This window comes from Pseudacidovorax sp. 1753, from assembly GCF_040544975.1.
Lineage (GTDB): Bacteria > Pseudomonadota > Gammaproteobacteria > Burkholderiales > Burkholderiaceae_C > Xenophilus.
The window spans coordinates 1-56,821 of record NZ_JBEPKY010000027.1 but is presented as its reverse complement, the minus strand read 5'-3'; the positions used below and the strand labels follow the sequence as shown (position 1 = coordinate 56,821).

The window sequence follows — 56,821 nt, the reverse complement described above, 5'->3', positions numbered from 1 at the left end:
ACCTCCTCCAGCCGGAGCACCGGCAGCGCCAGCACCAGGCCGACCACCGTGGCGATGGCCGCCGCGATGAGCATGGCCAGCAGCATCGGCACGCCGAACTGCTGCGTCAGGATGGCCGTGCCATAGGCACCGATGCCGAAGAACACCGCACCCGCCATGGAGATGAGGTTGGTGTAGCCGGTGAGGATGTTGGTGCCGAAGGAAGCCAGCGTGTAGATCAGCACCAGCGTGGCGATGTAGAGCACATAGCCGCCCGGCACCAGGGGTGCCAGCACCAGCAGGGCCACGAACAGGGCGGGAGCCAGCCAGGGGCGGCCGTCGAGCAGATGGGTCATGCGCGTCGTCGCCTCCTCAGACCTTCTTGACCTGCCGGCGCGCCAGCAGCCCGTGCGGGCGCAGCACCAGGATGGCCAGCATCACGATGAAGGGCACGGCGTCCTTCCAGGCCGAGGACACATAGGCGCCGGTGAGGTTGCTGCTCACGCCGATGATCACGCCGCCCAGCAGCGCGCCCGGCATGCTGCCGATGCCGCCCAGCACCGCCGCCGCGAAAGCGAAGTGCAGGGCGTGCTGCATCATCGAGAAATGCACGAAGGTCAGCGGCGCGATCAGCAGCCCCGCCGCCGCCGCGATGACGTGCGACAGCGCCCAGGCCAGCGCATAGATGCGCTTGATGGGAATGCCCATCAGCCGGGCCGCCACCGGGTTCTCCATGGTGGCCTGCATGGCGATGCCCAGCCGCGTGAAGCGGAAGAAGGCGAACAGCGCCGCGGCCAGCGTGGCGCACACCGCCACGATGCCCAGGTCGATGCCCGATACCACGGCATCGCCCACCTGCAGCGGCGTGCTCGGGAAGATGCTCGGCAGCTCCTGCGTGTCCTTGCCCCAGATCCAGATGGCCATGTCGCCGAACAGCAGGAACAGCCCCAGCGTGCAGATGGCCGAAGACAGCAGGGCCTTGCCGATGAAGCGCCGGATGATGAAGCGCTCGATCAGCATGCCCAGCGCCGCGCCGAACAGCAGCGTGAGCGGCACCACCGCCCACATCGGCAGACCCAGGCGCACCAGCGTGCAGGCGGTGAAGGCCGACAGCATGGCGGCCTCGCCATGCGCGAAGTTGAGGATGCCCGTGGCCTTGAACACCATCACGATGCCCAGGGCGATGAGCCCGTAGATGGCGCCCAGGGCGACGCCGCTGACGATCATCTGCAGCATGCGCGGCGCCCTCAGCCTGCGGCGGCGCCGGTGGTGGCGGCGTCTGCGGCGGCGGCCTTCTGCGCCGCCTCGCGCGCCAGCCGCGCCTTCAGGTAGGGGATGAAGCCGCCGGCCGCCAGCGTGCCGCGCTCCACCGACGACAGCGGCTCGAAGGGCAGCTCGGCGCCGGTGTCGAGGTTGATGACGCGGCCGAGCGCCCAGTCCACGCGCAGCCGCTGCCAGCGCTCGGTGGCGGCGCGGATGCCCGGGCAGGTGACGAGCGGAAAGCCCATGCTGATCTCGCCGCGGAAGAAGCCGGGCGAGAAGGATTCGGCGATCACGCCCGCCACGCCCAGGTGGCGCATGGCACGCATGGCCGGGTAGTGCGGGTGGCCGTAGCCGAAGTTGTGGCCGCCCACCAGCAGGTCTCCCTTTTGCACGCTGGCGGCGAACTGCGGGTCGTAGCTGGTCATGGTGACCGCGGCCAGCTCGTGGATGTCGGTGATCTTGATGTTCTTGATGCCGACGATGAGGTCGATGTCGTAGTCGTCCTCGGTGAAGATCCAGGCCGCGCGGCCTTCCAGGTTGGGCAGTTGGGCGCTCATGCCGCGCTCCCTTCGGCCGCGGCGGCCGCCGCCAGGTAGGGCCGCGGGTCGGCGATGCGCCCCTCCAGGGCCGAGGCGGCGACCACCGCCGCGTTGCACAGGAAGATCTCCGTGTCCGAGCTGCCCATGCGGCCCGGGGTATTGAGCGTGCCGGTGGACACGGCGCGCTGGCCGTCGGCCATGGTGGCGATGCGACCGTAGCAGTAGTCGCAGCTCGACGAGCTGATGAAGGCGCCGGCATCCACCAGGGTGGCGATCAAGCCCTCGCGCGCGGCCTGCGACATGATGGCCTGCGAGGTGGGCACCACATGCAGCTGGAAGCCCGGCTTGATGCGCTTGCCGCGCAGCACGTCGGCCGCGGCGCGCAGGTCCTCCAGCCGGCCGCTGGCGCAGGAACCCAGGTAGCCGGTGTGCACCTCCAGGCCCGCGTAGTCGGCCAGGTCGCGGGTGTTGGCCGGGCTGGGCGGCGCCACGACGATGGGCTCCAGCGCCGAGACGTCGATCTGCACCACACGCTCGTACACGGCGTCGGCGTCGGGATACACCGGCTCCAGCGCGATCTTGGCCCGCTCGCGGGTGTACGCCAGCGTCTTGGCGTCGGGCGCGATCAGCATGGTGGTGGCGCCCAGGAACATGGCCTGGCCGCAGATGGTCTGGCGGCCCTCGATGCTCATGGTGTCGATCACCGGGCCGCTGAGCTCCACCACCTTGAAGCGGCAGGAGGACGGGCCCATCACCCGCACCATGTGGTGGAACACGTCGCGCGCCATCACGCCCGGCTGCAGCGTGCCCGTGAGCTCGACCTTGACGGTGGCGGGCACCGTGAGCGCCATCTTCTCGCTCACGAAGGTCTCGAGCACGCTCTTGCGGGCGCCGAAGGCCAGGGTGCCGAAGGCGCCCAGCTGGCTCACATGGCCGTCGAAATGCACCGCGAAGGCACCCGGCGTGGCATAGCCCAGCTCGGCCGACACCTGGTGGCCGATGCCTTCGCGCTCATGCACCGGCACGCCCTGCTCGGCGCCCCAGGCGCGGGTGACGCGGTGCAGCTCTTCTTCCTTGGGCGCGGCGGCCGGCACCATGTGGTCGATGAACAGAACGAAGCGCTCGGGGCTCGTGACCTTCTCGACGCCGAACTCCTCGCGGGCCTCCTTGAAGAACACGTCGGTGTAGCCGGGGAAGTCGTAGGCGATCACGAAATCCGGCCGGGCCAGGATCTCGTCACCGGCCTTCACGGCGGGCAGCCCGGCCACGCGGGCCAGGATCTTCTCGGTCATCGTCTGGGGCATGGCGCCTCGTCTCCTTATCCACAATGTGGCGCCTTGCTCGGCACCCATGGATGAATTACAGAACGTGCACCCGGTTCACCCTGATGCGGTTAACCCTAGATTGCCCACAATGTGGATGCAAACTACAAAGCTCGCATGAGTGAAGAGAACGAGGAAGCATCCGAAGGCGCAGACGGACCGCCACAAGGTGGACAGCCGCGCACCGGTACACAGAGCATCGAACGGGTGGTGAACATGCTCCGCGTTGTGGCGTCCCGCGGTCGCAACGGCATGCGCATCGGCGAGGTGGCGGCCACCAGCGGCCTGCCGCAGAGCACCTGCTTTCGCATGCTGGCGCGGCTGGAGCTGGAGGGCCTGGTCGACCGCGATGCGCGCACCCGCAAGTACTACCTGGGGCCCTTGCTGCACGAGCTGGGTCTGCTGGCACGTCCGCGTTACCGGCTCAGCGAGATGTGCGACGCCGCCCTGCACCGGCTGGCCGAAACCACGCAGGACACGCTCTACCTGAGCGAGCGCAGCGGCCTGGAGGCGGTGTGCACCAACCGCGCGCTGGGCGACTACCCCATCAAGGCCTTGCCGCTGGACATCGGCATCCGCCGGCCGCTCGGCGTGGGCGCGGGCGGCCTGGCCATGCTGTGCGCCATGCCGGCCGCAGAGGCGGAGTCGATCATCCAGGCCAATGGCCACCGCTACGAGAAGTACGCCTCTTTCTCGGCCGACTTCCTGCGCGAGGTCGTGGCGCAGGGGCGGCAGCAGGGCTACTCGTTTCTGGACAGCGTGGTGACGCCCGGCACGGCGGCCATCGGCGTGGCCTTTCCGCCGGACAACCCGGTGGCGGCGATCAGCGTGGCCGCGATATCGGGCCGGCTGACGGCCGAGCGGCGGGAGGACATCGCGCGCGAGGTGCAGCGGCAGGTGCGGCTGATCTGCGCCGACATGACGGCGCATGCGCTGCTGCCGCCCGAGGCGGGCGGCAGCTAACCGGGCGCGACAGGCGAGCCCGCTGGGGTCAACGGGCCCGCGACACGCGCCACACCGCGCCGCCCACGTCGTCGGCCACCAGCAGGGCGCCCGACTTGTCCAGCGCCACGCCCACCGGTCGGCCCAGCGCCTTGCCGTCGGCCGAGAGGAAGCCGGTGAGGAACTCGCGCGGCGCGCCGCTGGGCTTGCCGCCGATGAAGGGCACGAAGCTCACGCGGTAGCCCGAGGGCGGGTTGCGGTTCCAGGAGCCGTGCTCGCCGATGAAGGCGCCGTTGGCGAATTCCTCCGGCATGCCGCGCGCGCTGGAGAAGGCCAGGCCCAGCGGCGCCACGTGGTTGCCCAGCGCATAGTCGGGACGGATGGCCGTGGCCACCTTTTCGGGCTGCTGCGGCTGCACGCGGGTGTCGACCACGCCGCCCCAATAGCTCCAGGGCCAGCCGTAGAAGCCGCCGTCGCGCACCGAGGTCAGGTAGTCGGGCACCAGGTCGCTGCCGATCTCGTCGCGCTCGTTGACCACCGTCCACAGCACATTCGTGTCGGGCTCCCAGGCCATGCCGTTGGGGTTGCGCAGGCCGCTGGCCATGAGGCGCTTGGCGCCGGTGGCGCGGTCCACCTCCCAGATGGCGGCGCGGCCTTCTTCGTGCTGCATGCCGTAGTCGGCGATGTTGCTGTTGCTGCCCACGGTGACGTAGAGCTTGGCGCCGTCGCGGCTGGCGATGACGTTCTTGGTCCAGTGGTGGTTGAAGGTGGCGGGCAGGTCCGTCACCTTCACGGCCGGGCCGCCGGCCTGGGTCTGGCCTTCGGTGTAGGGCAGCTTGACCAGCGCGTCGGCATTGGCCACGAACAGCTCGTTGCCCACCAGCGCCATGCCGAAGGGCGAGGTCAGGCCGCTGGCAAAGACGGTGCGCGTCTCCGCCACGCCGTCGCCGTCGGCATCGCGCAGCAGGGTGATGCGGTCGGCGCTGGGCGTGCCGGAGCCTGCGCGCTTCATCACCAGGCCGGTGACCTTCTCCTTGATCTTGTCGAAGAAGCCACCCGGCTTGGGGTCGGCATTGCGGGGCCGGTCGCTTTCGGCCACCAGCACGTCGCCATTGGGCAGCACATAGACCCAACGCGGATGGTCCAGGCCACGAGACAGGGCCGTGACCTTGAAGCCGGGCAATGGCGTGGGCGCGGCGGTGTCCTGCCAGCCCGTGGCGGACGCCACCTTCATCGTGGGCAGCAGCGTCTTGTTGGGCGCGGGCAGCTGCGGGTTGGGGCCGGTGCCGGCCTCGAAGGGCAGCTTGGCGGTGTCGCCGCAGCCGGCCAGGGCCAGCACCGCGGCAGCGGCAAGGGTGAGGGTGGCGGTGCGCATCATGGGTGCGGATGATCGGGGCCGGGCGTCCCGGGCTGTGTAGTCGCACGCCGCGCGTGACCCGCTGGCAGACGGTGCGTACGCACACCGACGGGCTGCGGCCCCAGGGCTACCATCGCAGGATGACCGCCGATGCCCCTGCGGCTGCGCCCTCGCCGGCCGCGCCCGCCATCCCGCCCACGACCACGACCACCGACGACCTGTTCCGCGCCGACGCCTATCTGCGCGACTGCCCCGCCCGCGTGCTTCGCGTGGAGGCCGCGACCGGCACCGTGGTGCTGGACCGCACCGTCTTCTATCCGCTGGGCGGCGGCCAGGCCGGCGACAGCGGCGTGCTGCGGCTGGCCGACGGTGCCGAACTGGCCATCGCCGACACCCGCAAGGGCAAGGACGCGGAAGGCAAGCCCACCGCCGAGATCTGGCACCTGGCCGCACCGGGTCAGGACGCGCTTCTTGCGCGGATCGCGCCCGGCGACACCGTCACGGCCGCCATCGACTGGGACCGCCGGCACCGCATGATGCGGCTGCACACCGCCAGTCATCTGCTCTGCCACCTGGTGGCACAGCCGGTCAACGGCTGTTCCATCACCCCCGAGGCGGTGCGCGTCGATTTCCACATGAGCGAGGCGCTGGACGCCGCGGCCCTGGCCGAAGGGCTGGCCGCCCTGGTGGCCCAGGCCCTGCCGGTGACCGTGGGCAGCGTCACCGACGCCGAACTGGACGCCAACCCCGGCCTGGTCAAGAGCATGAGCGTGCAGCCGCCGCGCGGCAGCGGCACGGTGCGCACCATCCGCGTCGGCAGCGTCGAGTCGCCCATCGACCTGCAACCCTGCGGCGGCACGCATGTGGCCAACATCGCCGAGATCGGCGCGCTGCGCGTGGCCAAGGTCGAGAAGAAGGGCGCGCAGGCCCGGCGCGTGGTGCTGGCCTTCGGCGAGGCAACCTGATGGCGGCCTGGCGGCACGCGGCGGCCTACGCCGTGGACGGATGCGCCGTGGCCGGCGGCAAGAACAGATCGACAACCCTGGCGGCCGGAACTTCAGGCCCGGGCCCCGCTCCGACCCCGCGCATGCGCACCGCCCACTCCCTTCTTCCTGCCCGCTGGCTGCTGCCGTTCTTCGCGGCCTTCCTGCTGGCCACGGGCCTGCTGCCCCGCGCATCCGCCCAGCTCACGCCCGGCAGCAACGGCGGCGGCAGCGCCGTCGTCACCACGCCGCACGTGCGGGCCGAGCTGGTCGCGCAGGCGCCGCAGGGCGTGGGCCCCGGCGCCACCGTCTGGCTGGGCCTGAAGATCAGCCACCAGCCCGAGTGGCACACCTACTGGAAGAACGCCGGCGATTCCGGCCTGCCCACCGAGCTGCGCTGGCAACTGCCCCCGGGCCTGGACGCGGGCGAGGTCGACTGGCCGGTGCCGCACAAGCTCTTCATCGGCAGCCTGGCCAACTACGGCTACGAGAACGAGGTGCTGCTGCCGGTGCCCGTGACGGTGGCGCCGGACTTCCGCCCACCCACCGCGCTGACCGGCACCGCCACGCTGCCGATCCGCCTGTCGGCCACTTGGCTGGTGTGCCGCAAGGAATGCATCCCCGAGGACGGCGAGTTCCGCCTCGACCTGCCCGTGCGCAGCTCCACCGCGGGCCATGGGGCCGAATTCGACGCCGCTTGGGCCGCGCGGCCGGTGGCCGCCGAAGCGCCCGCCACCGCCAGGCTCGCCGCCGACGCCCGCAGTCTGGCATTGCGCGTCGAGGGCCTGCCCGCCGCTGCCCAGGGCCGCACGCTGGAGCTGATGCCCGAGACGGCCGAGGTGCTGCGCAACGGTGCCGTCGCCGGCACCGACTGGCAGCAGCGCTGGGAGGGGGGCGTGTGGACGGCGCAGTTCCCGGTGGCCGACCAGCGCTCGGCCAGCCCGGCGCGCATGCCGCTGGTGCTGGCCCTCACCGGCGAGGACCGGCAAAAGGCCGAGGCCGCCGGCCAGCCGGTGGGCTGGCGGGTGGACGCCGCGGTCGATGGCCGCTGGCCCGCCGTGGGCGCGCCCGCCACCGTCTCGCCCGCGCTGCAGGCGGCGCTCGATGCCAATGCCCGCCCGGCCGCGCCCGTGGCGCCGGCCCCGGTGGCACCGGCCGGCCTGCTGCTGGCCCTGCTGGGCGCCTTCGCCGGCGGCCTGCTGCTGAACCTGATGCCCTGCGTCTTCCCGGTCTTGGCAATCAAGGTGCTGGGCTTCACCCGCCATGCCGACGACCGGCGCGGCCATCGGCGTGCCGCCCTGGCCTACAGCGCCGGCGTGGTGCTCAGCCTGCTGGCCCTGGGCGGGCTGCTGATCGCGCTGCGTGCGGCGGGCGCCCAGCTGGGCTGGGGCTTCCAGCTGCAGTCGCCCGGCATGGTGGCGGCGCTGGCCGGGCTGTTCACGCTGCTGGGGCTCAACCTGGCGGGCGTCTTCGAGGTGGGCATGCTGGCGCCGGCGCGGCTGGCAGGGACGCAGGTCCGCCATCCGGTGCTCAACGACTTCCTCTCCGGCGTGCTGGCGGTGCTGGTGGCCTCGCCCTGCACGGCGCCGTTCATGGGCGCCTCGCTGGGCCTGGCCATCGGCCTGCCGGCGCTGCAGGCGCTGCTGCTCTTCGCCGCGCTGGGCTTGGGTCTGGCCCTGCCCTACCTGCTGGCCGGCTTCGTGCCGGCGGTGGCGCGGCTGCTGCCCAGGCCCGGACCGTGGATGGACACCCTGCGCCGGCTGCTGGCCTTCCCGATGTTCGCCACCGTCGCCTGGCTGGTGTGGGTGCTGGGCCAGCAGGCCGGCATCGACGGCGCCGGCGCGCTGCTGGCCCTGCTGGTGGCCGGCAGCGCGGTGGCCTGGGCGCTGGGCACCCTGGCCGGCCGCACCCGGCTGCTGCTGGGCGGGGCGCTGGCGCTGGGCTTCGCGGCGCTGGCCGCCAGCTTCGGGCCGCTGCTGCTGCAGATGGCACCCGCGCCACAAGCCACGGCGGGCGGCGCGTCGGCCGAGTCGCGTTGGCAACCCTGGTCGGCCGAGCGCGTGGCGCAACTGCAGGCCGAGGGCAAGCCGGTGTTCATCGACTTCACGGCCGCCTGGTGTGTCACCTGCCAGGTCAACAAGAAGACCACGCTGGGCAATGCCGAGTTGCTGGCCGACTTCGGCGCGCGCGGCGTGCAGCTGCTGCGCGCCGACTGGACCCGGCGCGATCCGGCCATCGCAGCCGCGCTGAACGCGCTGGGCCGCAATGGCGTCCCGGTGTATGTGCTGCAGGCGCCCGGGAAGGCGCCGGTGGTGCTGAGCGAGCTGCTCTCGCCCGCTGAGGTGCGCGAGGCGCTGCGTGCGTTGCCGGGCGGGGCGGGCAAGTCCTGAGAAGCGGATCGCCGGAAGACCGAAGCGCCACGCAGGGCTTCGACACGCTCAGCCCGAACGGTCGTTGACTCACGGGCTGCCAGGGCCTTCAGCCGGCTGCTGCCCGGCAACGGCTGCTCGATCAGCCTGCCACCGCCCGGCCGCCCCGTCCCTCAGGCCGCCAGCGCCGGCCAGCCGCGCACCAGCGCCGGCAACTGATCCATCCGCTCGAACAGGCCCAGCGCGCCGGCCTCGGTGAGCCAGCGACCATGGTCCGCATCCACATGGCTGCCGCCCAGGAAGCCCAGCACCGCCATGCCCGCCGCGCGGGCGGCCAGCACGCCGGTGGCGCTGTCCTCGACCACCAGGCAGGCGGCCGGCGGCACGCCCAGTTGGCGGGCGGCATGCAGGTAGGCATCGGGCGCCGGCTTGGGCCGGCCCACGTCCTCGGCGGCATAGACATGGCGGCCGGCGAGCAGCAACAGGCCCGACGCCTCCACGCTGCGGTGGAGCCGATCGAAGGCGCTGTTGGAGACGATGGCCAGCGGCAGGCCGATCTCGGCATAGGCCTCGTACACGCCGGGCATGGCCGGCGCCAGGCTGGCCACGCGGGCATCGATGTCGCGCTGCAGGGCCGCGCGGTGCTCGTCGGTCAGCGGGCGCTCCAGCCGCTGCTCCACCAGCCGGATGATGTCGATCACCCGCCGGCCGAACAGGCCGGCCAGGGCCGGCTCGACGTCGACGCCGCCGAAGGCGCCGGCCAGCACCTCGCGCATGGCGCGGTCGGCCACCACCTCGCTGTCGACGATGACGCCGTCGCAGTCGCTGAGCAGGGCGCGCAGGGCCGCCGTGCTCACAGCTCCGTCACCCGCTTCTTGGCCGCGAGGATGGAGGCCGGGCTCATGCTCAGCTCGGTCACACCCATGTCGACGAAGCGCGGGATCAGGTCCAGGTTGGCCGCCGCCTCGCCGCACAGGCCCACCCAGATGCCGGCGGCGCGGGCGGCCTCGCAGGTCAGCGCGATGGCGCGCATGACGGCTGGATGCTCGGTGCGGTAGAGCGAGGCGATCTGCGCATTGGCGCGGTCGGTGGCCATCACGTACTGCGTGAGGTCGTTGGTGCCGATGGAGAAGAAGCCCACCTCGGCCGCCAGCGCGTCGGCCTGCAGCACGGCGGCCGGCGTCTCGACCATGATGCCCAGCTCGAAGCGGGCATGGGCCACGCCGGCGGCGGTCAGCTCGGCGCTGCATTCGTCGACCAGCGCGCGCACGCGGCGCACTTCGTCGACGTCGCTGATCATCGGGATCATCACCCGCACATTGCCCACGGAGGCGGCGCGCAGCAGCGCCCGCAGCTGGGGCTTGAAGACCTCGGGCCGGTCCAGGCACATGCGCACGCCGCGCCAGCCCAGGAAAGGGTTCTCTTCCTTGGGGAAGTCGATGCCGGCCACCGGCTTGTCGCCGCCGATGTCCAGCGTGCGGATGATCACCGGCCGCGGGTGGAAGGCCTCGGCCAGGCGCTGGTAGACCTCGGCCTGCTCGTCCTCGGTGGGCAGGCTGCGGCGCTGCATGAACAGCAGCTCGGTGCGGAACAGGCCGACGCCCATGGCGCCGGCGGCCTGCGCCAGCGGGATCTCGTCCAGGCCGCCCAGGTTGGCCACCACCTCGATCTCGCGGCCGTCGCGGGTGCGCGGATGCAGGTCGCGGTAGCGGTCGAGCGCGGCGCGGGCCTCGCGCTCGGCGGCCATGCGGCGTTCGGCATGGCGCTGCTGCGCGGTGTCGGGGTTGACGATGACGCGGCCGCGCGTGCCGTCCACCACCAGCGTGTCGGCGGCCTTGAGCTGGGCCGCGCCCAGCGGCACGCCCAGCACGGCCGGCACGCCATGGGTGCGGGCCATGATGGCCACGTGCGAGGTGGCCGAGCCGCCGGTGCACACCAGGCCGCGCACATGGCGGATGGGCACCTGCGCGAACTCCCAGGCGCTCAGGTCGGCGGCCACCAGCACGCAGGGCGCGTGGATGCCGCGCAGGTCCGGCAGCGACTGGCCCAGCAGCCGCGCCGCCAGGTGGCGCGTGACGCCGCGGATGTCCTCGGCCCGGGCGCGCATGTAATCGTCGGCCATGGCGTTGAAGCTGTCGGCCAGCACCTGGCCGACGCGCAGCGTGACGGCCGCCGCATCGCCGCGGCCCTCGATGCCACGGATGATGGCGCCCACGTATTCCTCGTCCTGCGCCAGGTCGATCAGGGCCTGGAGGATGGCCCGGTCCTGCTCGCTGGCGGCGCCGTTGGGCACGCCGCCGCCGGCCGGCTGCACGAAGTCGGCCAGCGTGCGGCGGAAGCGGTCCAGCTCGGTCGGCACCTCGGCGGCGTCGATCACCTGGCGGCTGGCCACCAGCGGCTGCGGCAGGTAGACATAGGCCGGCGCCAGGGCGGTGCCGCGGCTGCCGGCCACGCCGCAGAAGCAGTTGTCGGCGATGGCCTCGTCGGCATCGTCGGCCCCGCAGTCCTGCGCAGCGGCGTGCGTGGCGGGGGCGATCAGTGCGCCCTCTTCCAGGCCGGCACGCGGGTCCTGCAGGTACTGCACCAGACGCGCGAGCGCATCCTGCTCGTCGCTGCCATCGGCGCGCAGCAGCACCTCCTCGCCCTCCTTCACGCCCAGCAGCATCAGCTTGACCGAGCTCTTGGCGTCCGCCGGGTTGCCCTGGCGGACCAGGTGGATGCTGGACTTGAAGCCCTTGGCCAGCTTGGCCATCTGGGCGGCGGGACGCGTGTGGAGGCCTTCCACCACACGGACAACGGTGGATAACTCGATCATGGGGAGTTCGGGGCGCGGGGAGGTCGGAGGGCGTACCGCCGCGCGCGCTGAAGGCGGCGGCAGGACGGGCCGGGCGCTGCGCCCGACGCCCCGCGGCCGTGCCGGCGCAGGCGGGGAACGCAGGCGAGGGAAGCGTCAGTCGGCGATGGTGATGCGGCTGCCGGCGCCGATCTCGCGGCGCAGGGCGTTGGCGTCCAGGGCCTCGACGCAGATCTCGCCGGGCCGCTCGGCGGCGGTGGCGCCATTGAAGCTGATGACCACGTGACCCATGTCGCGCACCTTGTCCCAGGCCGTGCTGCCGACGGCGGTGACGCGGGTGTCGATGCCGCCCAGCGTGATACGCGCGCCCACCGGCGGGCATTGCAGCGGCACCTCGGCCGCCACGCGGTGCTGCACCGACACCTCGGCCAGGGCCGGCGGGGCGCCGTCGGCGTAGAGGATCAGCACGCCGCCGTCCAGCAGGTCGGGCACCTCCTCGCCGATGGCGGTCACGGTGGTGGAGTAATAGATCATGGGGTCTCCGTACAGGTCTTGGATGCTCAAAGAAGGAAGCTGGCCGCCCAGGCGATCACGACCGAGGTCGGGCCCATGATCTGGCGCGAGATCAGCACCGCCGGGACGCCGACGCGGATCGTATCGGGCTTGGCCTCGCCCAGCGCCAGGCCCACGGGCACGAAGTCGCAGCCGACCTGCGCGTCGTAGGCGAACAGGGCCGGCAGCGCCATGGCCGGCGAGATGGTGCCGTTGGCGATGGCCGGGCCGATGATGGCCGCGCCGATCACCTGCGCGATCACCGCGCCGGGCCCCAGGATGGGCGAGAGGAAGGGCAGCGCACAGATGGCCGACAGCACCAGCAGGCCGATCACGTTGCCGGCCAGCGGCTCCAGCAGGTGGGCCAGCACGCCGCCGATGCCCGTCTCGTTGATCAGGCCGATCAGCATGGTCACGAAGGCCATGAAGGGCAGCACGTTGCGCAGCACCTGGTCGATGGACTTGCGGCCGCTGTTGAACAGCACGCCGATCACGCCGCCCATGCCGCGGCCGATGGAGGTGATCAGGCCCACCACGCCGCCCTGCGGCGGCTGGTTGTCGGCCGCGCGGCTGGAGGCCGCCATGACGGCCGCGCCGCCGAAGGCACCGCCCATGGCCGCCGCGGCCGGGGCGGCCGCAGCCGCCGCGCCGCCGGCGGGCTGCAACTGCTCCACCTTCACGCCTGAGACGTAGATGTCTTCCGCGATGAAGTCGGCCAGCGGGCCCGACTTGCCCACCGGCGTCAGGTTGATGGTGGGGATGCGCTTGCGCGGATAGACGCCGCAGCGGGCCGTGCCGCCGCAGTCGATCACCACGGCCGCGACCTCGCTCTCGGGCGGCGGGGCGCGGAAGCCGTCCACCACCGTGGCGCCGGTCATCTCGGCCAGGCGGCGCGCCACCTCGGGGATGTCGCCGCCGGTGACGGCCATGATCTTGTCGCGCTCGGGTGTCGGCGTGATGGTGAGCGGGCCGCCCCAGCCGCCGGGGCCGGCGGAAACGGTGACGGAACGGAACGCGGAAGTGCTGGACATGGCGCGGGTCTCCTCGGGTCTGGTCTTGTTGTGCTTTTCGGTGGGGGCGGGGCGGTCGGATCGCGGCGGCTTACAGCGCGACGCCGTCGCGCTTGGCGATGAGCATCGTGATCTTCTCGGTGACGATGCCCTTGAGCAGGTTCACCACCAGGCCCACGAGCAGGTAGGCCAGGGCGAGCTTGGGCAACGAGAAGGGCGCATGGCCCTGTTCGGCCAGCTTGGTGATGGCGGTGGCCACGCCCAGCCAGACGAACAGCTCGCCGGGGTTGCAATGCGGGAACAGGCCGGTGATGGGGTGGCACAGCGACACCGCCGAGTCGTAGAAGGCGGGCTTGTGCTTTTCTTCCACGAACATGCCGAAGGTGTAGGCCATCGGGTTGGTCAGGAAGAACATGGCCAGGAAGGGCAGCACCGTGTAGCGGGTGATCGCGTTGCCGGCGGCGAAGCGCGCCAGCCGGTGCACCCGCTGCTCGCCCACCAGGGCGATCACGGTGTAGACCGCGGTGAGCAGCACGATCAGCGTCGGCAGGATGCCCGTGACGAAGCCGACGAAGGTCTTGCCGCCGGCGTTGAACACGCCGATGAACGCCTCCGCTGCGCGGGCGAGGAATTCGAAAGTCTCCATGGAATGTCTCCGTTGTGGTTGTGGAGTGGACGGGGGGGAAATCGGGGGCGGCGCGCGTCGACGGCGCGGCGCGTGAGACGTTGGGGTGTCAGGCGGCCTGGGGCTGGGGCTGCGGTACGGCCTGGCCTTCGGGGGCGGCGGGCCCTGCTGGCGCCTCGGCGGCGCGCTCGGTCTGGCGCCGATGGACGGCCTCGACCTGGGCGATGGCCTGGCGGATGGCCAGGGCCTGGGGCGTGGTGCCCTCGGCCTGGGCGGCCAGTTGCTGCAGCGTCAGGCCTTCGGCGCCTTCCTGCGGCTTGAAGCGGGCGAAGATGCTGATGCCGTCCAGCAGTTGCAGGCGGCGCACGCGCAGGGCCGGATCGACCTCCAGCAGCGCCACGGCGCCGCCGCGCAGGCGGCGGCGGGACTGGCCCACGCCCAGGTAGCCGTCGGACCAGCGGCGCGTGGCCTCGCCCATCGCGCCGCGGTAGTGGCGGTACTGCACCCAGGACGCCGCCACCTGGAGGGCCCAGAACAGGGTCAGCAGAAGCAGCAGTTGTTGCGTTGTGGGCATGGTGTCTCCAGGTTGTTGTCGGCGGCCGGTCATTCGGTTACGGCACGCCCCGCCATCGATCGTTGACGATGGAGAAAATGGTACATTTGTCCATCGACTAGTCAATATGTTCACGCATAAGGGTGTTCACTAGGTGCCAGGCCCGGGCGCCGGTGCCATCGTCCGACCCCCATGCTCGACACCCAACTCGCCCACCTCTGGAGCGTCCAGCCCGACTTCCCTGCGCAACTGCGTCGCTGGCACTGGTGCCGCGACGCCCATGCCGCGTTGCTGCTGGGCCGCGCCCGGGCCCTGGGGTCCGACGGCGTCGATGCCACGGTGGACCGCCCTGCCCTCGCGCAGGCCTTCTGGACCTGGGCGGCGCTGCTGGAGCAGGCCCAGCCGCTCGAAGCACGCGATGCCGTGGACGTGGCCCACTTCGCCAGCGGTGCGCTACTGTGGCAATGGCTGCGCCACCCGCCGCTGGTGCTGCCGCGTGCGACGCACGAGGCTCCGCAGGTGCGTGTGCTGACCGACGCGGCGCTGACGCTGCTGCAAGCCTGGCGTGTGGCGCGCGGCGCGCCGCCGCTGGACGCAGGACTGGAGGCGCGCGTGGCGCAGCACTGGACCAGCTACCTGGAGAACGTGCGCGAAGACGCCGGGCAGGCCATCGCCTTCCTGGACCTGTTCAGTGGCGCCAAGCCAGTCTGGCGCTATCCCACGCATCCGCAACTGCGGCCTGCCTTCGTCGCCGTGCCCGCCTGAATGACGCCGCTTCAGGGGCGGCTGTGCGATGCACGGGGCCCATTGGCGGCTTGCTTGACGACTGGGGTGCCAACCGGCAGGGAGGTCCAACGACTGGACTGCCAGCCGACGGGAAGGCTCGACTGACTCGGGTGCTAACAGGTGAGGAGACTCAACGACTGGGGTGCTAACCGGTGGAGGACGCCGGCATGCGTGCTCCCGGTGCCTTCTGCCGGGTTAGCGCCCACCCGCCCCGCGCCGCCCTCAAGCAGTCGCCTGACGCGACACAACCCAACCTGAAGCCCAAGCCCAAGCCAAGCCAAGACCCAGCCACCAATGTCGAGGCGCTCTGACCAGCGCCTAAGCCTGCGCCGCTGACCCCACCGCACCGCACTGCAGCGCGGCCACCTGCCCCACCCACGCGCCGGCCTCGACCTGCGGCAGATGGCCGACGCCCGGCAGCAGGTGCAGGCCCACCGACGGCGGCAGGGCCTCGACCTGGGCCCAGGGCAGGATGCGGTCCTCGCGGCCCCACAGCACATGCACCGGCACGTCGGCCTGCGCCAGCACCACGTGCAGCGCCGGCGCTGGCCCGGCCGCTGGCAGCAGCCGTTCGGCCAGCGTCCGCAGCGCCTCTCGGCGGCCGGGCCGCTGCAACTGCTGCAAGGCAGTGGCGACGAAGGAGCCGGTGATCCAGCGGGCCTCGTGCACCAGCCGCCCCATCACGGCCTTGAGCATGGATTCGTCCTCGGCCTGCGTGAGCCCGTCGATGAAGGCGGGATCGGCCCCGCCGCCCAGCCCCAGCGGCGCCAGCAGCGTGAGCGAACGCACCCGCACCGCCGCCTGCTGCAGCAGCGCCAGCGCCACGCCGCCACCGAGCGAATGGCCCAGCACATGCGCCGTCTCCACGCCCTCGCGGGTGAGCCGGTCGAGCACCTCGGCCGCCACGCCCGCCAGGTCCACGGCTCCGGACTCGGGCGACTTGCCATGCGACGGCAGGTCCAGCGCCAGCACCGGCAACGTGGCCGGCAGGTGCGCCAGCAGCGGTCGCCAGGAGCCCAGGTCGGCACCGAAGCCATGGATCAGCACCAGCGGCGCGCCCTGCCCCGTGCGCAGCCACTGCAGATGCAGGCCCGGCGCATCCGTCGCCGCACCGGCGCCGCCCAGCAGGTCGGCGGCGAGGATGCGGCCGTCGGGCCCGCTGCCGCGCACGGTGGCGAGGTCGATGCCGCGCTGGCGCGCCAGGCTGCGGGCCAGGGGCGTGGCGCGCAGCAGGCCGCCTTCCGCCGCGAGGGGCGCCGCCGCGGCGGCGGCAGCGATGGCCGCGGGCTGGGCGATCGCCTGCGCCACCGGCTCGTCCGACAGGGCCTCGGCATGGGCGGCGGGGGCGGCAACCGGGCCCGACTCGGCCGGCGGCGCCTCGCCCGCCGCCAGGATCCAGCCCACGATCTCGCCCACCGGCATCGACACGCCGATCTCGCCGCGGATGCCGTGCATCGTGCCGTCGGCCGGCGCGTCGACTTCCATCGTGGCCTTGTCGGTCTCGATCTCGAACAGCACCTGGCCCTTGCGCACCGCGTCGCCGTCCTTGACATACCAATGGGCGATCTTGCCCTCGGCCATGTCCATGTCGACACGCGGGAGGATGACTTCGGTGGCCATGCTCAGCCCCTCGCGCGCACGCTGCGGCGCACCGCGCCCACGATGTCGGGCACCTGCGGCACGGCCGCGCGCTCCAGCTGCGGGTTGTAGGGCAGCGGGCAGTCGGCCCCGCCCAGGCGGATGATGGGGGCGTCCAGCCGGTCGAAGGCGGCGCTTTCGGCGATGGCGGCCGACACCTCGGCGCCGATGCCCAGCTCCTTGGTGCCTTCGTACACGCAGACCAGGCGCGTGGTGCGGCTGACGCTGTCCACCAGTGTGGACAGGTCCAGCGGCCGCAGCGAGCGCAGGTCCACCACCTCGGCCGAGATGCCCTCGGCGGCCAGTTCGATCGCGGCCTCCAGCGCCTTGTGCACCATGATCGAGTTGGCGGCGATGGTCACGTGCTCGCCGGCACGGCGGATGCGCGCCTCGTGCAGCGGCTCGGTGTAGTAGCCCTCGGGCACCGGGCCCTTCATCTTGTAGAGCAGCTTGTGCTCGTAGAACATGACCGGGTCCGGGTCCTCGATGGCGGCCAGCAGCATGCCCTTGGCGTCGTGCGGCGTGGAGGGCTGCACCACCTTCAGGCCGGGCACGTGCGCCAGCCAGGCCTCCAGGCTCTGGCTGTGCTGCGCGGCGGCGCCGGTGCCCGAGCCGCTCGGAAAGCGCATCACCAGCGGCACCGAGGCCTTGCCGCCCAGCATGTAGCGGATCTTCGCGGCCTGGTTGACGATCTGCTCCATGGCCAGCGTGGCGAAGTCCGAGAACTGGAACTCGTACACCGGCCGCTGGCCCATGAGCGCGGCGCCCACGGCCACGCCGGCGCCGGCCAGCTCGGAGATGGGCGTGTCCATCACGCGCGACTCGCCGAAGCGATGCACCAGGTCGCCCGTGACCTGGAAGGCGCCGCCGTAGACGCCGATGTCCTCGCCCATCAGGAACACGCGCGGGTCGCGCTCCATGGCGATGGCCAGCGCCTCCTGGATGGCCTGCGCGTAGCTCAGCTCGCGGCTCTCAACGGACATGGGCGGCCTCCTTGGGCGAGCGCGTGTAGACGAAGTCGGTGACGGATGCGGCGTCGGGGGCCGGGCTGTTCTTGGCGTATTCCACCGCCTCGGCGATCTCGCGCGCCACGTCGTCGACGAGGGCCGACACCTGCTCGGGCGTGATCAGGCCGCAGGACTGCAGCGCCTGCTCGTAGCGCCCGATGGGGTCGCGCGCGATCCAGGACTCGATCTCCTCCTTGGTGCGGTAGCGGTTGCGGTCGCTCTTGGAATGGCCGCGGTGGCGGTAGGTCAGGCACTCCAGCAGCGTGGGGCCCTGGCCGCTGCGGGCACGCTCCACCGCCTCGATGGCGGCCTCGGCGACGGCGGCGAATTCATTGCCGTCCACCGTCACGCCGGGGAAGTCGTAGGCCTGCGCGCGCTGGGCGATGCGGCGCACGGCCGTGGAGCGCTCGGTGGAGGTGGACATGCCGTACTGGTTGTTCTCGCACACGAACACCACCGGCAGCTTCCAAACGGCGGCCATGTTCAGGCTCTCGTGGAAGGCGCCTTCGTTGTTGGCACCGTCGCCGAAGAAGCACACGGCCACGTTGGGCTTGCCCTGCTGGCGCAGCGCCAGGGCCGCGCCCACCGCGATGGGCAGGCCGCCGCCCACGATGCCGTTGGCGCCCAGGTTGCCGCTGGCCACGTCGGCGATGTGCATGGAGCCGCCGCGGCCACGGCAGTAGCCGGTGTCCTTGCCGAAGAACTCGGCGAACATGAACTTCGGGTCCGCGCCCTTGGCGATGCAGTGGCCGTGGCCGCGGTGGGTGGAGGTGATCACGTCACCCTCGCGCAGCGCCGCGCCGACGCCGGTGGCGCTGGCCTCCTGGCCGATGGACAGGTGCATGGTGCCGTGCACCAGGCCGCGCATGTAGGCCTGCTCGGCGCCTTCCTCGAACTGGCGGATCAGGTGCATCTGCCGCAGAAAGCCGTGCAGCTGCTCGACGCTGAAGCGCTCGAACACGCGCGGCACGCCTTCGGCGCCGACGACGCCGCCCTGGACGGAAGGCGTCGTCATGCTGCGAGCTCCAGTTCGCCGTAGACCAGGCGGTCCTGACGGCGGCGGAACTCGACGATGCGCGAACTCTGGTCGACGGCCACGTTGGCCGAGGTCAGCAGCTCGCCCTTGCGGATCGGCTGCGTGACCTTGCCGCGTTCCAGCAGGCCGCAGGGCACGGCGCGCTGGCGGCGGGCATCCTCGGCCGTCATGGCCCAGGCGCGGTAGGTGTACTCGCCGATGGCGTCCAGCGTGTCGCCGGGGCGCAGGTCGCGCTTGGCCACGGCGCACACCTCGGCCGTGGGCCGGGCGATGGGCGCCATGTCGGCGCGGTTGTAGAGCACGGCGCGCACGCAGGTCAGCGGCACTTCCAGGCTGCACAGGTGGTAGGGCCGGTAGAAGGTGTAGTACGGGCCCTTGCCGAGCTTGAGGTAGTCCATGCGCTCGCGCAGGCGCGGGTGCGCCATCTCGGCCACCACGAACACGCCCGGGGCCACGCCCTTGCCGATGGTGTAGTCGACCACGCCCTTGCGGCCGAGCACGCCGCCGTCCTCGCGCGGGACCAGCACCTGGCTCAATTCCTCCAGCGAGCAGGACGGGCCATGCATGCCGGGCACGTCGGGCACCAGGCCGGTGGCGTTGGCGATGGCGGACATCTCCACCGCCGTCTTGGAGCCGTCCACGAACTCCACCAGCATGCGCGGGTTGAGGTTCTTGGAATGCGCCTCGGCCGCGTAGTCGTCGGGCGTGGCGTCGATGTTGAGCGGATTGTTCTTGCCCTTGCCGGCGGCGATGACCGGATAGCCCAGGGCCGAGACGAACTGGATCAGCTCGATGGTGGAGCTGGGCTCGTCGCCCGCCCCCAGCGAATAGATCACGCCCAGGCGGTCGGCCTCGTGCTTGAGGTAGGCGCCGATGGTGACGTCGGCCTCGACGTTCATCATGACCAGGTGCTTGCCGTGCTCCATGGCGGTCAGGCCGATCTCGGCACCCACCGCGGGCTTGCCGGTGGCGTCCACCACCACGTCGATCAGGCCGCTGCGGCAGACCAGCTGCGCATCGGGCGTCACGGCCACGCGGCCGGCCTCGACGGCGCGGTCGAAGTCACTCTGCGTCTCCACCACGCGATGGGCGTCGCCGCCGTGGCCGGCCTCCTGCAGCGCGCGCAGGGCAGCGGGCACGTGGATGTCGGCAATGGCCGCCACCACCACGCCGCGCATCTGCAGCACCTGCGTGACGATGTCCCCGCCCATCATTCCCGAGCCGATCAGGCCGATGCGGATGGGCTTGCCCGTCAGGGCACGGGTTTCGAGATCGGCCGCCAGGCCGCTGGGAATGAATCCGCTCAAGGGAGTCTCCTGAAAGTGTGGGGGAAGGAGGACCGGCTCGGCCCATGACTGAACATTTGATTTTTATTTTGTCATTATGTTCATCGCACAGCAAGGCCGGGCGGCGCGGCCCACGGATCGGGGAAACCCGGAGGCAGCAAAAAGCCCCGCGTCGCGGTGCGAGGCGGGGCCTGGGGGCGCGCCAGAAGGCACGCGGCATCGGCGTAGGGAGGGTCAGTCTTCCTGGTCGATCTCCAGCATGCGGGCGGCGGCATGCTCGTCGGTGATCAGCACCGTGGGCTTGAACAGGCGCATGGTGGCGTGCAGCGCCCGTGCCTTGCCGACACCGCCGGAGGCCACGATGCGCTGCGGCACCTGGCGGATGGTGTCGGGCGGGATGGCCATCACGCACTCGTGGATGGGGTGGTCGATCAGTTGGCCGCGCGCGTCGTAGAAGTGGAACAGCGACTCGCCCACCGCCCCCAGGCGCAGCATCGAGCGGCGCACCTCGTCCGACAGATAGCCATCGCGGAAGGCGGTGGCCGTCGGCGCCAGGTCGCCCACGCTCAGCAGCACGGCGTCGAGCTCCCTGGCCTTGTCGAAGACCTCGCCCAGGCCGCAGCCCTCGATCAGCATGCGGCGCGAGGCCGGGCTGTCCACCAGCGCCGGCGCATTCATCTGCAGGCATTCGGCCTGGAACAGGCTGGAGAAGCGCCAGGCGAATTCCGAGGGGTTGTAGCGCTTGATCTTGGTGATGCCGCCCAGCATGGAGACCACCGACAGGTCGGGCACCGGCGTCGTGCGGATGTAGCGCAGCGATTCGAGCAGCGTGCGGCCCCAGCCCAGGCCCAGCTTCATGCCCGGGCGCACCAGCTCCGACATGTACTGGCCGGTGGCCGCGCTCACGGCCAGGGCGGCGTCGGCCTCGGGGCTGGACAGCGGCGCCACCACCGCCTCGGCCAGGCCGAAGCGCCGCTCCAGCGCCCGCTCGAGGTTGACGCATTCGGGCACGCCGCTCTCGATGGTGAACTTGACCTCGTGCCGCTCCAGTGCGTCGTTGAGCAGGCGCACCACGGTCACCCGGCCCAGGCCCAGGCGCTGGGCGATGTCGTTCTGGGTCATGTCCTCGATGTAGTACATCCAGGCGGCGCGCAGGCGCATGCGCCGGTTGCGGGCATTGGCGGTGACCTTGTCGGCGCCACCGTCCTGCGCCGCCGCTTCGTCCGTCGACGTGGCTTTACGGTTCAATGGAGGGACCTCTTGCTTGGCGGACACCCCTTGCGTCCAGCCGGTATGCTACCCCCTGTACATAGTGCCTTGCCGGAGTCGCAAATGTCTCGCAAACCCCAGGATGCCGCTGCCGCCAGTCCGGACAAGGCGCTGGCGCTCAAGGACGGCCTGCGCGAAGTGCGCTTCAACGTGAAGCAGGGCGTGCGCAAGCTGACCGAGGCGGTGGACGCCATGGCCTCGGCACGCGACCTGCCGGCGCCCGGTCCGCTGGCCATGCTGGGCGAGCCGCTGGGCCTGGCCCTGCGCACCACCGCCTCGCTGCTGAGCAACGTGGACCACGCGGCCGTCAGCCTGCTGGCCGACGATGCGCCGCTGCGCGCCATGCAGGCGCCGCCCCTGCCCACGGCCCGCTATTTCGGCGGCAGCGCCGACCCTGCGCTGTCGCTGCATGCCTTCACGGTCGACCACGGCTGGCGGCAGCGCCACTGGCTGAAGCGGGCGGGCCACGACCGCGTGTTCGTGCACGAGGCGGCGATCGAAGCCGCCGGCCTGCAGGCGCGGGACGACCTGGCCGCCGGCGGCGACGGCGCCACGGCCCCGCAGGTGCTGGCCACGGTAGCGGCCGCCATGGTGGCGCACGGCGCGCTGAGCGGGCCGATCATTCCCGCAGGCGAATGCGGCGACGACCTGCAGCGCCTGACGGCGCGCGGCGCCATCGTCGCCATGCTCGTCGGGGAAACCTACCCGCTGACCCCGGCGCAGGACCCGGCCCGGCGCTACCGTGACGCGCTGGACATGGCCGACGACATCATGCGGGCCCAGGAGGAGGCATGGCTGCAGGCGCTCCAGTCCGACGATGCCGTCGGCGCACTCACCCGCTGGTTCGGCTTCGTGGCCCGGCACCTCTGACGCGGCTCCGGGCGCCCCGGCCCTGGACCGGTGCCACCGCGCCTGCACGCGCGATCCCGATTTCCCCCGATCCGTACAGGTTGTCGCGCCGGCTTCAAGAAAGCGGTCTAAGCTCCCGCTGCGCTTCATCATTCAACCCGGCCGACACGGCGCCCGCCGCCCGTGCAAAGGCCCCTTCCGTCATGAGGAGCTGATCCATCCATGTCGACCTCGCCGTCGCCATCCAAACTTTCGCGCACCGAGCGCGCCGCGCGCAATGTCCGCGCGGCCCGTGCCGCCCTCTCCCGTGCCTCGCGCCGCGCCGTGATGACGGCCGCCATGGCCCTGGGCGCCAGCCTGCTGATCAATGCCCAGGCGCATGCCGCCCCGACCGTGGGCCAGAAGGCGCCCGACTTTGTTGCCGTGGACACCAGCGGCCAGCGCCACCAGCTGTCCGACTTTGCCGGCAGGTACGTGGTGCTCGAATGGACCAACCCCGGCTGCCCTTTCGTGCGCAAGCACTACGGCAGCGGCAACATGCCGGCCACCCAGAAGGCCGCCACCGCGCGGGGCGCGGTCTGGCTGGCCATCAACTCCACCGAGCGCGCCGCCAGCGACTACCTGCCGCCGGCCGAGCTGGCCGCCTGGATGAAGGCCCAGTCGGGCGCCCCCACCGCCGTGCTCATGGACGAGGACGGCATCGTGGGCCAGGCCTACGGCGCGCGCACCACGCCGCACATCTTCATCATCGATCCCCAGGGCGTGCTGGTGTACGCCGGCGGCATCGACAGCATCGCCTCGGCGCGGCCCGACGACATCAGGACCGCGACCAACTACGTGAACCAGGCATTGGCCGATGCCTTCGGCGGCCGCCCGATCTCGGTGGCGAGCACCAAGCCCTACGGCTGCTCGATCAAGTACCGCACGGGTTGACCGAGGCCGGCGGCGGGGCGCCAGCCACCGCCGCCGCCAAGTCCGTCACGCTCTGGGGCACCGCTGCGACAATCCCGCGATGCCCTTCGCCCCCCTCCAGAACGACAGCTTCCTGCGCGCCTGCTGGCGTCAGGCCACCGACCACACGCCCATCTGGCTGATGCGCCAAGCCGGCCGCTACCTGCCGGAGTACGTCGCCACCCGCGCCCGGGCCGGCAGCTTCATGGGCCTGGCCACCAACGTCGACTACGCGACCGAGGTCACGCTGCAACCACTGGACCGCTTTCCGCTGGACGCGGCGATCCTGTTCTCCGACATCCTGACCGTGCCCGACGCCATGGGGCTGGGGCTGTCCTTCGAGGCCGGCGAAGGCCCGCGCTTCGCGCGCACCGTGCGCGACGAGGCGGCGGTCGACGCGCTGCAAGTGCCCGACCTGGAGCGCCTGCGCTATGTGTTCGACGCCGTGGCCTCCATCCGCCGCGCGCTGGCCGGCCGCGTGCCGCTGATCGGCTTCTCGGGCAGCCCGTGGACGCTGGCCTGCTACATGGTCGAAGGCAGCGGCTCCAGCGACTGGCGGCATGCCAAGGCGCTGATGTACGGCCGCCCGGACCTGATGCACCGCATGCTGGCCATCAATGCCGACGCCGTGGCCGCCTACCTCAACGCCCAGATTGACGCCGGCGCGCAGGCGGTGATGGTGTTCGACAGCTGGGGCGGGGCGCTGGCCGACGGGGCCTTCCACGAATTCAGCCTGGCCTACACCGCGCGCGTGCTGTCGCAGCTCAAGCGCGAGGGCGCGGACGGCCAGCGCGTGCCGCGCATCGTGTTCACCAAGGGCGGCGGCCTGTGGCTGGAGGCCATGGCCACGCTCGACTGCGAGGTGCTCGGCCTGGACTGGACGGTGGACCTGGCCGTGGCCCGCGCCCGCGTGGGCGAAGGCCCGAAGGGCAAGGCGCTGCAGGGCAACCTCGACCCCAATGTGCTGTTCGCGCCGCCCGGCCGGGTGGCAGCCGAGGCCGTGCGCCTGCTTGACCGTTTCGGCGCGCCGCACCGCGATCCGGCCACCACCGGCCCGACCCACATCTTCAACCTGGGCCACGGCATCAGCCAGTTCACGCCGCCCGAGCATGTCGCCGCGCTGGTGGAGGCCGTCCACCGGCATTCGCGCGCCCAGCGGACTGCATGACGGCCAGCCGCCGCTGCACGCATTGAGGGAGCATCCAGCCCGCATGGAACGGGCGCCGGCAGGGCTTTGGCGCTTTGTCAAGCCCCCGCGCCCCTACTTATGCACAAAGTTCGTGCTGCGGTGCGCCATAACACCGGGACCCTGCCATGGCGGAGCCCCTGCCGTCCAGCACTGCTAAGTGATTGATTCGTATGGATTCGTCACCCTGCCCTTTTTACGGGCAATCTGGCCAAGGCCTTGATTTGACGGGCTTTGGCGGCCTTCGCAGCCGCCTATCAACAAAGTTATCCACAGGAACTCTGGATGACTGCCAAACTCCCGAGAAATCAAACACTTAGATGTTGCTTGTCGAAACAAGCATGAACGAAGCGTCCCAAGCCGGGGTTCGCGTGCGGGTGGCGGTGCAGACGCCGGCCCACAGCGGCATCTCCGAACCTTTGACCTACATCACGCCCAGCCCGGTGCCGGCGGGAGCGCTGGTGCGCGTGCCGCTGGGCCAGCGCGAGGTGTTGGGCGTGGTGTGGGGGGAGGCCGGGGAGGAGCCCGCAGGCACCACCCTGCGCGCCGTGGCCGCCGTGCTGGAGGGCCTGCCGCCCCTCTCGGCCGGCTGGCGCGATCTGGTGGAATTCGCGGCCCGCTATTACCAGCGCGCCATCGGCGAAGTGGCGCTGGCCGGCCTGCCGCCCCAGTTGCGGGAACTGGGCGCCGACCAGCTCGCGCGTCGGCTCGCCCGCCAGCCCAAGGCGGCGGCGCCGGTGGAGGGCGACGCGCCCCGCCCGCCCACCGCCGAGCAGGCGGCCGTGCTGGCCGAACTGCGCGCAGGCGATGCGGGCGTCTTCCTGCTGCACGGCAGCACCGGCAGCGGCAAGACCGAGGTCTACCTGCAGGCCGTGGCCGAGCTGCTGGAGGCCGACCCCGAGGCGCAGGCCCTGGTGATGGTGCCGGAGATCAACCTCACGCCCCAGCTGGAGGCGCGCTTCGTCGCCCGCTTCGCGCCGATCTACGGGCCGGGCGCGGTGGTGTCGATGCACAGCGGCATGACGAATCCCCAGCGCCTGGCCAGCTGGCTGGCGGCACACCTGGGCCGCGCCCGCATCGTGCTGGGCACGCGCATGGCCATCTTCGCCAGCCTGCCCCGGCTGGCGCTGCTCGTGGTCGACGAGGAACACGACCCCAGCTACAAGCAGCAGGAAGGCGCCCGCTATTCCGCGCGCGACCTCGCCGTGTGGCGGGGCCGGCGCGAAGGCGCCCGGGTGCTGCTGGGCTCGGCCACGCCGTCGCTGGAAAGCTGGTGGGGCAGCCGCCCGCCGTCGGACGGCGATGCCGGCGGCCGCTACCGGCGCCTGTCCATGCCCAGCCGCGTCGGGGCCGGCGACCTGCCCACCGTCCGGCTGGTGGACATGACCCTGCAGCCGCCGCGCACCCGGCTGTCGGCCGCGCTGGTGGACGCCATCGCCCAGCGCGTGGCCCGCGGCGAGCAGAGCATGCTCCTGCTCAACCGCCGCGGTTATGCCCCGGTGCTGGCCTGCGGCGACTGCGGCTGGAAGAGCGAATGCCCGCACTGCAGCGCCTACCGCGTCTTCCACAAGATCGACCGCAGCCTGCGCTGCCACCACTGCGGCTTTGCCGAACGCGTGCCGCGCGCCTGCCCGGCCTGCGGCAACCCGGACATCGCCCCCGTGGGCCGCGGCACCGAACGGCTGGAGGAGGAACTGGCCGAATTGCTGGCGGGCGTGCAGCGGCCCGAGGGCGACGGCGGCGGCCCGGTGCGCATCGCCCGCATCGACGCCGACAGCACCCGGCACGAGGGCGCCCTGGCCCAGCAGCTGGCGCAGGTGCACGACGGCGCCGTGGACGTGCTGGTGGGCACGCAGATGATCGCCAAGGGCCACGACTTCCGGCGCATCACGCTGGTGGCGGCCATCAACCCCGACGGCGCGCTGTTCTCCAGCGACTTCCGCGCGCCGGAGCGGCTGTTCTCGCTGCTGATGCAGTCGGGCGGGCGGGCAGGCCGCGACAGCGCCTGGCTGGCGGCACAGGGCAGCCGGGCGGAGATGTGGATCCAGAGCTTCCATCCGCAGCATCCGCTGTTCGCGGCGCTGCGGCGGCACGACTACGCGGCCTTTGCCGAACAGCAGCTGGAAGAGCGGCGCGCCGCCAGCCTGCCACCCTTCGCCTTCCAGGCGCTGCTGCGCGCCGACGCCCGTACGCAGGAAGCGGCACAGGCATTTCTGACGGCCGCCAGCTCGGCGGTGAACGATCTGCCCGAGGCAACCGCCGTGCAACGCTATCCGGCGGTGCCGCTGGCGATCCAGCGCGTGGCCAATGTGGAACGGGCGCAGATGCTGGTCGAAAGCGAATCGCGGGTGGCGCTGCAGCGCCTGCTGGCGCAGTGGCATCCGCGGCTGCATGCGCTGCGGCGCGGTCCGGAGGGGCAGGGGATCATCCGGTGGCTGATCGACGTGGATCCCCAGGCGATCTGAGGCACGCTCCCGCCGCATCGCGGCCTTTCACCGCGGGGCGGTCACCCCGGCCCGTGGGGTATGCCGGCATCCCTCAGGCCTGACGGTGCTCGATGTGCCCGAGCGGCGGCTTGATGACCTGCACGTAGGAGAGCACCCGCCGGCGCGTCGAGCGCAGGCGGACGGCCCACAGACCGATCGCGAGCAGGACGGCGCCAGCCGCCAGAAGGGCGGCGGCCCATCGCACCTGGCCGTGCGCGGCCATTGCACCCACCGCGGCCAGTGCCGCCACGGCGACCATCACGCGAACCCATGTCTGCATGATCAGAACCTCGGAAACATGCGCTCACATTAGGCCCAGCCGCGGCCGCGCGGCGTAGGAATACCTCGCATGCCAGGGGGGACGAACGGCCTATGGCGTCCGTCTCGGTAGCGGCTCAGCGCGTGAGCGACACCGCCAGCGGAAAGCTCAGGGAGGCGCCGACGGTCGTCCACAGGATGATCCGCGCCACCCGGCCGGTGTCCGCGCCATAGCGCTCGGCCAGCATCGAGACGTTGCTGGCACTGGGCAGCGCCGCCGTGAGCACCAGCGCCACGCCGGCCAGCGGCGACAGCCCGGTGCCTGCTGCTGCCAGCGCCGTCACCAGCCCAAGCACCAGCAGCGGATGCACCAGCAGCTTGAAGCCCACCACCGGCAGCAGGTCGCGCAGCGCGGCGCGCCACGGCGGCTGCGCGCCGCCCTCGCGCGCCCGCAGGGCCGAGCGCGCCAGCACCGCGCCGATGGTGAACAGCGCCGCTGGCGACGCCGCGTCCGCCAGCATGCCCACCGTGCGGTCAACCGGTGCCGGCAGCCGCCACTGCAGCGCGGAGCCCAGCGCGCCCAGCACCATCGACCAGGGCATCGGGTTGCGCACGATGCCGCCCAGCGCGCGCCGCACGGCTTGGGCCGCGGCGCCGCCCTCGTGCGTGTCCAGCCGCGACAGGGCGATGCACAGCGAGGAGGTCAGCACCATGTCGAAGGCGATGGTGACGATCACCGGCCCCGCGACTGCCGGCCCCAGCAGCGCGGCCAAAAGCGGCACGCCCATGAAGCCGGTGTTGGGAAAGGCGGCCACCAGCGCGCCGAAGGCGGCGTCGTTCCAGTGGTGTCCGGCGCGCCGCGCGGCGGCAGTGGCCAGCGCCACCATCGCCAGCGCGGCCACGCCCCACACCAGCGCCACCCGTGCATCGAGCAGTTGCGCCAGCGGCGTGCCGGCCGCAAAGCGGAACAGCATGCAGGGCAGTGCGAAGTACAGGACGAAGACGTTCAGGCCCGGAATCGCCTCCAGCGGCATCAGCCCGCGCCGAGCGGCCAGGTAGCCCAGGGCAATCAGCGCGAAGAAGGGGAAGGTGGCGGCAAAGACGGCAAGCACGGCGGCGCATTCTCGTCGCCAGCCCCCCGCCAGTATCATTGCGCGCTTTTGCGTCCGGCCGATCCAGCGCCGCGGCGCCTGCAGCCCTCCCCCCTCTCGCCATGTCCTCCGGCCTCAATCTCGCCCAGCAGGAAGCGGTCAACTACCTCCACGGGCCCTGCCTGGTGCTCGCCGGCGCGGGTTCGGGCAAGACGCGGGTGATCACCCACAAGATCGCGCGGCTGATCCAGGCCGGGCTGGAGCCCAAGCGCATCGCGGCCATCACCTTCACCAACAAAGCGGCGGCCGAGATGCGCGAGCGGGCCAAGGGCCTGATCGGCCGCGACGCCAAGCAGGTGGTGGTGTGCACCTTCCACGCCCTGGGCGTGCGCATGATGCGCGAGGACGGCGGCGTGCTCGGCCTCAAGCCGCAGTTCAGCATCCTGGACGCGGACGACGTCACCAAGATCCTCAAGGACGCCGGCGGCACCACCGACACAGCCACCGCCCGCACCTGGCAGTGGACGATCAGCAAGTGGAAGAACATGGGCCTCAACTCGGTCGAGGCCGAGGCCCAGGCGGTGGACGACAACGAGCGCATCACCGCCAGGATCATGGCCCGCTACGAGGAGCGCCTGACGGCCTACCAGAGCGTGGACTTCGACGACCTGATCGGCATGCCGCTGCAGCTGCTCAACAAGCACGAGGCGGTGCGCGAGAAGTGGCAGAAGCTGCTGGGCCACATCCTGGTCGATGAATACCAGGACACCAACGCCACCCAGTACGAGGTGCTCAAGCTGCTCGCCGGCGAGCGCGGCCGCTTCACCGCCGTGGGCGACGACGACCAGTCCATCTACGGCTGGCGCGGCGCCACGCTGGACAACCTCAAGAAGCTGCCGATCGACTATCCGCAGCTCAAGGTCATCAAGCTGGAGCAGAACTACCGCTCCACCAGCGCCATCCTGCGCGCGGCCAACAACGTGATCGGGCCCAATCCCAAGCTCTTTCCCAAGACGCTGTTCAGCGAGCTGGGCGAGGGCGAGCCGGTGCGCGTGGTGGACTGCGACAACGAGCAGCACGAGGCCGAGCGCACGGTGGCCCGCATCCAGGGCCTGCGCGAAAGCTCCACGCACAAGGAATGGCGCGACTTCGCCATCCTCTACCGCGCCAACCATCAGGCGCGCATCTTCGAGCAGGCGCTGCGCCGCGCCAACATCCCGTACAAGGTGTCGGGCGGCCAGAGCTTCTTCGACCGCGCCGAGATCAAGGACCTGTGCGGCTGGTTCCGGCTGTGGGTCAACAACGACGACGATCCGGCCTTCCTGCGCGCCGTGACCACGCCCAAGCGCGGCATCGGCCACACCACGCTGCAGCAGCTGGGCGTGTTCGCCAGCCAGTACAAGATCAGCCTGTTCGAGGCGCTGTTCTCGCCCTCGCTGCCCAGCGCCGTGCCCAAGCGCGGCATCGAGGGACTGCACGAGTTCGGCCGCTACATCAACGACCTCGAATACCGCGCCCGCCACACCGTCGGCGCCGAGGGCGCGCGGGCCTTCCTGATGGACTGGCTCAAGGACATCGAGTACGAGAAGCACCTCTACGACGGCGAGGACAGCGAGCAGGCCGCGGCCAGCCGCTGGACCAACGTGCTGGAGTTCTGCGACTGGATGTCGCAGCGCTGCGGCGGCCAAGTGGAGGACGCCTCCGGCGCCACCAGCGGCCCCGAGGCCAAGAGCCTTCTGGAGGTGGCGCAGACCATCTCGCTGCTGTCCACCATCAGCGAGCGCGAGCAGGACCAGAACGTGCTCACCCTCTCCACGCTGCATGCCTCCAAAGGCCTGGAGTGGCCGCACGTGATGCTGGTCGGCGTGAACGAGGGCCTGCTGCCCTTCAAGCTGGACGACGACGAAGGCCGGCAGGAGAAGGTCACGGAAAGCATCGCCGAGCGCCTGCAGGAAGAGCGCCGCCTGATGTACGTGGGCATCACCCGCGCCCAGCGCACGCTGGCCGTGAGCTGGATGAAGCGCCGCAAGAAGGGCCGCGAGATGGTGCAGGCCGCGCCCAGCCGCTTCATCGCCGAGATGGCGCTGGACAAGACCACGGCCAAGGAAGACCCGCGCGAGAAGCTCAAGGCCCTGCGCGCCGAGTTCGCGCGCCGCGCCGCTGCGGCCGCCTCGGCCGCCGAGCCCTCGAACTGATACCGCCCCAAGGAGCCGCGATGCGCCTGCTGCCCTCTCTGCTGATCGCGCTGGCCGCCGCCGGCTGCGCGGGCACCCGCGTGCCGCCCGGCTGTCCGGCCACGGCCAGCGACATGAAGCCCTCGGACCTCTATGGCTGGTGGGATGCGCGCTTCCAGAACGACGCGGCGCCCGCTGACGTCGAATTGCGCCCGCATCCGGAATACGCGGGCAGCGTGCGTGGCACCATCGCCAGGGCCGGCTCCCCGCTGGCCCAGCTGGCCGGCGACATCAATGCCGACGGCCAGTTCAGCCTCGACGAATCCCGGGACGGCCGCACGATCAGCGCGGTCTGGACCACAGACCTGCAGCCCGCCTCGTGCGGCAAGGAGTTCACTGGAACATGGCGCAACACCGCCACCGAGCAGAGCGTGCCCGTCGTTCTGCGCAAACGCCCCTCACCCTGAGCTTCCTGACGCTGGCCGCCCTGGCCAGTCCTTTCGCAGTCCAGGCCCAGACACGCGCGCTGGCACAGGCCGCCCCCGCACCGGGCCTTCCGCCCAGCCCGCTGGCGGACGCCCAACTCACCTGGCAGCAGTGCGCGCGCCTTTCCGCCGACAACGCCGCCCGGCTGGCCTGCTTCGACCGCTGGGCCCTGCAGCAGCAGACACCTGCCGCCACGCTGCCACCGGCCCCGCCCGCGCTCGCCTCTGCGCAGCCGCCGGACGCACCGGCCGTGGACAAACCCGTGGACGTGGCCCAGCCCGCCACGCGCGTGATCGCCGTGGCCGACACCGAAGGCTGCCGCGACCGCCAGTACTCAGCGCTCTCGCGCTTCTGGGAGCTGGAGGAAGGCAGTAGCTGCGGCACCTTCACCTTCCGCGGCTACCGGCCGCTGAACGTGTCGATCTCCACCGCCGACGGCCGGCCGCAGACGCCCACCTCGCCCGCCGAGGGGCACACCGGCACGGCCATGGCCTACCAGCCCAGCGAGATGCGCATCGGACTTTCGGTGCGCACCAAGCTGGCCGAGGGCCTGCTCACGCGTGGCGACCCGCTGCGCCGCGATTCGCTGTGGTTCGGCTACACGCAGCAGTCGACCTGGCAGGTCTTCAACTCGGACCTGTCGCGACCCTTCCGCACCACGGACCATGAGCCCGAGCTCATGTACGCCTACCCGCTGGACCTGAGCCTGCCCGGCGGCTGGCGCTGGCGCTATGCGGGCCTGGGGCTGGTGCACCAGTCCAACGGTCAGAGCCTGCCGCTGTCGCGCAGCTGGAACCGCGTCTACCTGATGGGCGGCGTGGAGCTGGACAACCGATTCGCCATCACCGCCCGCGTGTGGCACCGCGTGCACGAAAGCGCGGCCGACGACGACAACCCCGACATCACCAGCTACCTGGGCCACAGCGAGATCATCGGCACCTGGAACGTGGACCCGGTCAACACGCTGCGCGGCACCGCACGCGGGCTCATCGGCGGCAGCGGCAAGGGCTCGGTGCGACTCGAATGGCTGCGCGCCATCGGCGATCCGGCCAAGAGCGACCTGCGCTTCCATGTGCAGCTGTTCCACGGCTACGGCGACACGCTGGTGGACTACAACCGCAAGCGCACCGTCCTGTCCGTCGGCCTGAGCCTCGTGGACTTCTGATGCCGCGGCGGCCCCGCATCGGCCTGGCACTGGGCAGCGGCTCGGCGCGAGGCTGGTCGCACATCGGGGTGATCCGCACGCTGGAAGAGGCCGGCTACGCGCCCGACGTGGTGTGCGGCACCTCCATCGGCGCACTGGTGGGTGCCATCTATGCGGCCGGCCGGCTCGACTGGCTCGAAGACTGGGTGCGCAAGCTCACGTGGTCGGGCACGGTGGCCATGCTGGACCTCAAGATGGGCGGCGGGCTGATCGAAGGCGGCAAGCTGCTGAAGTTCTTCCGCGAGCATTCGCAGGACCCCGACTTCGCCGACCTGCCCAAGGCCTTCGGCTGCGTGGCCACCGAGCTGGCGACCGGCCGCGAGGTGTGGCTGCGCGAAGGGCCGGTGATCGATGCGGTGCGTGCGTCGATGGCCCTGCCGGGTCTGTTCACGCCGACCCAGCAGGAGGACCGCCTGCTGGTGGACGGCGGGCTGGTCAACCCGATCCCGGTGTCGCTGTGCCGCGCCATGGGCGCCGACCTGGTGATCGCCGTGGACCTCAACTGGGACCTGATCGGCCGGCGCAACCGCACCGCCTCCACCGATGGCACGGCCGTGGCCGAGCTGCCCAAGGCCGGCGTGCTGGCCACGGTGCTCGGCAAACTGCGGCCGGCGCCGCGTGCGCCCGCAGGCGGCGGCACAGAGATGCCCTCGCTGCTGGACGTGCTGGGCACCAGTCTCAACATCATGCAGGTGCGCATCACCCAGAGCCGCATGGCCGGCGAGCCGGCGGACGTGATGGTGCGTCCGCGCCTGTCGGACATTGCGGCGATGGACTTCCACCGCGCCGCCGCGGCCATCGCCGAGGGCGAGCGCGCCGCCCAGCAGGTGCTGCCGCTGCTCGCCGACCTGGCGGTGCCGCTCAAGGATGGCGGCAGCCTGCCGCCGGTGACCGTCCAGGGCTGACGAACACTGAAGGACGACGGAGGCTGGCGGCCGGCCGGCCCGCACGTCGCGCGGCGCCGCTGGCCCATCCAGGCCTGGCGCGGCCCAGCGTCGCTCAGGCCGCGCTGCGCAACGCGGCCTGCAGTGTCTCGTGCACCGCCTCCGGGTCCGCCGGCTTGATCAGGTGTGCGGCAAAGCCGGCGGCCTGCGTGCGCTGGCGGTCGATGGGACTGCCGTAGCCGCTCAGCGCCACCACGGGCAGCCGGGCACCGAGGGCGCGGCCGATCTCCACGCCGCTGCCATCGGGCAGGCCCAGGTCGGTCAGCACGATGTCGAATTCCTTCTGCGCAGCGCAGGCCAGGCCTTCGGCCACCGAGGCGGCGTGGGTGATGGCATAGCCGTAGTCCTGCAGGAAGAGCATCAGCAACTCGGCCGCCTGGACGTTGTCCTCCACCATGAGCACCCGGGCGCCCTGGGCAGCGGCCGGGGCCGGCGGCAGAGTGGGCGCGGCACGCAGGGGCTGGGTCTCCTCGCGATCGGCCAGCGGCAGGCGCATCTCGAAGGTGGCCCCCTGGCCGGGCCCGGCGCTGGTGGCGGTGAGCATGCCCCCGTGCTCGATGACCAGGTGCCGCGCAATGGCCAGGCCCAGGCCCAGCCCGCCGAACTGGCGTGCGACCTCGCGGTCGGCCTGCTCGAAGGCCTTGAAGATGCGCTCCAGCGCGTCGGGCGCGATTCCGATGCCGTGGTCGACGACGCGCACGACGAAATGCCCGTCATGCACCTCGGACTCCAGCCGGATGGTGGCGCCGGCCGGACTGAACTTGATGGCGTTGCGCAGCAGGTTGGCGATCACCTGCTTGATGCGCGCCGCATCGGCCCGCACCCAGGCCCCCTCGGCCACGCCCCGCACGCCGAGCTTGAGCTTCTTGTCGGCCAATGCGCCGCGCATCATCTCGCCCACCTCGGCGGGAAGCGATGCCGCGTCCAGCCGGTCGGCGCGCAGGCTCAGCTTGCCGCTGGTGATGGTGGAGACGTCCAGCAGGTCGTCGATGAGGCGCGCCTCCAGCTCGACGTTGCGGCGGATGCCGGGAATCAGGTCCTTGTGGCGCTCGGGCACGGTGGCCAGTCGCTGCAGCAGTTGGGCGGCGAAGGAGATGGCGGCCAGCGGATTGCGCAGCTCGTGCGAGACGATGGCCAGGAAGCGGTCCTTGGCCTCGTTGGCGCGGGCCATTTCTTCCTGCGCCGCCTCGGCCTGGGCGACGGCGGCGCGCAGGGCCTCGGCATTGCGATGCTCGGCGGTGCGGTCGCGGATGATCAGGCAGTAGCGCACGCGGCTGGTGGCCACGGGCGGCGGCGCGGCCGAGGCCTCGGCATCCAGGCAGGCGACGACCACATCGGCCCAGCAGGGCTCGCCGCGCAGGGGCTGCAGCCACAGCTGCGCGTTGAAGCTGCCGCCGGCGCAGCTGGCGTGCAGCCACTCCATGGGCTGCGGCCCTTCGCGACTCGTGAGAAATTCATGCAGACCGCGGCCCAGGGCCTCCGACTCGGCCGAGCCGAAGATCTGGCGCGCACCCAGGTTCCAGCGCAGCACGCGCGCCTGGGCATCCAGCAGCACCACCGCATAGTCCGCCAGCGAATCGACCAGGCGGCCGAAGAGCAGGTCGTTGTCCTGCAGGGCGCGCTCGGCGCGCACCCGCCCGTCGCGCACCGCCACCTCGCGCAGCGCGCGGTCCACCACCATCGGCAGGCGCGAGAGGCGGCCCTTGCTCACATAGTCGGTGGCGCCCTGGCGCAGCAGTTCGACCGCGTTGTCCTCGCCGATGACGCCCGAGACGAAGACGAAGGGCACCTGCGGCGTGAGGCTGCGCGCCAGCTCCAGCGCCTGCTGGCCGGAATAGCCGGGCAGCTCGAAGTCCGACAGGATGAGCTCGAAGCGCTCCTGCCGCAGCGCCTCGGCATAGCCGGATTCGTCACGCACCGTGGTGACCCTCGCATGCGGATACGCGCGCAGCAGTGCCTGCATCAGCAACTCGGTGTCGAAGACCGAGTCCTCCAGCATCAGCACACGAAGGCGTGCGGCTCCATTGCCGGCCGGCGTCGCCCGGGATGCCGAGTCCACGCCGGCGGCCGCCCGTTCACTCATAGCGGCGCGAGGTCTTGACCGAGCCGGGCGGCGGCTCGTTGAGCACCGCCCAGAACACGCCCAGGTCGGCGATGGCCGAGACGAACTGCTTGAAGTCCACCGGCTTGACCACGTAGGCATTGACGCCCAGCTCGTAGCTGCGCAGCACGTCGGACTCCTGCTGCGAGGAGGTGAGCATCACCACCGGCACGCTGCGCAGGCTGGGATTGGCGCGCACCTGCTCCAGCACCTCCAGGCCGTCCACCTTGGGCAGCTTGAGGTCCAGCAGGATGACCGCCGGATTGCCCGTGCCGCGGTCGGCGAACTCGCCTTCCTGGTTGAGGTAGGCCAGCGCCTGGGCGCCGTCGCGCACGGTGATGACCTCGTTGGCCAGCTGGCTGCGTTCGAGCGCCATGAGGGTGAGTTCGAGGTCCCGCTTGTCGTCCTCGACCAGCAAGATGGGCTTAAGCATGCAGTTCTCCGAGCGCGTCCTGTGCGAGACCGGGGTGATGGGGGGGGAGCACGAAGCCGAAGCGGGCGCCGCGTCCGGGCTCGCCCTGCGCCCAGACCCGGCCGCCATGACGTTCGACGATGCGCTTGACGTTGGCCAGGCCGATGCCGGTGCCCTCGAATTCCTCCGCGGAATGCAAGCGCTGGAACACGCCGAAGAGCTTGCCCACGTACTTCATTTCGAAGCCGACGCCATTGTCCTCGACCTCGATGCCGCTGCCGTCCGCCTCGCGGATGGCACGCACCTGGATCACCGCCGGGCTGGCACCGCGGGTGTACTTGAGCGCATTGGCCAGCAGGTTGCGGGTGGCCACCTGCAGCAGCAGCGGGTCGGCCTCCAGCACGGGCAAGGGGGCGTCCACCTTCCACTGCACGCCGCGGGCGGCATCGCCGCGCGAGAGCTCATGGATCAGCCCCTCGATCAGGTCCGCCATCTTGACCGGCCGCAGCTTGAGCGCCGTGCGGCCCATGCGCGAGAAGTCGAGCAGCGCGTCGACCAGCTCGCCCGCAAAGGCCGCTGCGTCCTTGACGTTGGAGAGGTAGCGCAGCGCGCGCTCGGACAACTGCCGCCCTTCCATGTCGACCACCAGGTCCACGAAGCCCGCGATGTGGCGCATGGGCGCGCGCAGGTCGTGCGAGACGGTGTACGAGAAGGCCTCCAGCTCGCGGTTGACACGGCTGAGCTCCGTGGCCACCGCGGCCATCTCCTCGGCGCGCCGAAGCACGATGCCGATGAGCGCCTGGCGCAGTTCGTCGGCCGCGGCGCGCTCCTCCGCCGTCCAGGGCAGGCTGCGGCCGCGGATCTTCTGCGCCCAGCTGGAGAAGCTGCGCCGCGGATGGATGCGGCCGTCCTCCGGCCGCACTTCCTTGCGCGGATCGCCCGCCCAGGTGATGGTGCGCACATGCTCGGGCCGGAACCACAGCACCAGGTGGCGGTGCACCTGCGAGATCGACACCGCCAGGCAGCCGGCGACCTCCTGTCCCGCCGCCCAGGACGGCACCGTGTGCGGGCTCAGGGCATCGTTGGCATAGACCGGCTCTTCCAGGCCGGCGATCCAGCTGGCCAGGGCCAGGACCTCGGACTTGGGCGGCGTCTCGCCGGTGGTCCAGACCTCGTCGTCAAGCACCACGGCCGCACCGGCCGCGCGCGCCAGCCGCAGCAGCGGCGCCGGCTCGGCCAGCAGGCGCTGCAGGCTGGCATCGCTGTCGGACAGGTGGGAGACGATCTCCAGGATCAGCTTGCGCAGTTCCAGCCGCTGGGCCGCCGAGGCATTGCTTTCCTTGGCCTGGATCTGCAGCGACACCAGCCGTCCGAGGTGTTCGCAGGCCAGGCGCGTGGTGGGCGCCAGGTGGCGCGGCTGATGGTTGTGGCAGGAGATCAGGCCCCACAGGCGCCCCTGCACCACCAGCGACACCGACATCGACGCCAGCGTGCCCATGTTGCGCATGTACTCGAGGTGCACCGGCGAGACGCTGCGCAGGCCCGACTGCGACAGGTCCACCGGCCGCTCGTCGCCCGGCCCGATCAGCGGCACCGGCGCGTAGTTGGCGTCGGGAATGATGCGGAAGTGGTTGAGCGTGTACAGCTCGCGCGCCTGCGCCGGGATGTCGGAGGCCGGGAAATGGTGGCCCGTGTAGCGCTCGTAGCCGTCGTCGGCCACCTCGGCCAGCACGCGGCCGTCGTTGTTCTCGTCGAAGCGGTAGAGCAGGCAGCGGCCGAAGCCGCTGAGCTGCTTCATCTCGGCGACGGCCAGCACAGCCAGTTCCTCGATGTCGTCCACGGCCTGCAGCCGCGGCATGAAGGCGCGTGCCACCGTGTAGATGGAGGTGCTTCCGTGGGCGGGCTCTTCCTGCGGCGGCTCGAACTCCACGATGAGCCGGCCATCGCGGGCATGGGCCGAGGCGTGCATGTGGCCGCCCTCGCCCACCGCGAAGCTGCCCAGCGGCACGGGGAAGGCCTGCTCCGGGAGCGCCTGCAGCCCGCGGGCCAGCAGCTCGGCCACGGCCGCATGGCGCTCATGCTCCGGCCAATTGGCACTCCATGCGGACTGCCGGCCGGTGGCGATGTCGATCACCAGCAGCCGGCCATGCGGCTGGATGGCGCCGGGAATGCGGATCGGCTCGTCCTCGCAGCGCGCCAGGTCGGCGGACTCCGGACCCGGGTTTGGCGTGAGCGCGGGAGAGGCAGGGGGCGAAGTCATGCGGATGGATGGGCGCGCTCACAGCGAAGGTGGCAGACCGGGGAATCGGGGGCGGACAAAAGGTGGTGGAGCTTCTCAGCTTTTGCGGGGCGGCCTTGTAGGCATAGGCCGACACGCGACAGCGATTCCTGGAACACCACACCCGACGGACGATTCCAAGCGGGTCGAGCGCCCATCGATGACAGCCGCCGGAAGGCCAGCCATTCATCGCGCAGAGGCAGGGCGCGGGCAGCGGCCCGGGCAGCCCTTGGGGACAACAGCAGGCGCCGATGCGATACCGGAACAGCCCCAAAAAGGCCTCCCGAAGGAGACCCGAAAAACAGGGCGATGCCGTCCGAAGAAGGCGAGGGAGGAAAGATTGCGCCCTGCCGGTTCGTCCACGCCGAAGCGCACGTCGAGCGTCGCCCCCCCCCGGGGACGCCTCGGGTTCCGCGGCGCCTTCCGTACTGGAGCAGCGGCACCGTATGCCAGGGCCTCGGGACCACGGCTTGGGGCACACCCCAATCGCAGGTGGCCCGTGTGCGGGATTGCGCATTTCGGGCCACCGCCCCGCTCGAGGCGCCCGTGTCACGCTCGCCGCACGGCCGAATGCGCCAAGGTCGCCGGCGGCACCGGCGGCCAGCACGCTCGGTGCGCCACGGCTTCAGCCTCCTGATCGGGCCGCACGAGGGCATGAAAAAAGCCCCTGACCGTGGGATCAGGGGCTTTGGATTTGGTGGCCTGGGGCGGAATCGAACCACCGACACGCGGATTTTCAATCCGCTGCTCTACCAACTGAGCTACCGGGCCTAGAGGCTTACCTGTGCATTGAACATCAGGCGAGCCTCAGATTATAGCGCAGGTTTCTTCCCTTTGGACAAGTCCACACCCAATTGTTTGAGTTTTCTGTAGAGATGGGTCCGCTCCAGCCCGGTCTTCTCGGCAACGCGGGTCATCGAGCCGCTTTCCATGGCAAGGTGGAACTCGAAGTAGGCCTTCTCGAAGGCATCGCGCACTTCCCGCAGCGGGCGGTCCAGGTCGAAGGTCTGCCGGGCTTGCGGCCCCGGATCGGGTGCCGCCGGATGCAGCACCGCCAGGATGGGAGGGACGGCGGCCGCCACGGGGCTGCTGGCTGGCACGGCGCTCACCGGCTGCTGCACTGGCGAGGCGACGGCGCGGCGCCCCTCGTCGCGCATGAGGCCCTTCTCGACCTCCTTGAGCAGCTTCTGCAGCGTGATGGGCTTTTCGAGGAAGGCGGCCGCGCCGATGCGCGTGGCCTCGACGGCGGTGTCGATGGTGGCGTGGCCGCTCATCATGATCACTGGCATGTTCAGCAGGCCTGCCGCCGACCATTCCTTGAGCAGCGTGACACCGTCGGTGTCGGGCATCCAGATGTCGAGCAGCACCAGGTCGGGACGCTCGCGCTGCCGCGCTGCGCGGGCGGCGGAGGCGTTTTCGGCCAGTTCGACGTTATGCCCTTCGTCGTTGAGGATCTCGGACAGCAGGTCGCGAATGCCCAGTTCGTCGTCGACCACCAGGATGTTTGCCATGAATGCGAAGGGTTCTCTTGCTTGCTGCGGCCTGCGGCGCTCAGGCAGGCGATGAGGCCGCGGAGGCCGTGTTGCCGCCCGAGGGTGCGACAGCGATGGCAAATGATAGCGACACTTGTGCACCGGCCACTGTGCCATCGACCATGCGATTGGACAGGTCGACGCGTGCACCATGTTCGTCGGCAATCTTCTTGACCACGGCCAGGCCCAGGCCCGTGCCCTTGCTCTTGGTCGTCACGTAGGGCTCGAAGGCACGCTGGAGGATGTTCTCCGCGAAGCCGTGGCCACCGTCCTGCACCACGAGGCGCACCCGCTGGCCCGAGTCGGCAAGCCGCGTGCGCAGCAGTACCGGCGACGTGCGATGCGCGGCCTCGGTGGCGTCCTGCGCGTTCTGGAGCAGGTTGTGGATCACCTGGCGCAGCTGCTGCGCATCACCGCGGATGGGCGGACAGCGGGGATCCAGCTCCGTCTGCACCGGCACGCCGGCATGTTCGGCGGCGTACAGGTGCAGCACGTCGGTCACCAGGGCATTGAGGTCCAGCGGCTTGAGTTCGGCGGCGGGTAGCCGCGCGTAGTCGCGGAATTCGTTCACCAGCCGCTTCATCGCGTCGACCTGCTCGACGATGGTCCTCACGGACTTGTGCAGCACCGCCGCTTCAGGGGGCGCCACCTTGCCGGTGAGCTTGAGTTCGAGCCGCTCGGCCGACAGCTGGATGGGCGTGAGCGGGTTCTTGATCTCGTGCGCCAGCCGACGCGCCACCTCACCCCAGGCCTGGCTTCGCTGCGCCGAGACGATCTCGGAGATGTCGTCGAACACCAGCAGGCGGGCCGCTCCCGGCAGTTGTGCGCCGCGGGCGACGATGTTGACGGCATTGCGCTCCACGCCCGTGCCCATGGCGTGCAGCTCGTAGGCATGCTGCCAGTGGTCGAGGCCATGCTGGCGCGCATCGGCTTCGAGTTCATCGAACTGGCGCTGCACGGCCAGCCCGAATTCGGCCAGACCCGGCACCTCCGCCAGCGGGCGCCCTTCGTAGGCTGCGAGCGGCGCCCGCAGCACGCGGGTGGCGCCTGGGTTGGTCGACAGCACCGTGCCGGCCACGTCCAGCACGATGACGCCCGACGTGAGGTTGTCGAGGATGGTCTGCAGATTGGCGCGGGCCGCATCGAGCTGCTTCATGCTCTGCTCGACGGCCGCGCGGGCCTCTGCCAACTGCTGCGTCATCTCGGCGAAGGAGCGGGTGAGGCCGCCCAGCTCGTCGCGTGCCCGCGAGACCTGCGTCGGCCGCAGGTCGCCGGCAGCCACCTGGCGCACGCCCTCGGCCAGCACCAGCAACGGCCGGGCCAGCTGGTTGCCGAAGAGCACCGCGAGCAGCACGGCCCCGAAGACGGCCAGGAACAGGCACAGCGTGAGCGTGCCGATGTACATGCGACGCAGGCCGTCGCGGGCCAGGGCGCGCTCCTGGTACTCGCGGTTGGCCTCCTGCACCGCCAGGGCGTTGGCGACGATGGCTGGCGGCAGTGGCTGAACGATCTGCAGGAAGCGCGGCTCGTTCAGCTCGAAGCCAGGTCGCGGCACCAGCGCCATGGCTTTGACCACCGCCCGCGAGGACGCCGCCGACGCCGTCGCAGCCGCCTCGGCGGTCTCGTCGAGCCCTTCGATGCGCGCCGTGGCGCGGTCGGCGCGCACCTGCCGCAGCTGCTGCGGGCTGGGCCGCTCGGGACTCAGCTCGAAGCGCAGCGACCCCGCGCTGGCCACCAGTTGACCGGTGGAGGACCACACCTGCACGCTGTTGGCGCCCAGCTGCTCGCGCAGCCGGTCCAGCGCCACGGGCAATGCCGTCTCGGGCGTGTTGGCCAGCTGGTTGCCCGCGGTACGGGCCTTGGCCGCCAAGTCGTCCGACAGGGAATCGAGCGTGGCCCGGCCGAGGTTGAGGCCCGCATCGAGTGCGCCCTCGACCTTCACGTCGAACCAGCTCTCGATGGAGCGGGCGACGAACTGGTAGGAGACGGCATACACCAGGATGCCGGGCACCACCCCGACGAGCGCGAAGATCGCCGCGAGCTTGATCAGCAGGCGGCTGCCGAACTTGCCCTGACGGAGCCGGCGCGTCAGGCGGAAGCCCACCCACACCAACACCAGCATGAGCAGCGAGGCCACGACCACGTTGACGGCAAAGAGCCGCGCATAGTTCTGCTCGTAGAGGGCGCGGTTGTTGGTGGACTGGGCCAGCAGGAACATCAGCACCAGGCCCAGCGCCGTGATGGCGGCCGCCGCCACCCCCACGCCCCATTGCCGCGCGCGCGAGCGCCGGCGGGGCGGGTTGCCCAGGCCGCCGGGCTGCGTATGCGTCATCGCGCCGGCTCCAGCGGCAGTCGCGTGCTGCGCTCCACCGACACGTTCCACTCGGACTGGCCCACCAGCCCGATCTGGAAGGGCCGGGGCAACTGGGAGGTGTCGAGCCGGAAGCGGAACACCACCGGGTGCGAGCCCCCCTCGCCGATCTCGCCGGCATCTGCCAGACGCAGGCGGCCGATGCGGCGCACCGCGTCCAGGGCCTCGTCCAGGGTGTCGAAATGCTGCCCGAGCACGACGCTCGACGCGAGCGGCGTGATGGGCGTGGGCGACACATTGAGGCGCCAGCGGCGCATGAGCGGCTGGTAGGCGAGCCGCATGTAGCGGGCGGCCTGCCCGATGCGCTGATCGGTCCAGTACCAGCGTTCGCGGAAGAGCTCGGCCTCGGCCACGAAATGCAGGGCGATGCCCTTGTCCAGCACATCGGACACCGCCGCCGGCAACTCGAAGCGCACCGCGGCGCTCAGGTAGATGCCGTCGTCGGTCGCCTCGAGGCGCAGTTGCGTGAGCTCGGCGCGCGTCTGCTGGGCGAAGGCAGGCACGACGGCCAGCATGCCCGCCCCGAGCACGCCCGCCAGGAACTGCCGCCGCCCCGGCTCAGGAGGCGTGCTTTTCAAGCAGGGCGTAGAAGAATCCGTCGTGCTCACCCAATGCATTGTCCGGGAGGCCACGGGGGCCGGCACCACCTTGGGGCAGCAAATGGCCGGGGGACGGCAGCAGGCGGGCGTTGGTGTTGTGTGCAAGAAACGCGTCGATCTGGCGCGAGCCTTCCTCACGGAACACCGAACAGGTGCAATACAGCAGCCGGCCGCCGACTCGGACCAGCGGCCACAGCGCGGCCAGCAACATCGCCTGCTGCAGTGCAAGTTGCTCCACGTCGCTCTCGCGCCGCAGCCAGCGCACATCGGGATGGCGGCGCACGATGCCCGAGGCCGTGCAGGGGGCATCGAGCAGGATGCCGTCGTAGGGTTGTCCATCCCACCAGCTTTCGGGGCGGGCCGCATCGGCCACCCGGACATCGGCCTGCAGGCCCAGGCGGGCCAGGTTCTCGTCGATGCGCCGGGCGCGTTGGGGATCGATCTCCAGCGCCGTGACCTGGACCGGCACGGCGGCGGCACGTTCGAGCAGATGCGCCGTCTTGCCGCCCGGCGCGGCGCAGGCATCGAGCACCTGCAGCGCCGGACCGGCCGGTTTGAGGCCTTCGAGCAGCAGCGGCGCGGCCAGTTGGGCCGCCGCGTCCTGCACCGAGAACTCGCCGGCCTCGAAGCCGGGCAGTTGCTGGACGGGGCGCGCCTCGCGCAGCTCCAGCCCCTGCTCCGCGACCTTGCGGGCCGGCAGTTGCAGGGCCGCCAGTGCGGGCAGGTAGCGGGCGACCGAGGTCCTGCGTGCATTGATGCGCAGCGTCAGGGGCGCCGGGCCGTTGTCGGCCATGAGCACGCGCTGCCAGGCCTGGGGATGGTCGCGGCGCAGCCGCTCGATCCACCAACGGGGATGGTTCCACTGGGCCACGGGCTCCCGCTCGGTGGCGGCGACCAGTTCGTCGCGCTCGCGCAGGAAGCGGCGCAGGCAGGCATTGATGAAGCTGGCCTGCGCGCGGGTGTGGGGCTGGCGCTTGGCGGCTTCGACGGTCTGGTCGACCAGCGTGAACGGCTCGTAAGGTGCACGCTCGGGGTCCCACGCCAGGGCCAGCGCCGTGCACAGCAGGGCGTCCGCGGCCGGCGGCGGGGTGCGCTTGGCCAAGTGGCGCCGCAGCGCCTCGCCACGGCCCAGCCAGCGCATGGTCTGGAAGGCGATCGCCTGCACACCGGGGCGCAGGCCAGGCTCGACCTCGTCGAGCGCCGCCGTGCCGGACGTGCCGCCACGGACGGCCGCGAGCACGCCGGCCACCAGCTGGAGCTGGCGCCACAGCGGAGGCCCAAGAGGGGCGGAAGGGGAAATGGGATCTCCGACGGACATCGGTGTGGGACAGGAAGACGGCGATGGTAATGGGTGCCCGTGCGCTGCCCAGGCAGCGCTCCGGCGGAAGACGGCGGCGCCCTGCACCCGAGACGAGTCAGACCAGCGGTGCCGCCACCTTGAAGCGGGCCAGCCAGGCCACCAGGATGGCCGGGAACTGGCGAACCGCCGCGTTGTACTGCGTCACCGCGGCATTGAACTGGGCCTGCGCCACTTCGACATGGGTGGGCGGCAGCGGCCATGCCGTGCCGGCAAGCAAATCGCCGGCCAGCAGGGCCGGCAGGGCCTGGCCCGCGGCCTGGGCATGCTGGTGCCAGGCCGCCGCCCAGGCCCGCACGGCAGTCGCCAGCGCGGCCATGGTGGGGGCATGCAACGGCCGAAGCCGGGCCGCACCCAGCGAGGTCGCCAGCTGTCCGCAGGCGCCACGCAGCGTGGCATCCAGGCCCCGCTGGACTTCGTCGGCAGACGCCGGCGCCTGGGCGAGGAGTGCCTGCACATGCTGCACCTGCGCCATCAGCGCGGCATCGAGCTGCGCATAGGCCTGAACGGCCGTCGAACGCAGGCGCACGAGCCGGTTGTGGGCACCGACATACCAGAACACGCCGATGGCGATCACGCCCCAGCTGGTCAGCGAACTGGCCCAGCCGTTCATGGCGAACCCCCGGCGGTCGGTGAATGAAGAAACGCCCTCGCGCCGATGAGGGCGGGAGGGCGTCGGGACGCGATCATGGAAGCGATGCGGTCGTCTTGCGCGGCAGGCGCATGGCCCTGCGGGGCCATGCGCGTCACGGCTTATTCGCCAGCCGGGGCTTCGCCCGCGTCGGCCGTGGCGTCGGCCGATTCGTCCGAGGTGGAGGCGGCCAGTTCGGCGGCTTCCGCATCGGCGATGGCGCGGCGCTCGGCCTCGTCCATGGCTTCCTTGGCCTTGCGGGCCTGGTGGTACGCCAGGCCGGTGCCCGCGGGAATCAGGCGGCCGACGATGACGTTTTCCTTCAGGCCGCGCAGCTCGTCGCGCTTGCCCATGATGGCCGCTTCGGTCAGCACACGCGTCGTTTCCTGGAAGGAGGCCGCGGAGATGAACGAGTCGGTGGACAGCGACGCCTTGGTGATGCCCAGCAGCAGGTTGCTATAGACCGCCGGGATCTTGCCTTCGCGCTGCAGGCGCTCGTTGGTGTTGAGGATCTCCGAACGCTCGACCTGCTCGCCCTGGATGTAGCCGGACTCGCCGGCGTTCTCGACCACGACACGGCGCAGCATCTGGCGAACGATCACCTCGATGTGCTTGTCGTTGATCTTCACACCCTGCAGGCGGTAAACGTCCTGGACCTCGTCCACGATGTAGCGGGCCAGCTCTTCGGAACCCAGCAGGCGCAGGATGTCCTGCGGATCGGCCGGGCCGTCGACCACGACTTCGCCCTTGTTCACCACCTGGCCTTCGTGCACCAGGATGTTCTTCTCCTTGGGCACGAGCTCTTCCCAGACCTTGCCTTCGGGGTCGGTGATCTGCAGACGGATCTTGCCCTTGGTCTCCTTGCCGAAGGAAATGGTGCCGGTCATCTCGGCCAGCAGGCCCTTGTCCTTGGGCGAGCGGGCTTCGAACAGCTCGGCCACGCGGGGCAGACCGCCCGTGATGTCACGGGTCTTCTGGCCTTCGACCGGGATGCGGGCCAGCACTTCGCCGGGGCCCACGTCCTGACCGTCGCGCACCTGGATCAGCGCGCCCACCTGGAAGCCGATGGCCACCGAGTGGTCGGTGCCCGGGATCTTGACTTCCTGGCCCTGCGCGTCGAGCAGCTTGACCAGCGGACGCACCACCTTGGCGGCGCCGCGGCGCTTCGGATCGATCACCACCAGCGTGGACAGGCCGGTCACTTCGTCGACCTGCTTGGCCACAGTGACGCCCTCTTCCACGTTCTCGAACTTCGTCTGGCCGGCGAATTCCGTGATGATGGGTCGGGTCAGCGGATCCCAGTTGGCCAGGATCGTGCCAGCCTTGATCTGCTGGTCGGCCTTGATCGTCAGCGTCGCGCCATACGGCACCTTGTGACGCTCGCGCTCGCGGCCGTGCTCGTCCTGGATGATGATCTCGCCCGAACGGGCAATCACCACCAGCTCGCCCTTGGAGTTGGTCACGTAGCGCATCGTGGCGTTGAAGCCGATGATGCCGTTCGACTTGGCTTCCACGCTCGAGGCGATGGCGGCGCGCGAGGCGGCACCACCGATGTGGAAGGTCCGCATCGTCAGCTGCGTGCCGGGTTCGCCGATCGACTGGGCGGCGATCACGCCCACCGCTTCGCCGATGTTCACCAGGCCACCGCGGCCCAGGTCGCGGCCGTAGCACTTGGCGCACAGACCGTAGCGGGTGGCGCAGGTCAGCGCGGTGCGCACCTTCACCTCGTCCACGCCGGCGGCTTCGAGCACCTCGATGACGTCCTCGTCCAGCATCTCGCCGGCCTTGACCAGCACGCTGCGGTTTTCGGGATGCAGCACGTCGTCGGCCGTGGTGCGGCCGAGGATTCGGTCGCGCAGCGACTCGATCACTTCGCCGCCTTCCACGATGGCGCGCATCGCGGTGCCGTCGCTGGTGCCGCAATCCGGATCGGTCACGACCAGATCCTGCGTCACGTCCACCAGACGGCGGGTCAGGTAACCCGAGTTGGCCGTCTTCAGGGCCGTGTCGGCCAGACCCTTACGGGCACCGTGCGTGGAGATGAAGTACTCCAGCACGTTCAGGCCTTCGCGGAAGTTGGCCGTGATGGGCGTCTCGATGATCGAGCCGTCCGGCTTGGCCATCAGGCCCCGCATGCCGGCCACCTGGCGGATCTGGGCGGCGGAACCCCGCGCGCCCGAGTCGGCCATCATGTAGATGGAGTTGAAGGACTCCTGGTCCACTTCCTTGCCATGGCGGTCGGTGACCTTCTGCTTGGACAGCTGGGCCATCATCACCTTGGAGACGGCGTCCCCCGCGCGGCCCCAGATGTCCACGACCTTGTTGTAGCGCTCGCCGGCCGTGACCAGACCCGAGACGTACTGCTGCTCGATCTCCTTCACCTCGCGCGAGGCGTCGTCGATGATCTTTTCCTTCTCCGGCGGCACCAGCATGTCGTCGATGGCGATCGAGATGCCGGCCTTGGTCGCGAGGCGGAAGCCGTTCTGCAGCAGCTTGTCGGCGAAGACCACCGTCTCCTTCAGGCCGCAGCGGCGGAAGGAGGCGTTGATCAGCTTGGAGATCTCCTTCTTCTTCAGCGCCTTGTTGATGTTGCTGAAGGGCAGGCCCTTGGGCAGGATCTCCGACAGCAACGCGCGGCCGACGGTCGTGTCCACCAGGGAGGTCGAGGGTTCGAACTCGCCGGTGTCCTTGTTCTTGTTCCACTCGGTGATGCGTACCGCCACCTTGGCGGTGAGCTCGACCTGGCCGGCGTCCAGCGCGCGCTGCACTTCACCGATGTCGGAGAAGATCAGGCCCTCGCCCTTGCCGTTGATGCGATCGCGGGTGGTGTAGTACAGGCCCAGCACCACGTCCTGCGAAGGCACGATGGAGGGCTCACCCGAGGCCGGGAACAGCACGTTGTTGGAGGCCAGCATCAGCGTGCGGGCTTCCACCTGCGCCTCGACCGACAGCGGCACGTGGACGGCCATCTGATCGCCGTCGAAGTCGGCGTTGAAGGCGGCGCAGACCAGCGGGTGCAGTTGGATGGCCTTGCCTTCGATCAGGATCGGCTCGAAGGCCTGGATGCCCAGGCGGTGCAGCGTGGGGGCGCGGTTCAGCAGGACGGGGTGCTCCTTGATCACCTCTTCCAGGATGTCCCACACCACCGGAGTGCCGGCTTCGACTTCCTTCTTGGCGGCCTTGATCGTCGTCGCGATGCCCATGGCTTCGAGGCGCGAGAAGATGAAGGGCTTGAAGAGTTCGAGCGCCATCAGCTTGGGCAGGCCGCACTGGTGCAGCTTGAGCGTCGGGCCCACCACGATGACCGAACGGCCCGAGTAGTCGACGCGCTTGCCCAGCAGGTTCTGGCGGAAGCGGCCGCTCTTGCCCTTGATCATGTCGGCCAGCGACTTGAGCGCGCGCTTGTTGGCGCCCGTCATGGCCTTGCCACGGCGGCCGTTGTCCAGCAGCGAATCCACGGCTTCCTGCAGCATCCGCTTCTCGTTGCGCGCGATGATTTCCGGAGCCTTCAGCTCCAGCAGGCGGCGCAGACGCGAGTTGCGGTTGATGACGCGGCGGTACAGGTCGTTCAGGTCGGAGGTCGCGAAGCGGCCACCGTCCAGCGGCACCAGCGGACGCAGGTCCGGCGGCAGCACGGGCAGCACGTCCAGCACCATCCACTCGGGCTTGATGCCCGACTTGCGGAAGGCCTCGAGCACCTTCAGGCGCTTGGAGTTCTTCTTGACCTTGACTTCGGAGCCGGTCAGGTCGCCGCGCAGGCGTTCGATCTCGGTGTCGAGCTCGATCGATTGCAGCAGGTCCTTGATGCCTTCGGCGCCCATCTTGGCGATGAACTCGTCACCGTATTCGGTGCGCTTGGCCTCATAGTCGTCCTCGGTCATGATGCCGAACTTCTTCAGCGGGGTCATGCCGGGGTCGACGATCACATAGGCTTCGAAGTACAGCACGCGCTCGATGTCGCGCAGCGTCATGTCGAGCACCAGGCCCAGACGCGACGGCAGCGACTTCAGGAACCAGATGTGGGCGCAGGGCGCGGCCAGGTCGATGTGGCCCATGCGCTCGCGGCGCACCTTGGTCTGCGTGACTTCGACGCCGCACTTCTCGCAGATGACGCCGCGGTGCTTCAGGCGCTTGTACTTGCCGCACAGGCACTCGTAGTCCTTGATGGGCCCGAAGATCTTGGCGCAGAACAGGCCGTCGCGCTCGGGCTTGAAGGTGCGGTAATTGATGGTCTCGGGCTTCTTCACCTCGCCGAAGGACCACGAACGGATCTTCTCGGGCGAAGCCATGCCGATCTTGATGGCATCGAAATGCTCATCCGGCGTGAACTGCTTGAACAGGTCGAGTAGCGATTTCATGTGACTCTTTCCCTTTCAATTACGAGCGCTCGAGCTCGATGTCGAGACCCAGCGAGCGGATTTCCTTGACCAGCACGTTGAACGATTCCGGCATGCCGGCCTCGATGGCGTGTTCGCCCTTGACGATGTTCTCGTAGACCTTGGTACGGCCCTGGACGTCGTCGGACTTCACGGTGAGCATTTCCTGCAGCACGTAGGAGGCGCCATAGGCTTCCAGCGCCCACACTTCCATCTCACCGAAGCGCTGGCCGCCGAACTGGGCCTTGCCGCCCAGCGGCTGCTGCGTGACGAGCGAGTACGGGCCCGTGGAGCGGGCGTGCATCTTGTCGTCGACCAAGTGGTGCAGCTTCAGGAAGTGCATGTAGCCGACGGTCACGGGACGGTCGAAGCGATCGCCGGTGCGGCCGTCGTAGAGGTAGGCCTGGGTACGGCTGTCGGTCAGGCCCTTGAGCTTGGCGATGTCGTCCGGGAAGGCCAGCTTCAGCATCGCGCGGATGTCCTCTTCGGTCGCGCCGTCGAACACCGGGGTGGCGAAGGACACACCGTTTTGCAGGTTGTGCGCCATCTCCACGATGTCGGTGTCGCTCAGGGCGTCCAGGTTCTCCTTGCGGCCGGTGCTGTTGTAGAACTGCTCCAGGAACTGGCGCAGCTCCGCCACCTTGGCCTGCGTCTGCAGCAGGTCGCCGATACGCTGGCCGATGCCCTTGCCGGCCCAGCCCAGGTGCACTTCCAGCACCTGGCCCACGTTCATCCGCGAGGGCACGCCCAGCGGGTTCAGGCAGATGTCGCACGGCGTGCCGTCGGCCATGTGGGGCATGTCCTCGACCGGAACGATCTTGGACACCACGCCCTTGTTGCCGTGGCGGCCGGCCATCTTGTCACCGGGCTGCAGGCGGCGCTTGACGGCCAGGTACACCTTGACCATCTTGAGCACGCCCGCGGGCAGCTCGTCGCCCTGCGTGAGCTTCTTGCGCTTCTCTTCGAAGGCCAGGTCGAAGCTGTGGCGGGTCTGCTCCAGCGAGTTCTTGATCGACTCCAGCTGCATGGCGACCTCGTCCTCGGCGGGACGGATGTCGAACCAGTGGAACTTCTCGACCGAGGACAGGTAGGCCTTGTCCAGCTTGGTGCCCTTGGCCAGCTTGTTCGGGCCGCCATTGGCGACGCGGCCGGTCAGCAGCTTCTCGATACGGTCGAAGGCGTCGGCCTCGACGATGCGCAGCTGGTCGTTCAGGTCCAGGCGGAAGCGCTTGAGCTCGTCGTCGATGATCTGCTGGGCGCGCTTGTCGCGCTGGATGCCTTCACGCGTGAAAACCTGCACGTCGATGACGGTGCCCGAGGAGCCCTGGTCCACGCGCAGCGAGGTGTCCTTCACGTCGGAGGCCTTCTCGCCGAAGATGGCACGCAGGAGCTTCTCTTCCGGCGTCAGCGTGGTCTCGCCCTTGGGCGTGACCTTGCCCACCAGCACGTCGCCGGGGGTGACTTCGGCACCCACGTAGATGATGCCGGACTCGTCCAGGCGGTTGAGCTGCTGCTCGGCCAGGTTCGGGATGTCGCGGGTGATTTCCTCGGCGCCCAGCTTGGTGTCGCGGGCCATGACCACCAGCTCCTCGATGTGGATCGAGGTGTAGCGGTCGTCGGCCACCACGCGTTCGGAGATCAGGATCGAGTCTTCGAAGTTGTAGCCGTTCCACGGCATGAAGCCGATCAGCATGTTCTGGCCCAGGGCCAGCTCACCCAGGTCGGTGGAGGCACCGTCGGCCACCACGTCGCCCTTGGCCAGCTTGTCGCCGCGCTTGACGATCGGACGCTGGTGAATGTTGGTGTTCTGGTTGGAACGCTGGTACTTGATGAGGTTGTAGATGTCCACACCCACCTCGCCGGCCTGCGCTTCGTCGTCGTTGACGCGCACCACGATGCGGGTCGCGTCCACGTAATCGACGATGCCACCGCGCGTGGCCGTCACCACGGTGCCCGAGTCCACGGCCGAGACCCGCTCGATGCCGGTGCCCACGAAGGGCTTCTCGGGACGCAGCACGGGCACGGCCTGACGCTGCATGTTGGCGCCCATCAGTGCGCGGTTCGCGTCATCGTGCTCCAGGAAGGGCACGAGCGAGGCAGCCACCGACACGATCTGCGCGGGCGACACGTCCATGTACTGGATGCGGTCGGCGCCGACCAGGATCGATTCGCCCTTCTCGCGGGCCGACACCAGGTCGCCGGTCAGGCGGCCTTCCTCGTCCAGCGCGGCGTTGGCCTGGGCGATGACGTACTTGCCTTCCTCGATGGCCGACAGGTAGTCGATGTCCATCGTGACCTTGCCATCCACCACGCGGCGATACGGCGTCTCGATGAAGCCGTACTCGTTCAGGCGGGCGTACAGGGCCAGCGAGTTGATCAGACCGATGTTCGGGCCTTCCGGCGTCTCGATCGGGCACACGCGGCCGTAGTGCGTGACGTGCACGTCGCGCACTTCGAAGCCGGCGCGTTCGCGCGTCAGACCGCCTGGGCCCAGGGCCGAGACGCGACGCTTGTGCGTGATCTCGGACAGCGGGTTGGTCTGGTCCATGAACTGCGACAGCTGCGAGGCGCCGAAGAATTCCTTCAGGGCGGCCGAGATCGGCTTGCTGTTGATCAGGTCGTGCGGCATGAGCGGCTCTTGCTCGGCCTGGCCCAGACGTTCCTTGACGGCCTTCTCGATGCGAGCGAGGCCGGTGCGGTACTGGTTCTCGGCCAGCTCGCCGACGCAGCGCACGCGGCGGTTGCCCAGGTGGTCGATGTCGTCGACTTCGCCGCGGCCGTTGCGCAGGTCGACCAGGATCTTGACCACGGCGAGGATGTCCTCGTTGGTCAGGACCATCGGGCCCGTGGACTCTTCGCGGCCGATCTTGGCGTTGAACTTCATCCGGCCCACACGCGACAGGTCGTAGGTGTCCGGGTTGTAGAACAGGCGCTGGAACAGGGCCTGCACGGCGTCTTCGGTCGGCGGCTCGCCGGGGCGCATCATGCGGTAGATGGCCACGCGGGCGGCGAACTCGTCGGCCGTCTCGTCGATGCGCAGGGTCTGGCTGATGTAGGCGCCCTGGTCCAGCTCATTCGTGTAGATGCACTGGATCTCCTGCACACCGGCGGTGCGCAGCTTCTTGAGCACGGTCTCGGTCAGCTCGTCGTTGGCCTTGGCCAGCACCTCGCCCGTGTCGGGGTCGATGATGTTGCGGGCCAGCACGCGGCCGACCAGGAAGTCTTCCGGCACGCTGATGTGCGTGGTGCCCGACTGCTCCAGCTCACGGGTGTGGCGGGCCGTGACGCGCTTGTCCTTGGCCACGATCACCTTGCCGGCCTTGTCGGTGATGTCGAAGCGTGCGACTTCGCCGCGCAACCGCTCGGAGACGAACTCCATCTGGCCGCCGCTGTCCATCAGGCGGAAGTTGTCGTTGACGAAGAAGTTCGCCAGGATCGATTCCGGGTTCAGGCCGATGGCCTTCAGCAGGATCGTGACCGGCATCTTGCGGCGGCGGTCGACGCGGAAGTACAGGATGTCCTTCGGGTCGAACTCGAAATCCAGCCAGGAGCCGCGGTAGGGGATCACGCGGGCAGAGAACAGCAGCTTGCCCGAGCTGTGTGTCTTGCCCTTGTCATGCTCGAAGAACACACCGGGGGAGCGGTGCAGCTGCGACACGATCACGCGTTCGGTGCCGTTGATGATGAAGGAGCCCTTGTCGGTCATCAGGGGCACTTCGCCCATGTAGACCTCTTGTTCCTTCACTTCCTTGACCACCTTGGACTGCGAGGTCGAGGACTCGCGGTCGTAGATGATCAGCTGCACCTTGGCGCGCACGGCCGAGGCGAAGGTCAGGCCCCGGGTCTGGCACTCGCGCACGTCGAAGGCGGGCTTGGCCAGGTTGTACTCCAGGAACTTCATCTCCACGAAACCGTTGTGGGAGACGATCGGGAAGGCGGCGTTGAATGCGGCTTGCAGGCCTTCGTCGCTGCGTTTCTGGGGCGCCGAGGCGGCTTGCAGGAAGGCGGTGTAGGCGTCCTTCTGCATCTGCAGAAGGTAGGGAATCTGGACGACGCTGTCGCGGTTGCCGAAGCTTTTGCGGATTCGCTTGCGTTCGGTATAACTGTAGGTCGATGCTTGGGCCATGAGAGCTCCGGGGCTTGAGATCATCAGCGACTAGGGTCAGCAACGCGCGGGCGTTCCTGCTTGGCGGCTGGCCACTACCAGCCGATGGCGGACGGCGATGCATTGCACATCGCCCGAACCAAGAGTCCTTCTGCAGTCGGGGTCAGAAGACACTCGAAAGCCACCGCATCGATGCGGCTTTCGGGTGCGCTCTGAAAGCGGCAAAGGCTGGAAGGCCCGCGAGGGCACTTCCAGCCTCCAGAGGGGCCTGAATTACTTCAGTTCCACCTTGGCGCCGGCTTCTTCCAGCTTCTTCTTGGCGGCTTCGGCGTCGGCCTTGGCCAGGCCTTCCTTCACGGCCTTGGGAGCGGCTTCCACCAGGTCCTTGGCTTCCTTCAGGCCCAGGCCGGTGATTTCGCGCACGGCCTTGATGACCGACACCTTGTTCGCGCCGGCTTCGGTCAGCACGACGTTGAACTCGGTCTTCTCTTCGGCGGCCGGAGCGGCAGCGGCGCCACCGGCGGCCGGAGCGGCCATTGCAGCGGCGCTCACGCCGAACTTCTCTTCGATGGCCTTGACCAGGTCGTTGAGCTCGAGGACCGTCATGCTGTCCAGAGCGGTCAGGAATGCGTCTTTATCGAATGCCATGTTGATTTCCTAAAACAGATTGGGTTGATTGCCGCGCGATCAATGGATCAGGCCGCGGCGGCCTCGGCTGCAGGTTCTTCTGCAGCGCCTTCGCCACGCTTGGCCGCCAGGGCACCCAGCACCACGGCGGTGCGGGAAATCGGCGACATCAGCAAGCCGCACAGCTGGGCCAGCAGCACTTCCTTGGTAGGAATGTTGGCCAGTTGCTTCACGCCTTCCACATCCAGGGCCTTGCCACCGAAAGCGCCACCGCGAATCACCAACTTGTCGTTGGTCTTCGCGAAGTCGGCCACCACCTTGGCGGCAGCGACGGCGTCTTCGGAGAAGCCATAGATCAGCGGACCGGTCATCTGGTCGCCGACGACTTCGAATGCGCTGCCAGCCACGGCACGGCGAGCCAGCGTGTTCTTCAGAACACTCAGGCTCACACCCTTGTCGCGGGCTGCGTTGCGCAGACGGGTCATGTCGGCCACCGTGATGCCACGGTATTCCGCCAGGACGAGCGTTTGAGCTTTAGCGGCGAGGCCGGTCACTTCAGCAATGACCGCTTCTTTCTCACTGCGATTCAGACTCAAGGTCTACTCCTTTTCAATGTCGCCCGGTTGCCCGGACGACGCCTTCATGCAGCGACCAACTGTTTCGGAACCGGAATTCCTTGCAGTGGGATCGCCATCTGCGCTGGCCGACCTTCGGTCGATTAAGGCGCCGGGGTTCGCACCCCGGCCGCCGCCAGCGGTCTTGGATGGCCCGGAGCCCCTTTCCATAGGAAGAAGGCCCCGGCCCACCACATCCGCCAGGCCGTCCGAGGACAGCCCGGCAAATCACGTTCAGGCTCAGGCCTGGGCGATGGACTGCGTGTCCACGCGCACGCCCACACCCATGGTGGACGACACGGCGACCTTGCGCAGGTACACGCCCTTGCTGGTGGCCGGCTTGGCCTTGTTCAGCGCGTCGATCAGCGCCACCAGGTTGCCCTGGAGCTTGTCGCTGTCGAAGGAGCGGCGGCCGATGGTGCCGTGGATGATGCCGGCCTTGTCGACACGGAACTGCACCTGGCCGGCCTTGGCGTTCTTCACGGCCGTGGCGACGTCGGGGGTCACGGTGCCGACCTTGGGGTTCGGCATCAGGCCGCGCGGGCCCAGGATCTGACCCAGCGTACCGACCACGCGCATCGCGTCAGGGGCAGCGATCACCACGTCGAAGGGCATGTCGCCCGCCTTGACTTGCGCAGCCAGGTCGTCCATGCCGACGATGTCGGCACCAGCGGCCTTGGCTTCCTCGGCCTTGGCGCCCTGGGCGAACACGGCCACGCGCTTGGTCTTGCCGGTGCCGTTGGGCATCACGACGGCACCACGCACCACCTGGTCCGACTTCTTGGCGTCGATGCCCAGCTGCACGGCCACGTCGATGGACTCATCGAACTTGGCGGTGGCATGTTCCTTCACCAGCGCCAGCGCGTCGGCCAGCGGGTACAGCTTGGTGGTCTCGACCTTGCCCTGCAGGGCCTTTGCCTTCTTGGTCAGCTTGGCCATCTCACACGCCCTCCACGTTCACGCCCATCGAGCGGGCCGAGCCGGCGATGGTGCGCACTGCGGCGTCCAGATCGGCGGCGGTCAGATCCTTCATCTTGGCCTTGGCGATCTCCTCGAGCTGAGCGCGGGTGATCTTGCCGACCTTGTCGGTATGCGGCTTGGCCGAGCCCTTGTCCAGCTTGATCGCCTTCTTGATCAGCGTGGTCGCCGGAGGCGTCTTGATGATGAAGGTGAAGCTCTTGTCCGCGAAGGCGGTGATCACCACCGGCAGCGGCAGACCGGGCTCGACGCCCTGGGTCTGGGCGTTGAACGCCTTGCAGAACTCCATGATGTTCAGGCCACGCTGACCCAGCGCGGGACCGATCGGCGGCGAGGGGTTGGCCTTGCCTGCCGGCACTTGCAGCTTGATGAAGCCGACGATTTTCTTCGCCATGCTTGACTCCTTGCGGGTGATAGCGCCACGGATGTTTCCGCGGCTCCCCGGGGTTGCGACTCAGGAAAAAGGCGGACCGCCGAGTCGAAAGGCGCGGACCACCCGAAGCCGCGACTGGCGCTGCCAGCCGCGTTCTTGTCTCTGTCTCAGGTCTTCTCGACCTCGGCGAAGCCGAGTTCCACCGGCGTTGCGCGGCCGAAGATCATCACGGACACGCGCAGCTTGTTCTTTTCGTAGTTGACTTCCTCGACAGTGCCGTTGAAGTCAGTGAACGGGCCTTCCTTGACACGCACCAGCTCGCCCACCATGAACTCCACCTTGTGGCGGGGCTTCTCGGTGCCCTGCTGCATCTGGTTGACAATCTCGTCCACCTCACGCTGCGAGATCGGCGCAGGCCGGTTCTTGGCACCGCCCACGAAGCCCGTCACCTTGCTTGTGTGCTTGACCAGGTGCCAGGTGTCGTCATCCATCACCATCTCGACCAGCACATAGCCAGGGAAAAGCCGGCGCTCCATGGTGCGCTTCTGGCCGTTCTTGACGTCCACCACCTCTTCGCTGGGCACCAGGATGCGGCCGAACTTGCCTTGCATGCCCGCGCGGTTGATGCGCTCGGTGATATTGCGCTCGACGGCCTTCTCCATCCCCGAATAGGCATGGACGACATACCAACGCAGGTCCGGATTGGCCGGCTGCGCCGGGGCGGTGGTGTCGTTGTCGACGGTGTCGTTCATTACTTTTTCCAGCCCAGCAGCAGGTCGTAGAAGAACCACTCCAGGGTCTTGTCCGTCACCCACAGGAACAGCGCCATGATCACCGCAAAGGCGAAGACGTAGGCGGTCATCTGGATGGCTTCCTTGCGCGTCGGCCACACAACCTTGCGCACTTCGCGCCAGGCGTCACGACCAAAGCCGTAAAGACGCTTTCCGCTCTCGGAGACGGCGAAGACGGCCACGGCCGCAGCCATGCCCACCAGCAGCACGCCCCATTGAACCCATGCCCCCTGCCGGGCCAGCATGTAGAACGCCACCAGCGAACCCAGCAGCAGCACCACGGCTGCCGCCAGCTTGGCCTTGTCGGCGCCCGTCTGGACCGTTTCGATTTGAGTTGTGGCCATCTCGGCAAATTCCTGGCCTTGCGGCCTGTATAGACGCCTGTTCGGAAGACGCCGAAGCCCGCCGGAGCGCGGCGGGCTTGAATCTGTTCGTTTTCGCCGAATCGGAGTCGGCTGGATCCGTGCTGTGAGGTTCCGGACCCATCGCCACCCACTAGGAGGTGGCAGGGGCAGTAGGAATCGAACCTACAACCTTCGGTTTTGGAGACCGACGCTCTGCCAATTGAGCTATACCCCTAAGACCTGATCAACAGGCTTCGAGACGCCACCACGACGGTGAGCGTCCCGGAACACCGAATAATTACTCGATGATCTTGGCCACGACGCCGGCGCCGACGGTACGGCCGCCTTCGCGGATGGCGAAGCGCAGGCCTTCTTCCATGGCGATCGGGGCGA

Annotated in this window: 47 protein-coding genes and 2 tRNA genes (1 of these 49 cut by a window edge); 12 read left to right on the top strand and 37 right to left on the bottom strand. The window is 69.8% G+C overall.

Going from position 1 to position 56,821, the window contains the following annotated elements; genetic code table 11:
• The 4 genes in view from ABIC63_RS26250 to ABIC63_RS26235 are tightly spaced (at most 16 nt apart) and all read right to left on the bottom strand, a layout consistent with a single transcriptional unit that may run on beyond the window.
• Window positions 1-335 carry the start of a branched-chain amino acid ABC transporter permease gene (locus ABIC63_RS26250; RefSeq protein WP_294376055.1) on the bottom strand. 634 nt of this gene lie to the left of the window's left edge, so the window shows 335 of its 969 coding nt (coding positions 1-335); it begins with the start codon at window positions 333-335; its stop codon lies beyond the left edge, outside the window.
• A 16-nt stretch (window positions 336-351) separates the two neighbouring features.
• The gene (locus ABIC63_RS26245; protein ID WP_017762000.1) at window positions 352-1,215 is read right to left on the bottom strand and encodes a branched-chain amino acid ABC transporter permease; all 864 of its coding nucleotides are present in this window, start codon (window positions 1,213-1,215) and stop codon (window positions 352-354) included.
• Between the two features lie 11 nt (window positions 1,216-1,226).
• Window positions 1,227-1,799: a 3-isopropylmalate dehydratase small subunit gene (locus tag ABIC63_RS26240; protein WP_354321918.1), complete on the bottom strand. Its 573-nt coding sequence runs from the start codon at window positions 1,797-1,799 to the stop codon at window positions 1,227-1,229.
• Window positions 1,796-3,085, bottom strand: coding sequence for a 3-isopropylmalate dehydratase large subunit (locus tag ABIC63_RS26235; protein ID WP_294376050.1), 1,290 nt, complete (start codon window positions 3,083-3,085; stop codon window positions 1,796-1,798). Before ABIC63_RS26235 ends, ABIC63_RS26240 begins: the two co-directional genes overlap by 4 nt.
• A gap of 135 nt (window positions 3,086-3,220) precedes the next feature.
• On the opposite strand from ABIC63_RS26235, the gene ABIC63_RS26230 reads away from it, so the two are divergent.
• A complete protein-coding gene (locus ABIC63_RS26230; protein WP_354321917.1) occupies window positions 3,221-4,066 on the top strand; it encodes an IclR family transcriptional regulator in 846 nt (281 codons plus the stop codon).
• A gap of 28 nt (window positions 4,067-4,094) precedes the next feature.
• Here ABIC63_RS26230 and ABIC63_RS26225 read toward each other — a convergent pair whose 3' ends face one another.
• A complete protein-coding gene (locus ABIC63_RS26225; RefSeq protein WP_354321916.1) occupies window positions 4,095-5,423 on the bottom strand; it encodes a PQQ-dependent sugar dehydrogenase in 1,329 nt (442 codons plus the stop codon).
• Between the two features lie 119 nt (window positions 5,424-5,542).
• Between ABIC63_RS26225 and ABIC63_RS26220 the strand changes: the two genes are divergently transcribed.
• The gene (locus ABIC63_RS26220) at window positions 5,543-6,367 is read left to right on the top strand and encodes an alanyl-tRNA editing protein (RefSeq protein ID WP_354321915.1); all 825 of its coding nucleotides are present in this window, start codon (window positions 5,543-5,545) and stop codon (window positions 6,365-6,367) included.
• Window positions 6,368-6,489: 122 nt separating this feature from the next.
• Entirely contained in the window at window positions 6,490-8,775 is a 2,286-nt protein-coding gene (locus tag ABIC63_RS26215; RefSeq protein ID WP_354321914.1) for a protein-disulfide reductase DsbD family protein, read from the top strand.
• Between the two features lie 152 nt (window positions 8,776-8,927).
• Here the strand turns inward: ABIC63_RS26215 and ABIC63_RS26210 are convergent, their stop codons facing one another.
• From ABIC63_RS26210 to ABIC63_RS26185, 6 genes are all read right to left on the bottom strand, one after another.
• Window positions 8,928-9,611: an HAD family hydrolase gene (locus ABIC63_RS26210; protein WP_354321913.1), complete on the bottom strand. Its 684-nt coding sequence runs from the start codon at window positions 9,609-9,611 to the stop codon at window positions 8,928-8,930.
• On the bottom strand, window positions 9,608-11,569 hold the full coding sequence (ptsP, locus tag ABIC63_RS26205; RefSeq protein ID WP_354321912.1) for a phosphoenolpyruvate--protein phosphotransferase: 1,962 nt from the start codon (window positions 11,567-11,569) through the stop codon (window positions 9,608-9,610). The genes ABIC63_RS26210 and ptsP overlap by 4 nt, the downstream gene beginning before the upstream one ends.
• 135 nt (window positions 11,570-11,704) lie before the next feature.
• Complete coding sequence (locus tag ABIC63_RS26200) at window positions 11,705-12,082, bottom strand: PTS glucitol/sorbitol transporter subunit IIA (protein WP_017761672.1); 378 nt, start codon at window positions 12,080-12,082, stop codon at window positions 11,705-11,707.
• A gap of 26 nt (window positions 12,083-12,108) precedes the next feature.
• Window positions 12,109-13,131, bottom strand: a complete 1,023-nt coding sequence (srlE, locus tag ABIC63_RS26195; RefSeq protein WP_294375961.1) for a PTS glucitol/sorbitol transporter subunit IIB — start codon at window positions 13,129-13,131, stop codon at window positions 12,109-12,111.
• Between the two features lie 70 nt (window positions 13,132-13,201).
• On the bottom strand, window positions 13,202-13,756 hold the full coding sequence (srlA, locus tag ABIC63_RS26190; protein ID WP_234197908.1) for a PTS glucitol/sorbitol transporter subunit IIC: 555 nt from the start codon (window positions 13,754-13,756) through the stop codon (window positions 13,202-13,204).
• Between the two features lie 88 nt (window positions 13,757-13,844).
• Window positions 13,845-14,309: a transcriptional regulator GutM gene (locus ABIC63_RS26185; RefSeq protein ID WP_354321911.1), complete on the bottom strand. Its 465-nt coding sequence runs from the start codon at window positions 14,307-14,309 to the stop codon at window positions 13,845-13,847.
• A 171-nt stretch (window positions 14,310-14,480) separates the two neighbouring features.
• On the opposite strand from ABIC63_RS26185, the gene ABIC63_RS26180 reads away from it, so the two are divergent.
• Window positions 14,481-15,053, top strand: coding sequence for a hypothetical protein (locus ABIC63_RS26180; RefSeq protein ID WP_294375952.1), 573 nt, complete (start codon window positions 14,481-14,483; stop codon window positions 15,051-15,053).
• Window positions 15,054-15,392: 339 nt separating this feature from the next.
• Here ABIC63_RS26180 and ABIC63_RS26175 read toward each other — a convergent pair whose 3' ends face one another.
• The 5 genes from ABIC63_RS26175 to ABIC63_RS26155 all read right to left on the bottom strand — a co-directional run bounded on the left by ABIC63_RS26175 (window position 15,393) and on the right by ABIC63_RS26155 (window position 21,289).
• On the bottom strand, window positions 15,393-16,694 hold the full coding sequence (locus ABIC63_RS26175) for an acetoin dehydrogenase dihydrolipoyllysine-residue acetyltransferase subunit (protein WP_354321910.1): 1,302 nt from the start codon (window positions 16,692-16,694) through the stop codon (window positions 15,393-15,395).
• A gap of 2 nt (window positions 16,695-16,696) precedes the next feature.
• Complete coding sequence (locus ABIC63_RS26170) at window positions 16,697-17,695, bottom strand: alpha-ketoacid dehydrogenase subunit beta (RefSeq protein WP_017760769.1); 999 nt, start codon at window positions 17,693-17,695, stop codon at window positions 16,697-16,699.
• Complete coding sequence (locus ABIC63_RS26165; protein ID WP_294375943.1) at window positions 17,685-18,734, bottom strand: thiamine pyrophosphate-dependent dehydrogenase E1 component subunit alpha; 1,050 nt, start codon at window positions 18,732-18,734, stop codon at window positions 17,685-17,687. The genes ABIC63_RS26170 and ABIC63_RS26165 overlap by 11 nt, the downstream gene beginning before the upstream one ends.
• The gene (locus ABIC63_RS26160) at window positions 18,731-20,062 is read right to left on the bottom strand and encodes an NAD(P)H-dependent oxidoreductase (protein ID WP_017758324.1); all 1,332 of its coding nucleotides are present in this window, start codon (window positions 20,060-20,062) and stop codon (window positions 18,731-18,733) included. The genes ABIC63_RS26165 and ABIC63_RS26160 overlap by 4 nt, the downstream gene beginning before the upstream one ends.
• A gap of 213 nt (window positions 20,063-20,275) precedes the next feature.
• On the bottom strand, window positions 20,276-21,289 hold the full coding sequence (locus ABIC63_RS26155) for a sugar-binding transcriptional regulator (protein ID WP_294375940.1): 1,014 nt from the start codon (window positions 21,287-21,289) through the stop codon (window positions 20,276-20,278).
• A gap of 84 nt (window positions 21,290-21,373) precedes the next feature.
• Between ABIC63_RS26155 and ABIC63_RS26150 the strand changes: the two genes are divergently transcribed.
• From ABIC63_RS26150 to priA, 4 genes are all read left to right on the top strand, one after another.
• Window positions 21,374-22,180 (top strand): hypothetical protein, encoded by an 807-nt coding sequence (locus tag ABIC63_RS26150; RefSeq protein WP_294375937.1) that lies wholly within the window; start codon window positions 21,374-21,376, stop codon window positions 22,178-22,180.
• Between the two features lie 201 nt (window positions 22,181-22,381).
• Entirely contained in the window at window positions 22,382-23,092 is a 711-nt protein-coding gene (locus ABIC63_RS26145) for a thioredoxin family protein (RefSeq protein ID WP_017758377.1), read from the top strand.
• Window positions 23,093-23,171: 79 nt separating this feature from the next.
• Complete coding sequence (hemE, locus tag ABIC63_RS26140; RefSeq protein ID WP_354321909.1) at window positions 23,172-24,278, top strand: uroporphyrinogen decarboxylase; 1,107 nt, start codon at window positions 23,172-23,174, stop codon at window positions 24,276-24,278.
• 359 nt (window positions 24,279-24,637) lie between these two features.
• Window positions 24,638-26,761, top strand: coding sequence for a replication restart helicase PriA (gene priA, locus ABIC63_RS26135; RefSeq protein ID WP_354321908.1), 2,124 nt, complete (start codon window positions 24,638-24,640; stop codon window positions 26,759-26,761).
• Window positions 26,762-26,834: 73 nt separating this feature from the next.
• Here priA and ABIC63_RS26130 read toward each other — a convergent pair whose 3' ends face one another.
• Window positions 26,835-27,062 carry a hypothetical protein gene (locus ABIC63_RS26130; protein ID WP_294375931.1) on the bottom strand — a complete coding sequence of 76 codons (228 nt, stop codon included), beginning with the start codon at window positions 27,060-27,062 and terminating at the stop codon, window positions 26,835-26,837.
• Between the two features lie 115 nt (window positions 27,063-27,177).
• Window positions 27,178-28,152, bottom strand: coding sequence for an AEC family transporter (locus ABIC63_RS26125; protein ID WP_354321907.1), 975 nt, complete (start codon window positions 28,150-28,152; stop codon window positions 27,178-27,180).
• Window positions 28,153-28,253: 101 nt separating this feature from the next.
• Here ABIC63_RS26125 and ABIC63_RS26120 point away from each other — a divergent pair, with 101 nt between their 5' ends.
• Genes ABIC63_RS26120 through ABIC63_RS26105 form a run of 4 tightly spaced genes read left to right on the top strand, consistent with a single transcriptional unit; the run spans window position 28,254 to window position 32,900 of the window.
• On the top strand, window positions 28,254-30,326 hold the full coding sequence (locus tag ABIC63_RS26120; protein WP_354321906.1) for an ATP-dependent helicase: 2,073 nt from the start codon (window positions 28,254-28,256) through the stop codon (window positions 30,324-30,326).
• Between the two features lie 20 nt (window positions 30,327-30,346).
• The gene (locus tag ABIC63_RS26115; protein WP_294375924.1) at window positions 30,347-30,772 is read left to right on the top strand and encodes a hypothetical protein; all 426 of its coding nucleotides are present in this window, start codon (window positions 30,347-30,349) and stop codon (window positions 30,770-30,772) included.
• Window positions 30,709-31,956 (top strand): phospholipase A, encoded by a 1,248-nt coding sequence (locus tag ABIC63_RS26110; protein ID WP_294375920.1) that lies wholly within the window; start codon window positions 30,709-30,711, stop codon window positions 31,954-31,956. Before ABIC63_RS26115 ends, ABIC63_RS26110 begins: the two co-directional genes overlap by 64 nt.
• Window positions 31,956-32,900, top strand: coding sequence for a patatin-like phospholipase family protein (locus ABIC63_RS26105; protein ID WP_354321905.1), 945 nt, complete (start codon window positions 31,956-31,958; stop codon window positions 32,898-32,900). Before ABIC63_RS26110 ends, ABIC63_RS26105 begins: the two co-directional genes overlap by 1 nt.
• 94 nt (window positions 32,901-32,994) lie before the next feature.
• On the opposite strand, the gene ABIC63_RS26100 is transcribed toward ABIC63_RS26105, so the two are convergent.
• From ABIC63_RS26100 to ABIC63_RS26010, 19 genes are all read right to left on the bottom strand, one after another.
• Window positions 32,995-35,022, bottom strand: a complete 2,028-nt coding sequence (locus tag ABIC63_RS26100) for a hybrid sensor histidine kinase/response regulator (protein WP_354321904.1) — start codon at window positions 35,020-35,022, stop codon at window positions 32,995-32,997.
• On the bottom strand, window positions 35,015-35,473 hold the full coding sequence (locus tag ABIC63_RS26095; RefSeq protein WP_017758603.1) for a response regulator: 459 nt from the start codon (window positions 35,471-35,473) through the stop codon (window positions 35,015-35,017). Before ABIC63_RS26095 ends, ABIC63_RS26100 begins: the two co-directional genes overlap by 8 nt.
• Window positions 35,466-37,712 (bottom strand): ATP-binding protein, encoded by a 2,247-nt coding sequence (locus ABIC63_RS26090; protein WP_354321903.1) that lies wholly within the window; start codon window positions 37,710-37,712, stop codon window positions 35,466-35,468. The genes ABIC63_RS26095 and ABIC63_RS26090 overlap by 8 nt, the downstream gene beginning before the upstream one ends.
• 713 nt (window positions 37,713-38,425) lie before the next feature.
• Window positions 38,426-38,501, bottom strand: a tRNA-Phe gene (locus tag ABIC63_RS26085).
• Window positions 38,502-38,542: 41 nt separating this feature from the next.
• Window positions 38,543-39,241, bottom strand: coding sequence for a response regulator (locus ABIC63_RS26080; RefSeq protein WP_234197927.1), 699 nt, complete (start codon window positions 39,239-39,241; stop codon window positions 38,543-38,545).
• A 40-nt stretch (window positions 39,242-39,281) separates the two neighbouring features.
• Window positions 39,282-41,594: a sensor histidine kinase gene (locus tag ABIC63_RS26075; RefSeq protein ID WP_354321902.1), complete on the bottom strand. Its 2,313-nt coding sequence runs from the start codon at window positions 41,592-41,594 to the stop codon at window positions 39,282-39,284.
• On the bottom strand, window positions 41,591-42,211 hold the full coding sequence (locus ABIC63_RS26070; protein WP_354321901.1) for a DUF4390 domain-containing protein: 621 nt from the start codon (window positions 42,209-42,211) through the stop codon (window positions 41,591-41,593). The genes ABIC63_RS26075 and ABIC63_RS26070 overlap by 4 nt, the downstream gene beginning before the upstream one ends.
• The gene (gene rsmB, locus ABIC63_RS26065; protein ID WP_354321900.1) at window positions 42,192-43,550 is read right to left on the bottom strand and encodes a 16S rRNA (cytosine(967)-C(5))-methyltransferase RsmB; all 1,359 of its coding nucleotides are present in this window, start codon (window positions 43,548-43,550) and stop codon (window positions 42,192-42,194) included. Before rsmB ends, ABIC63_RS26070 begins: the two co-directional genes overlap by 20 nt.
• A gap of 97 nt (window positions 43,551-43,647) precedes the next feature.
• Window positions 43,648-44,202: a LemA family protein gene (locus ABIC63_RS26060; RefSeq protein ID WP_354321899.1), complete on the bottom strand. Its 555-nt coding sequence runs from the start codon at window positions 44,200-44,202 to the stop codon at window positions 43,648-43,650.
• A 140-nt stretch (window positions 44,203-44,342) separates the two neighbouring features.
• Complete coding sequence (gene rpoC / locus ABIC63_RS26055) at window positions 44,343-48,578, bottom strand: DNA-directed RNA polymerase subunit beta' (protein WP_354321898.1); 4,236 nt, start codon at window positions 48,576-48,578, stop codon at window positions 44,343-44,345.
• Window positions 48,579-48,597: 19 nt separating this feature from the next.
• Complete coding sequence (rpoB, locus tag ABIC63_RS26050) at window positions 48,598-52,722, bottom strand: DNA-directed RNA polymerase subunit beta (RefSeq protein WP_234197933.1); 4,125 nt, start codon at window positions 52,720-52,722, stop codon at window positions 48,598-48,600.
• A gap of 252 nt (window positions 52,723-52,974) precedes the next feature.
• Window positions 52,975-53,349 (bottom strand): 50S ribosomal protein L7/L12, encoded by a 375-nt coding sequence (rplL, locus tag ABIC63_RS26045; RefSeq protein WP_017762045.1) that lies wholly within the window; start codon window positions 53,347-53,349, stop codon window positions 52,975-52,977.
• A 47-nt stretch (window positions 53,350-53,396) separates the two neighbouring features.
• Complete coding sequence (rplJ, locus tag ABIC63_RS26040; RefSeq protein ID WP_043118149.1) at window positions 53,397-53,924, bottom strand: 50S ribosomal protein L10; 528 nt, start codon at window positions 53,922-53,924, stop codon at window positions 53,397-53,399.
• Between the two features lie 258 nt (window positions 53,925-54,182).
• Window positions 54,183-54,881: a 50S ribosomal protein L1 gene (gene rplA / locus ABIC63_RS26035; RefSeq protein WP_017762043.1), complete on the bottom strand. Its 699-nt coding sequence runs from the start codon at window positions 54,879-54,881 to the stop codon at window positions 54,183-54,185.
• Between the two features lies 1 nt (window position 54,882).
• On the bottom strand, window positions 54,883-55,314 hold the full coding sequence (rplK, locus tag ABIC63_RS26030; RefSeq protein WP_017762042.1) for a 50S ribosomal protein L11: 432 nt from the start codon (window positions 55,312-55,314) through the stop codon (window positions 54,883-54,885).
• 146 nt (window positions 55,315-55,460) lie between these two features.
• Window positions 55,461-56,045 carry a transcription termination/antitermination protein NusG gene (gene nusG, locus ABIC63_RS26025; RefSeq protein WP_234197934.1) on the bottom strand — a complete coding sequence of 195 codons (585 nt, stop codon included), beginning with the start codon at window positions 56,043-56,045 and terminating at the stop codon, window positions 55,461-55,463.
• Entirely contained in the window at window positions 56,045-56,428 is a 384-nt protein-coding gene (secE, locus tag ABIC63_RS26020; protein ID WP_017762040.1) for a preprotein translocase subunit SecE, read from the bottom strand. The genes nusG and secE overlap by 1 nt, the downstream gene beginning before the upstream one ends.
• A 159-nt stretch (window positions 56,429-56,587) precedes the next feature.
• Window positions 56,588-56,663 (bottom strand) — tRNA-Trp (locus ABIC63_RS26015).
• Window positions 56,664-56,726: 63 nt separating this feature from the next.
• A partial coding sequence (locus ABIC63_RS26010; RefSeq protein ID WP_072445389.1) for an EF-Tu C-terminal domain-related protein occupies window positions 56,727-56,821 on the bottom strand: 95 nt, incomplete at its 5' end.

Bases quoted from the DNA above. Each gene is read 5' to 3' on its own strand.
- ABIC63_RS26245 (WP_017762000.1), bottom strand. From the start codon at position 1,215: ATGCTGCAGATGATCGTCAGCGGCGTCGCCCTGGGCGCCATCTACGGG.
- ABIC63_RS26240 (WP_354321918.1), bottom strand. From the start codon at position 1,799: ATGAGCGCCCAACTGCCCAACCTGGAAGGCCGCGCGGCCTGGATCTTC.
- ABIC63_RS26235 (WP_294376050.1), bottom strand. From the start codon at position 3,085: ATGCCCCAGACGATGACCGAGAAGATCCTGGCCCGCGTGGCCGGGCTG.
- ABIC63_RS26230 (WP_354321917.1), top strand. From the start codon at position 3,221: ATGAGTGAAGAGAACGAGGAAGCATCCGAAGGCGCAGACGGACCGCCA.
- ABIC63_RS26225 (WP_354321916.1), bottom strand. From the start codon at position 5,423: ATGATGCGCACCGCCACCCTCACCCTTGCCGCTGCCGCGGTGCTGGCC.
- ABIC63_RS26220 (WP_354321915.1), top strand. From the start codon at position 5,543: ATGACCGCCGATGCCCCTGCGGCTGCGCCCTCGCCGGCCGCGCCCGCC.
- ABIC63_RS26215 (WP_354321914.1), top strand. From the start codon at position 6,490: ATGCGCACCGCCCACTCCCTTCTTCCTGCCCGCTGGCTGCTGCCGTTC.
- ptsP (WP_354321912.1), bottom strand. From the start codon at position 11,569: ATGATCGAGTTATCCACCGTTGTCCGTGTGGTGGAAGGCCTCCACACG.
- ABIC63_RS26200 (WP_017761672.1), bottom strand. From the start codon at position 12,082: ATGATCTATTACTCCACCACCGTGACCGCCATCGGCGAGGAGGTGCCC.
- srlE (WP_294375961.1), bottom strand. From the start codon at position 13,131: ATGTCCAGCACTTCCGCGTTCCGTTCCGTCACCGTTTCCGCCGGCCCC.
- srlA (WP_234197908.1), bottom strand. From the start codon at position 13,756: ATGGAGACTTTCGAATTCCTCGCCCGCGCAGCGGAGGCGTTCATCGGC.
- ABIC63_RS26185 (WP_354321911.1), bottom strand. From the start codon at position 14,309: ATGCCCACAACGCAACAACTGCTGCTTCTGCTGACCCTGTTCTGGGCC.
- ABIC63_RS26180 (WP_294375952.1), top strand. From the start codon at position 14,481: ATGCTCGACACCCAACTCGCCCACCTCTGGAGCGTCCAGCCCGACTTC.
- ABIC63_RS26175 (WP_354321910.1), bottom strand. From the start codon at position 16,694: ATGGCCACCGAAGTCATCCTCCCGCGTGTCGACATGGACATGGCCGAG.
- ABIC63_RS26170 (WP_017760769.1), bottom strand. From the start codon at position 17,695: ATGTCCGTTGAGAGCCGCGAGCTGAGCTACGCGCAGGCCATCCAGGAG.
- ABIC63_RS26165 (WP_294375943.1), bottom strand. From the start codon at position 18,734: ATGACGACGCCTTCCGTCCAGGGCGGCGTCGTCGGCGCCGAAGGCGTG.
- ABIC63_RS26150 (WP_294375937.1), top strand. From the start codon at position 21,374: ATGTCTCGCAAACCCCAGGATGCCGCTGCCGCCAGTCCGGACAAGGCG.
- ABIC63_RS26145 (WP_017758377.1), top strand. From the start codon at position 22,382: ATGTCGACCTCGCCGTCGCCATCCAAACTTTCGCGCACCGAGCGCGCC.
- hemE (WP_354321909.1), top strand. From the start codon at position 23,172: ATGCCCTTCGCCCCCCTCCAGAACGACAGCTTCCTGCGCGCCTGCTGG.
- priA (WP_354321908.1), top strand. From the start codon at position 24,638: ATGAACGAAGCGTCCCAAGCCGGGGTTCGCGTGCGGGTGGCGGTGCAG.
- ABIC63_RS26130 (WP_294375931.1), bottom strand. From the start codon at position 27,062: ATGCAGACATGGGTTCGCGTGATGGTCGCCGTGGCGGCACTGGCCGCG.
- ABIC63_RS26120 (WP_354321906.1), top strand. From the start codon at position 28,254: ATGTCCTCCGGCCTCAATCTCGCCCAGCAGGAAGCGGTCAACTACCTC.
- ABIC63_RS26115 (WP_294375924.1), top strand. From the start codon at position 30,347: ATGCGCCTGCTGCCCTCTCTGCTGATCGCGCTGGCCGCCGCCGGCTGC.
- ABIC63_RS26110 (WP_294375920.1), top strand. From the start codon at position 30,709: ATGGCGCAACACCGCCACCGAGCAGAGCGTGCCCGTCGTTCTGCGCAA.
- ABIC63_RS26105 (WP_354321905.1), top strand. From the start codon at position 31,956: ATGCCGCGGCGGCCCCGCATCGGCCTGGCACTGGGCAGCGGCTCGGCG.
- ABIC63_RS26100 (WP_354321904.1), bottom strand. From the start codon at position 35,022: ATGAGTGAACGGGCGGCCGCCGGCGTGGACTCGGCATCCCGGGCGACG.
- ABIC63_RS26095 (WP_017758603.1), bottom strand. From the start codon at position 35,473: ATGCTTAAGCCCATCTTGCTGGTCGAGGACGACAAGCGGGACCTCGAA.
- ABIC63_RS26090 (WP_354321903.1), bottom strand. From the start codon at position 37,712: ATGACTTCGCCCCCTGCCTCTCCCGCGCTCACGCCAAACCCGGGTCCG.
- ABIC63_RS26080 (WP_234197927.1), bottom strand. From the start codon at position 39,241: ATGGCAAACATCCTGGTGGTCGACGACGAACTGGGCATTCGCGACCTG.
- ABIC63_RS26075 (WP_354321902.1), bottom strand. From the start codon at position 41,594: ATGACGCATACGCAGCCCGGCGGCCTGGGCAACCCGCCCCGCCGGCGC.
- rsmB (WP_354321900.1), bottom strand. From the start codon at position 43,550: ATGTCCGTCGGAGATCCCATTTCCCCTTCCGCCCCTCTTGGGCCTCCG.
- ABIC63_RS26060 (WP_354321899.1), bottom strand. From the start codon at position 44,202: ATGAACGGCTGGGCCAGTTCGCTGACCAGCTGGGGCGTGATCGCCATC.
- rpoC (WP_354321898.1), bottom strand. From the start codon at position 48,578: ATGAAATCGCTACTCGACCTGTTCAAGCAGTTCACGCCGGATGAGCAT.
- rpoB (WP_234197933.1), bottom strand. From the start codon at position 52,722: ATGGCCCAAGCATCGACCTACAGTTATACCGAACGCAAGCGAATCCGC.
- rplL (WP_017762045.1), bottom strand. From the start codon at position 53,349: ATGGCATTCGATAAAGACGCATTCCTGACCGCTCTGGACAGCATGACG.
- rplA (WP_017762043.1), bottom strand. From the start codon at position 54,881: ATGGCCAAGCTGACCAAGAAGGCAAAGGCCCTGCAGGGCAAGGTCGAG.
- rplK (WP_017762042.1), bottom strand. From the start codon at position 55,314: ATGGCGAAGAAAATCGTCGGCTTCATCAAGCTGCAAGTGCCGGCAGGC.
- nusG (WP_234197934.1), bottom strand. From the start codon at position 56,045: ATGAACGACACCGTCGACAACGACACCACCGCCCCGGCGCAGCCGGCC.
- secE (WP_017762040.1), bottom strand. From the start codon at position 56,428: ATGGCCACAACTCAAATCGAAACGGTCCAGACGGGCGCCGACAAGGCC.